Raw genomic sequence first — 56,310 nt, 5'->3', positions numbered from 1 at the left:
GTCCACCTTGCCGGTGACCAGGGTCGGCAGGACGTCGGTGAACCTCACGTGCTTGGGCACCTTGTAGCCGGCGAGTCTCGCTCGGACGTGGTCGCGGACCGCGTCCGCCGTGAGTGCGTCGGCCCCCACGTGCGGCACGACGACCGCGCAGACTGCCTCCCCCCAGCGATCGTCAGGCACGCCGATCACCGCGCAGGCGGCCACCTCGGGATGGGACTCGACGGCCCGCTCGACCTCGGGGCAGTAGATGTTCTCGCCGCCGGAGATCACGACATCCTTGATGCGGTCCACGATGTGCAGCATGCCCTCTTCGTCGAACCGACCGACGTCACCGGTCAGGAACCAGCCCTCCCGGACGCGTTCGTCCGTGGTGACCGGGTCTCGCCAGTAGCCGCGGAACATGGCCTCGGTGCGCACGGTGATCTCGCCCGCCTCACCTTGGGCCACGTCGGCGCCGTGGGGCCCCAGGAGACGGACCTCGGACTCTGAGAACGGGATCCCGACGCTGGAGAGTCGGCGGTGGGTCTGGGCGTCCTCCGACGTGGAGTGAAGCTCGCGGGGCAGGCCCGAGGTGATGGTCTCGGTCTGGCCGTAGAGGTTCAGGAATCCCGCCCGGGGCATGGCGGCCATGGCGGCACGCAGGGTGGGCAGGTCCATGGGGGCGGCCGAGTAGACGACCGTGCGGACCGTGGCGAGGTCTGCGGGTGTGGCGCCCGCGTCGAGAACAGCTCGCAGCATGGTCGGAGCCAGGTGCATGACCGTCACTGAACCCTCACGGCACCAGTCGGCATACCGCTCTGGGTCGAAGGCGTCCGTCAGGACGGCCGTGCCGCCGTGAACGTGCAGGCCCAGTGCGATGGCCATGGCGCCGATGTGGAAGAGCGGCATGACGAGCAGCCCGAGATCGTCGCAGCCGCTCCGCATCTGGTGCGCCATCTCCTTGGCCAGCAGCCGGAGCTCTCGGTGCCCCAGGATGCATCCCTTGGGCGTGCCGGTCGTGCCGCTGGTGAAGATGAGGAAGGCGACGTCGTCGGCGGTCGCGGCGAAGGGCAGCTCACGTCCGAGCCCTGGCCGGAGAAAGTCCTCGTATCGCGTGACGCCGACGCCGTCGGGCACCTGCCCGTCGAGGGCCACGACGAGCTCGAGACCGGGCAGCTCAGCGCGGATCCGGGGGAGGAGCGCGAGGTGCTCGGCACCGCAGAAGAGCGCGACAGGGTCTGCGGCACGCAGGGTCTCGACGATCTCCGCGGGGGACAGTCGGTAGTTGACCGTAGCCACCACGATGCCGCTGACGTGCGCCATCGACAGGACCTCGCCGAACTCGATGCTGTTCTTGGCCAGGAGCGCCACCCGATCCTGGTGCCGGACGCCGGCGTCGGCGAGCGCCACGGTCACGGCGGTCGATCGTTCGAGCAGCTCGCGATGGGTGCGGATGCGGGGGCCGTGGACGTATGCCGCGCGGTGCCCGTGGTGCAGAGCGTTGGCGGAGGTGGTGGCTCCGAGGGAGGGTCCGGGCCGACGATCGCACGACATGAGCACTCCGACGTTTGGGTGACGATCCTGTCAACTAACCGTAAGCTGCGCCCTCCCCGGTCGGCAACCGGATCAGGACACGGGTGGCGCCAGGTGCTTGGCAATAGCGTCAGATTCAGATTTACTGGGCACCCCGCCGTATCGATGAACGAGGTGCACCCATGAGCAACGACGCTCAGCAGATCCTGTCCGGCATCAAGGTGATCGAGCTAGCTGCCTGGACCTTCGTCCCCTCGGCCGGCGCCGTGCTCGCCGACTGGGGTGCGGACGTGATCAAGGTCGAACATCCTGAGACGGGTGATCCCCAGCGGGGGCTCATCAACTCCGGCATGGTCACTGGTGCCGGTGATGTCAACCACTTCATCGAGCAGCCCAACCGTGGCAAGCGCAGCGCCGCCATCGACGTCTCGAACCCGGACGGGCTCGAGGTGCTCATGAAGCTCGTCGAGCAGGCCGACGTCTTCGTGACGAACCTCCTCCCGGACAGCCGGAAGCGACTGGGTGTCGACATCGACGACATCCGCGCGCGCAACCCTCGGATCGTCTACGCGCGTGGACACGGATACGGCTCCAAGGGGGAGCAGGCCGACCGGGGCGGCTTCGACCTCGCCGCCTTCTTCTCCAGGGGCGGCATCGCCGACGCCTACACGTCCTCGGACGAGGGCGCGTACCCGCCTGTCCAGCGGCCTGCCTTCGGTGACGTGGTGGCCGGCTTCGCCATCGCGTCGGGCATCGTCGGCGCGTTGTTCAAGCGGGAGCGCACCGGCGAGACGTCCGTCGTCGACGTCTCGCTGCTCAACATGGCGATGTGGCAGCTGGCTCCGGACATCGTCGGCGCAGGGGTCACCGGCCAGAACGTCCCCCGGTTCCAGCTGGACGAGTCGCCGAACCCCGGTGTGGGATTCTTTCCGACGAGCGACGGTCGCCACCTGGTCTTCGTCCTGCTGCAGGCGGACCGCTTCTGGTCCGACTTCTGCACGCGGATGGGCCGCGAGGATCTCATCACCGACGAGCGTTTCACCGACCAGCGCGTGCGGTTCGTCCACCGCAAGGAGTGCATCGCCGAGATCCGCGAGGCCTTCTCTCAGCACCCGCTGGCGTACTGGCAGGAGAAGTACGCAGACTTCGACGGAGTCTGGGACGTCGTTCAGTCGGCGCTGGACATCCACAGCGACCCGCAGGCCCTAGCCAACGGCTACCTCCCACGCATGACGGACAACAACGGCAACGAGTTCGTGGTCGTCGACTCGCCGGTGCAGTTCGACGAACGGCCCAACGCCTCCCGCCCGGCGCCCGACCACGGCGAGCACACGGACCAGATCCTCCAGGAGCTGGGTCTGGACTGGGACCGCATCATCACCTTGAAGACGAGCGGCGCCGTTCTGTGACCGAGCCCTCCAACCGGGGTCCCAAGCCCGAGAGCAGGGACGTCTCCCTGCTCTCGGGCCGCACGGCCGTCATCAGTGGGGCCAGCCGCGGCATCGGGGCGGCCATCGCCGTCGCGCTGGGCGCCCTGGGCGTCAACGTCGTGCTCCTTGCCAGGTCTGGCGCAGGGTCGCCGGGTCGCCTCGAGGGGACCGTGGATGCCGTCGCGGCGGGGATTCGAGCAACGGGCGGCCGCGCGCTCCCGTTCGTCGGGGATCTTCGCGACGACCAGACGATCGATGCCGTGGTGGCCGCCGCCGTCGGCGAGTACGGCGGCCTCGACATCGTCGTGAACAACGCCGCGGCGTTCGACACCACGACCACGGCCGCCATCTCGATGAAGCGCTACGACCTGATCCACGACATCAATGCTCGTGGGGCCTTCGCCCTCACGCGGGCGGCCGTGCCACACCTGACGGCGTCGGAGCACGCGCACGTCCTCACCATCTCACCGCCGTTGACGCTGGAGCCGAGGTGGTTGGGCCCGCACACGGCATACACAGTCTCGAAGTATGCGATGAGTCTCATGACGCTCGGGCTGGCTCAGGAGTTCGCCGCGTCGCCCGTCGCCGCGAACTCCCTGTGGCCGAGCGCCTCCGTCGCGACCGAGGCGATCCGCACCATCCTCGGCGACGACGTCGCGTCGAACCGGTCTCGCAGCCCCAGGGTCATGGCGGATGCCGCGGTGGAGATCCTGCGGAGGGCACCGCGCGACTGCACCGGCCAGCTGTTCACCGACGACGAGGTATTGACCGCCGCCGGGATGGATCTGGCGCCCTACCGTCTCGGTGCGGCCGACGAAGAGCTGTCACCGAGCTGGTTCCTTCCGGAGGCATGATGTCTGAGCGACAGGCTCGACAGGCGGCGCCCCAGCATGCGCACGCTGCTATGCACTGCAACCTCAACACCGTTGATCTCGATGCCGCGGAGACGTTCTACGAGGTCGTCGCCGGCCGCGCACCGAGGTTCCGGTCGGTGGGCGTCGACCAGGACGCGACGATGATGGGGCTGGGAGCCCGCACCTCGAGCGTCACCGCCTTCGTCTGGGACGAGCGTGGGCCGCGCGCCGCGCCGGCGCTGGAGCTCGTGCGCTGGTCGGACCCGGCGACCCGAGCCGCCGGGTCGCACCACCGAGCGGGCTTCACCGCCCTCGGATACCGGGTGCCGGATCTCCAGCGCGCTGTCCTGAGCCTGGCGCCCCTCGGTCCTCTCGTGCTCGAGGATCTGACCGTCCGTGGTCGCACGCTGCACGGGGCTGTCCTCACCGACCCCGACGGTGTGCGGGTGGAGGTGGTCGAGGTCGGGGTCGGCTCCGTCGCGGACGCGGGGCCCGCCCTGGCCTACGAGCGGTTGCGGGTGACCGATCTGGACCGATCCCTGGACTGGTACGAAGGGATCGGTTTCGCCGTCGGCCATCGGCGTCAGGGAACCGCCTCGATCGTCCTTCCCGAGGACCCCACCTTCTCCCTCGAGCTCGAGGAGCACCCCGACCTCGCGGCCTCCCCCAGCCGCGCCAACCAACGCGGCCTGTACCGCATCGCACTGGCGGTGGAGGACGTCGAGGTGGCCGCCGGCGCGCTGAAGGCACTCGACCCCGGCACGCCGGCGCCGGTGTTCATCCCGATGGAAGACACACCCACCGGTGGTTACACCGTCCTCTTCCTCAACGACCCGGACGGCACGGTCGTCGAGCTCGTCGCGCGCCCGCGCTCAGAGGTCCGTCGACCCTTGACACCGGTATGACGATATCGCCAACAGTGGCGTTCCATGCGGTATCACGTTTTTGAAAAGACCTGTCGGACAGCGGATATGACGAGAATCTATGAACTTGACGTTTTCGTTGACAACGATCGTCGAGGCGCCTAAGGTGACACCGTGACCGATCTGTCCGAGAGTGACCTGGCCGACCTGCGGTCCTCCTTGCGGTCGGTGCTGGAGCGCCGCTCCTCCGAGGAAGCGGTCCGGCGCACCATGGCGAGCCCGTCAGGAGCAGATCTCGATCTCTGGCGCACGCTCGTCAGCGACTTCGCACTCCCCGCCCTGACCGTCCCGGAAGACGGTGGAGGAGCGGGTGCCGGGTGGGCGGCCGGCCGCGTCGTGCTCGAGGAGCTGGGCCGCTCCCTCGCATGCGTGCCGGCGTTGTCTGCCATGGGCCTGGCCGTTCCGGCACTGGTGGCCAGCGGTGACGCCGAGGCCGAGAGGGACATCCTCCCGGGGATCCTGTCCGGCGACACCATCGCGACGGCCGCCCTGCTGGGTGCTGATCCCCTGAGCGCCTGCCGCTTGCGGGCGACCGGGCAGGGGAGCGGGTGGCGCCTGACCGGCCGGGTGGCGCACGTCGTGGACGCGCAGGTCGCGGACCTGGCCCTGGTGCCCGCCCAGCACAGCGAGGGGACCGCGCTGTTCGCCGTGGACCTGCGCGCAGCCGGGGTGGACGTGCAGGCCAGGGCAACCTCGGACCTGACCCGGCGGGTGTGTGGGCTCTCGCTCGATGCCGCGTCGGCGCGCATGATCGGAGGACCGGACCAGGCAGCGTCCGTCCTGGGGAGCTCGAGGCCGGCCGCCCTGCTCGCTCTTGCCGCCGAGCAGACGGGTGGGGCGGGCGCCGCCCTCGACCAGGGAGTGGCGTACGCCGGGCAGCGCGTCCAGTTCGGTCGCGCCATCGGGTCGTTCCAGGCGGTCAAGCACAAGCTCGCCGACGTCCTGGTCGCCGTCGAGCAGTGTCGGTCGGCGACCTGGGCAACGGCGCGAGCCATCGATGGGCACACCCCGGACGCCGACCTCTATGCGGAGGCCGCCGCTGCGATCTGCGGGGCTGCCTATGTGAAGGCAGCCTCGGACAACGTGCAGGTCCATGGAGGCATCGGCTACACGTACGAGGGCTCGGCCCACCTGCACGTCAAGCGGTCTCGTGGATCGGCCGCCCTGCTCGGCACTCCTGCCCAGCATCGCGCCGGTGTCAGCGCCCGCCTGCCACTCCTGCTCGACACCCCCGGCACCACCGCAGCGGCCTTGGCCCGCACTGTCGAAGGAGCGTCTCGATGACCGAAGTCCCCTTGGCCGAAGGCCTGTTCACCTGGCCCTCGACGGAGCCCGCGCTCCTTGCGGGTCGTGCCACTGATGGCTCGTTGACCTTTCCGTATCGCCCTCATCGACTTGTCGGGGGCGCGAGAGAGGCCCTCGAGCAGGTCGAGCTCCCCCGTCGCGGGAGGCTGTGGACCTTCACGACCCAGCAGTTCCGGCCCACCTCACCGCCCTACGCCGGTGATGACACGGACGAGACCTTCGAGGCCTTCACGGTGGGTTACGTCGAGCTGCCGAACGCCCTGCGCGTCGAGGCCCGCCTCACGGAGCCCGACGCGACCAAGCTGCAGATCGGGCAGGAGATGGAGCTGGTCATCATCCCGCTCGGCAAGGACAAGGACGGCAACACCACGATGATCTACGCCTTCGCCCCCGTCGGACAGGAGCTCTCGTCATGAGCGACCCCGACATCGCCATCATCGGGGTCGGCCTGCACCCCTTCGGACGACACGGCGTCAAGTCTGCCCTCGAGATGGGGGAGGACGCCGTGATCGAGGCCTTGAACGACGCCGGGGTGGCATGGGGAGACGTCCAAGAGATCTGGGCCTCCAGCATGGAGGTCAAGAACCCCGAGGCGATCACCGGTCTGCTCGGCATGACGGGCATCCCCGCCCGGTCGACGTTCACGGGATGTGCCTCTGGCGCAACCGTTCTCGGGCAGGCAGCGAATGCCATCAGGCTTGGCAAGGACCTCACGGTGGCCGTCGGTCTGGACAAGCACCCCCGCGGTGCCTTCGCCGGAGACCCATCGGTGTCGGGCCTGCCTCTCTGGTACGGCCAGGCGGGGATGTTCCTGACCACCCACTTCTTCGGCATGAAGATCAATCGCTACATGCACGACCACGGGATCAGTGAGGCAGCCCTGGCCAAGGTGGCGGCCAAGAACTTCCGCAACGGGTCGCTCAACGACAAGGCCTGGCGTCGTTCGCCGATGTCGGAGGACGAGATCCTCGCGTCGCAGTACCTCAACTATCCCTTGCGGCAGTACATGTACTGCGGCCCCGACGAGGGAGCTGCCGCAGCGGTCCTGTGCCGGGCAGACGTCGCGCACAAGTACACCGACACGCCCATCTTCCTGCGGGCGAGCCAGCTCGTGTCTCGCCGCGACGGAGCGCTGGAGCTGATGAGCCCGTCGCTGTCGTTGGAGGACACGCCGAGCCCGACCATCTTCGCCTCTCGGCAGGCCTACGAGGAGGCAGGAGTCTCGCCGGAGGACGTCGACGTGATCCAGCTGCAGGACACCGACGCCGGGTCGGAGCTCATCCACATGGCCGAGAACGGGTTCTGTGCCGACGGGGAGCAGGAGAAGCTGCTCGCCGAGCATGCCACCGACATCGGGGGGCGCCTGCCGATCAACACCGACGGGGGGCTGATGGCCAACGGGGAGCCCGTGGGTGCCTCCGGCCTGCGTCAGGTCTATGAGATCGCCAATCAGCTCCGGGGCCGCTGCGCCGATCGCCAGGTCGCCGACGCCAAGGTCGGCTACGCCCAGCTCTACGGCATGCCGGGCACGGCAGCCGTGACGATCCTGTCGACGTGAGGTGACCCGTGACGACGCCTGAGAGCTTTCGGGCCGAGGTTCGTGCGTGGCTGGCAGGCGCACCCCGACCCGCCGGCCTGCACGACTACGGTCCGACACCGACCCCCGACGACATCGACGCCGGGCGAGCCTGGCAGGGCATGCTCGCCGAGGCTGGATACGCCTGCCTGCACTGGCCAGCCGAGCACGGTGGACGTGAGGCGTCGGTGGCCGAGCAGGCCGCCTTCGCCGAGGAGTGCGCCTTGGCCGACGTCCCGCGACAGTTCCATCTCGTGGGTCCGGACCTGGCCGGCCCGGTTCTCATGGCCTTCGGCTCCTCGGCCCAGAAGGAGAGCCTGCTCGAACCGATCCGCACCGGTGAGCACCTATGGTGCCAGCTCTTCTCGGAGCCGGGCGCCGGGTCCGACCTCGCCGCTGTGCGAACCAAGGCGGTCGCGGTCGCCGACGGCTGGGTGATCGACGGGCAGAAGGTGTGGACCAGTGGGGCGGCGGACGCCCAGTACGGTCTGCTCCTCGCGCGAAGCGGCGGGCCTGGCCACGGCGGGCTCTCGGCCTTCGTGGTCCCGATGGACGCCGACGGCATCACGGTCCGCCCGCTCCAGCAGATGAACGGTGAGAGCAAGTTCAACGAGGTGTTCTTCGACGGACTGCACCTGTCGACCGACGCGCTCCTCGGCGAGGAGGGTGCGGGCTGGGCCGTGGCCACCGCGACGCTCGGTCGGGAGCGGCTCTCTCTCGGGGCCAACGCCGTGGGCATGCTCAAGGCACTGGAGGAGATCGTGACCGAGGCCGGGCAGCGCGGCCGGCTCGACGACCATCTCAGGCTCGAGGTCGTGGACGCGTGGCTCGGCGTGTGGTTGCTGCGATCCACGTGGGAGCGGGCGATCGCCGAGGGCGCCCCCCCGGGGGGGCCCCCCTTCTCCGTGCTCAAGATGATCAGTACGCACACGTACCAGGCCATCGGGGATCTCGGGATGGAGGCGCTCGGGCTGGACGCCCTCGCCTCGGAGCACGACGAGCCGCTCGTGGACCGGATGCTCGTCGCGCACGCCCAGACCATCCTCGGGGGCACGACCGAGATCCAACGGAACATCCTCGGTGAGCGGATCCTCGGGCTACCGCGTGAGCCGCGGGCATGACTCACCGCACGAGTGCGTGGTCGGACATCCTGTGGCCAGGTGTCCGCGTCGCCGTCGGTGATGGGATCGGTATGCCGGGCGCGATCCTCCCGGACCTGGCCGCAGCTTCACGCGAGGTAGGCGACGTCCGGTTGCTGCTGGGATGGCTGCCTCAGCCGCACGACGGACTCGATCCCACGGCCTATGCAGACGTTCGGACGACCATGGGTGGGTGGGGACTTCGTCGCCCGATCGACGCTGGCGTCGTGCATGCTCCGGCCGTGCGTCTGTCCGCCGTCCCTGCACTCCTCGCGGGACCCTGGCGCCCAGACGTGGTCGTGGTCACGGCTGTGCCCGGCCCTTCGGGGAGCCTGACGCTCGGGACCGAGGTCTCCTGGTTGCCGGCCGCCATCGCCGGCGGGGCGACGATCGCGGCCGTGGTGAACACCAACCGACCGAGGTGCGCCGTCGGCCCGCCGCTGCCCGCGGATCAGGTGCTCGTCGTGAGCGAGTCCACGGACCCTCCCCTGAACCTCTCTTTCGCAACACCCAGCGACAGCCACCGGGCGATCGCAGAGCGGGTGGTGGATCTCCTCCCGCAAGGGGCGCGGCTGCAGGTGGGTCCCGGCGCGCTCGGCACCTCCGTCCTCGACGCCGTGCGTGCGCCGGTGGCGCTCGACTCCGGGCTGCTCCCTGAGGCGGTCGTCGACCTGGATGAGCGGGGGCTGCTCGTCGGCGAAGCCGTTGCCACCTATCTGGCCGGTGGGCCGCGACTCGTCGAATGGGCCGACGGGCGATCCCTGCTCCACCCGTTGGAGCACACCCACGATGCCACCAGGCTCTCGACCGGCACCCCGCTGGTGGCCGTGAACACCGCGTTGGAGGTCGACGAGCAGGGCCAGGTCAATGTCGAAGGATTCCCGGGCGCCAGCGTCGGCGGAGTGGGCGGCCATCCCGACTATGCCGTGGCAGCCACCCGATCTGTAGGGGGGCTGAGCGTCGTCGCGGTGACGTCGGAGCATCAGGGCAGGCCCACACTCGTCGACCGGCTCTCGGCCCCGGTCAGCACACCCAGCCACGACGTCGATGTCCTCGTCACCGAGCGAGGATGCGCCGACCTGCGCGGACTCGACCGGCACGAAAGGTCACGGGCGGTCCGCTCCTTGTGGGACCTGTGACGACCACCCCCATCTCGCCAGAACGACGGAGGAAGCCATGAGCATCAATCAAGTTGGCGTCGCGGACACCGAGGACCAGGCGGCCCTGGTCGAGGCTGTGAGCGGAATGCTCGCCCGTGACTGGAGCATGTCGGCGTTGCTCGACCCGGCTAGGCGGGAAGCACCGGACGACAGGTCCCTGTGGCCGTCCCTCGCTGCGCTCGGGCTGGCAGGTCTCCCCGTCCCCGAGGCGCAGGGAGGGTCCGGCGGCACCTGGTCCGACCTAGCGGTGGCAGGGGAGGTCTTGGGGGGGAGCGTGGCGCCGACCCCCATGATCGCTGTGGCCGGCGCGCTGGGCGCACTTGTCGGCCAGGGCGGTGTCGAGTCGGAGTCGCTCTTGGCGGCGATCTGCGAGGGGGCCGTCGTGCCGACGATCTCGTGGACGGCCGAAGGACTGTCCGGAGTGTCTGCGGTCCGTCACGGTGACAGCCTTGTCGTCGACGGCGAGCTCGGTGCGGTCGTGGGAACGAGCTGGGACGAGCTTCTCGTCCTTGCCTCCAGCGATGAAGGACCGATGCTGCTGACCGTGTCGGCCGGCGAGGGCGTGCAGTCGACCGCGCTGGAGTCGCTGGATCTGACGCGAGCGGTGTCGCGCGTCAGGCTGAGGTCGGCTCGCGGCACCGTGCTGGCTACGGGTGACGCTGCCGAGGCGGCCGTTCGTCGGGGTCGGGCGAGCGCCATCGTCGCGCTGGGCGCCGAGCTCACCGGGATCCAGGGCCACTGCCTCGAGTCCTCGGTGGCCTATGCCATGGAGCGCCATCAGTTCGGGCAACCGATCGGATCGTTCCAGGGGATCAAGCACCGGCTGGCCGACGTCCTGGCCGGCGTCGAGCTCTCTCGGGCCACCGTGCGACACCTCGGCGATCTGCTCGACAGCGATGTCATCGATGTCGAGGCCGTCGAGGAGGCGGCAGGTCTGGTGCTGGCCACCGTCGTGCCAGCTGCTGTGACGTCCGGGAACTCCTACATCCAGGTGCTGGGGGGCATCGGCTACACGTGGGAGCACGAGGCTCACCTGTACTACCGACGGGCCTGTGCGGCCCAGGGCCTCTTCGGTGGTCCGGCCGCCGGACGGGGTGCCCAGCCCTTCGGTAGCGGACGGCAGGATGCCGGGGGAGCGGTGTCCACTTCCCTGGCCGACTTCGCCGCGCTCGTCGACGAGGCGCTCCCCGCGCACCGGGCAGAGCACCCCACCGACGACTATCCCTCGCGCCTCGCGTGGCAGCAACGGCTCCACCAGGCCGGCTGGATCGCGCCTCACTGGCCTCGCGAGCACGGGGGCAAGGGCCTCGGCATCGTCGACCAGGTGGAGTACGACAGGGTTCTCGGGAGCCGGCGCGCACCGGTCACCTTTGCGGGTGTGCTAGGCCTCAACAACGTGGCCCCGACCCTGATGCGGTTCGGGACGCCCGAGCAGCAGGAGCACCTGGCGCGCATCCAGTCGACCGAGGAGATCTGGTGCCAGGGGTTCTCCGAGCCGAGCTCGGGAAGTGACCTCGCGTCGTTGCGGACCCGGGCCAGGATCGAGGGTGAGGGGGACGGTCGGGAGTTTGTGATCGACGGCCAGAAGGTCTGGACCTCCGAGGGCATGGAGGCGACTCACTGCCTGCTCCTTGTCCGCACGAACCCGGATGCTCCGGCCCACAAGGGCATCTCCGCTCTCCTCGTTCCTCTTGACACCCCGGGGATCACCCGCCGACCGATCACCCAGATCACGGGGGAGGGGGGCTTCGCGGAGATGTTCTTCGACGAGGTGCGTGTCCCCTGGTCGGCCCTGCTCGGTCCGCTGGACGAGGGATGGATGGTCACGATGACAACCCTGGCGTTCGAACGAGCCGGGGTCATCATGATGGCCAGTCGACTCGAGCAAGAGGTCGAGGACGTCTTCGCCGAGCTGGATGGTCGTGAGATCTCCGACAGCGCGCGCCTGGCGCTCCTGGACCGGCTCGTCGACGCTCGGACCCTCGGACTCCTCGGCCGACGCGCGCTCGGAACCATCGCTCGCCGAGGTGCGCCCGGCCCGGAACACTCGGTGATCAAGCTGGTCTGGTCACGGGTCGCCCAGCAGATCGCAGACACCCGGCTCTCGGTGGCCGGTCCGCTGGCGCTGGCGGGTGACGAGGGTCAGGGCGCACGGACGGGCGCCCTGGGTTCTCGCGCCACGACGATCGCCGGGGGGACGACGGAGGTCATGAAGAACATCCTGGCCCAGCAGGTCCTGCGGCTGCCGCGCTGACGCACGCCCCTACGTGAGATGGAGGTGTCATGAAGGTCGCTGTCTGCTACACGGGGAGCGTGGGCTCCCAGGTGATCCGCCTGCTCCTGTCGCACCCCGAGCACGAGCTGGTCGGCGTCCTGGTGCAGAACGAGGCCAAGCATGGGCTCGACGCCGGTGACATCGCGGGAGCTCCTGCGTGTGGTGTGGTCGCGACCACCCGCGTGGACGACGTGCTGGCCGCATCCCCCGACTGCGCGTTGTGGCACGGCGTGGTGTGGGACCGCGAGGTCGTCGCCCGCTTCCTCCGGTCGGGGGTGAACGTCTACATCGGGATGGCTGGCTTCCCCATTCCCCTGAGCGAGGACGACTACCTGCTGACGGCGTGCACCCAGGGCGCCTCCAGCCTGGCCAGCGGAGGCAACATCCCCGGTCTGATCAGTGACGTGCTGCCGCTCTTCCTGAGCGGCTACACCGGCAACATCCAGCGTCTCGAGGCGACTCAGCGCAACCATGTCGCTGACTACCCGTCAGCGCTGCAGCTGCGCGAGTACCTCAGCAAGGGGGCTCGGCGAGACGATCATCAGCGGCAAGGAGTACGCCGTGACGCCGGTCGGCGTCGTGCTCCCGGCAAGCGGGCTCGACGTCCCGGCCGGCACCGTCGCCGGGGTCCGTTGGACCTTCACGAGCACCACCGACGCCGGTGTGCCCTTCCTGCACGTGGTCAACGAGCAGACGGTGGTGCTCGGCCTGGGCGCGGTGTGGCGACAGTCTCACGAAGAACCCAGCTGGACGGTCGAGATCCATGGCGATCCGGCGATCCGTTGCCAGCTGGCGATCCACCCGGGCTCGAGCGGCGCTGATCCCGCTGCGGGCCTCAATGCCGCTCGAGCCGTGAACTTCATCCCTCGGCTGAGCGCTGCCGCGCCAGGATTCGCCTCGGTCCTCGACGTGCCGGCGCCACGCGGCTTCCTCGCCGGCTCGTGATGACGCCAGGGTGCTGGCGGCCTGCGGGACAGACCTCCGCGCTAGGGGTGGATCGGCGTCCAGACCGACTGCGACCTGACGGCGGCCTTGTCTACCTTGCCGGCGGGATTGCGTGGCAAGGGGTCCGAGCGCAGGCACAGGAGCTCGGGTACCTTGAACGCGGCGAGGGACTCGCGGGCGACGCGTACCAGCTCCGACGCATCGAAGCTCATGCCGGATCGGGGGACGACGCAGGCCCCGACCCGGCCCCCCAGCCGCTCGTCGGGCACCGCCACCACCGCTGACTCGCCCACGGCGGGGTAGGCGGCCAGCGCGGCCTCCACCTCCACGCTGTAGACGTTCTCCCCGCCCCGGTTGATCATGTCCGTGCGTCGGTCGAGCAGGTGGACGCGGCCCTGCGGGTCGATCCGGACGATGTCGCCGGTGTGCAACCAGCCGTCGACCATCACTCTCGCGGTGTCATCGGGGCGGCCCCAGTAGCCGGACATGACCTGGGGTCCCCGCAGGATCAGCTGACCGATGCCCGCCTCCGCCTGCGGCCCGAGCAGCCGCAGCTCGGTGCCGGCCACGGCAGTGCCGACCGACCCGGAGTGGGCGAGGGCGTCGTCATCCTGGAGTCCGGTCACGCACGGCGCCTCGGTGAGACCGTAGCCGGGGGCCAGCCGGGCGTTGGGGAAGGCCTCGCGGAGCGCCTGCGCCTGGGCAGGGGGCGTCGGCGCGGCTCCGTAGCTCACGATGCGCACCCCGCTGACATCGAGGCCGACGAAGTCCGGGTGCCGCAGCGCCTGCCAGAACATCGCCGGAACACCGTTGAGGACCTCGACCCGCTCCTCCCTGATGGCATCGACCCACGCACCCACCTCGAAGGCCGGCATGATGGCGACGCTGCCGCCGCTCACCAGCGCGGGGATCCACTGCATGCCGCACGCCAGGACGTGAAACAGCGGAGCGGCGACGAGTGAGCGAAGGCCGTCGGTGGGAGCGAGTCGATAGGCCAGCCGCACCTGCTCCGCAGATGACAGCAGCGCTCGGTGCGAGAGCATCGCTCCCTTGGGTGCCCCGGTCGTTCCGCTGGTGTAGAAGAGCGCGGCGAGGGACTCGGGGTCGGCGTCGTCGACCTCTGTCGCTCGCCCCCTCGGTAGTTCCCGGTCGATGACGATCCGGGCGCCGCTGTCGTCGATGATGTGGGCGCGCTCCGGGCCCGTGAGTCGCGGATTGAGAGGGACGGGGACGCCGCTCGCGAGCAGCGTCCCGAGAAAGGCCAGGGTCCAGGGGGCTCCGTTCGGCAGGGCCACAGCCACCCGGTCACCCGGTCGAACCCCTCGGTCCACGAGTCCTCCGGCAACTTCGCTCGACGCCTGCCACAGGTCGGCGTAGGTGAATCGGTGACCCCCGGCGAGGTCGACGACCGCCTCGGCGCCGGGCGCCCGCGAGACGGTGGCGCGGACCGCCGCGACCAGCGACGGTGCGACGTTGATCCCCGACATGGTCACACCCCCAGCCGCGAGAGCAGCCGTTCCGCGGTGACTCCGGGTCCCCCGAGCAGCAGCTGGGACGACTTGGCGCGCCGGAAGTAGAGGTGGGCCGGATGTTCCCAGGTGAACCCGATGCCACCGTGCACGTGGATGTTCTCGGTCGCGGTCATCATCGCGGCCTCGGAGCAGACCAGGTGGGCGACGGCCGCCGAGACATCGGCCGGGGCACGGTCGGGCTCGCTGTCGGCGGCGTGGGCCGCCTCGATGGCAGCTGCGCCCGCCAGCTGCACCCTGGAGTACATGTCGGCGCACCGGTGCTTGACGGCCTGGAACGAGCCGATCTGGCGGCCGAACTGGACCCGGTCCTTGGCGTAGGCCACGCTGGCGTCGAGGCAGGCACGTGCTGCGCCGACCTGCTCGGCGGCCAGGGCGACCATCGCTGCGTCGAGGACCGCGTCGAGCACCGGCTCCGCGCCACCCTGTGTCCCGATGAGCCGGGCGCGAGCCCGGTCGAGGCGGAGGGAGGCCACCCTCCGGGTGAGGTCCAAGGTGCGCAACGGCGTCCGCTCGACCCCATCGGTCTCCGTCAAGAGGAAGAGGGACGGGCCCTCGGGAGCCTGCGCCGCCACGACGAGGACGTCGGCGGCGGCCCCGTCGATGACGAGGGTCTTGACCCCGGTGAGCTCCCAGTGGTCGTCGTTCGGCACCGCTCGTGTCTCGAAGTCCGTGGTCCGCCAGCGACCGTCACCCTCGACCAGCGCCAGGGCGGCCAGCGTGGTCCCGTCCACGATGCCCGCCAGACATTCCCGGGCGACCGCGTCGGAGCTGTGGATCAGCGCTGACCCGGCCAGGACGACCGTGCCGAGGAATGGGGTGGGGGCCAGGGTGCGACCCAGCTCCTCGAGGACGACCGACTGCTCGACGGCGCCGTAGCCGGCGCCTCCCAGGCCCTCGGGAACGGTGAGCGAGAAGGCCCCGAGCTCTGCGAGCCGTGACCACAGCCTCGGATCGTGGCCCAGCTCGCTGTCCATCGCGACTCGCCGGCCGGGTTCGTCGGCGAGCCGGTCGAGGAGATCGCCGACGCTCCTGCGCAGGTCGGCTCGTTCGTCGGCTGTGGTCCCGGTCATGATCCGCTCCGTGACGTGCGCTGGTCCCGATAGGGAGTAGTCGAGTCGCTGCTCGGTTCCTTCGGGAGGCCGAGGACCCGCTCGCCGAGGATGTTCTTCATGATGTCCTCCGTGCCGCCGAGGATGCGCAGGGCAGGTGTGGACAGCAACAGCTCGTTCCACGAGAAGGCTCCCCACGCGCCCGTGTCCGCGATCAGCCGTGGACCGACCACCTCGGCTGCGAAGTGTGTCGCACGGGTGATGTTCTGGGAGTACATCAGCTTGGAGACCGAGGCCTCGGGTCCGGGCTCTCCACCGGAGATGAGATGGTCGAGCGCCTGCCGGTTGAGGTAGGACGTCGCCATCTGGTCGGCGGTGAGCTCGGCCAGTCGGCGTCGCGACGCGGAGTCCTCCGACAGGCCGTGCTCGCGCAGGAGCGCGCTCAGGAAGGGCAACGACACCGCCCGGGCCGCGGGCCCGGCCCCTTCCGACCCCACGCTGGCTCGCTCGTTCAGCAACGTGGTCAGTGCGACTCGCCAACCGCCGTCGACCTCTCCGAGCCGATGGGAGTCCGGGACCCTCACGTCGGTGAGGAACACCTCGTTGAACTCGGCGCCGCCACTCATCTGGCGCAGGGGTCGGACGTCCACCCCCGGCGATGCCATGTCCACGAGCAGCGCGGTGATGCCCTTGTGCTTGGGCTGGTCGGGGTTGGTGCGGCAGAGGGCCAGACCGACCTGGGCATGCTGTGCCACGGAGGTCCAGACCTTCTGACCGTTGATGACCCACTCGTCGCCGTCACGGACAGCTCGGGTCGACACGTTGGCGAGGTCCGAACCGGCCGACGGCTCGCTGAACAGCTGGCAGGCGATGATCTCTCCGGCGTACAGGCGCGGAAGGTACTCAGCCTTGGCCGCCTCGGTGCCGTGCGCCAGGATCGTCGGTCCGATCATCCCGAGACCGATGAGCGAGAGCACCCCGGTGTCCGGCACCTCGTACTCCGCCTCGATGGCGTCGTAGACCAGGTCGTGCACCGGCGTCAGGCCTCGGCCTCCGAACGCTGCAGGGCCGGTGATCCAGCCCAGTCCCGCGGCGTACCTCGTCTGCTGCCAGTCCCGCGCGGCGGTGACCTCTCGTGCGTTCTCCTCTCGACCGGCATCCCCGAAGTAGGTGATCAGGTCCTCGCCCTCGCCCCATGCGAGCTGCGTGGTCTCGGGTCGTCTGGGCGCTGCCACGTCCAGGAAGGCACGAACCTCCTGCGCGAATGCCTCCATGTCGTCGGGCGCTGTCGTTGGGGGCTGGTCGGTCACGTCCTGCTCCTCGTCAGATAGATGCGATGGGGTATGCCGCGGTCCCGGTGAGCAGCGAGTCGCCGAGGGACTCCTCCAGCCGGGCCTGTCCTCCGAGCAGCAGGTCGAGCGCGGCGGCTCGGGTCACGTGTCGGTGCATCGGGCTCTCCATGGTCAGTCCCATGGCGCCGAGAACCTGGACGCCGGTGCGCATGACCTCGGCCTGTGCACGCCCGGCGCGCGCCTTGGCGGCGGCAGCCGCCCACCCGGTGGGAGCCTCGGGCGAGGCCTCGCTCATGAGGACCGCCCAGGCTGCGTCCAGGAGGAAGGAGGCGGACTCGATGGCCACGTGGGCCTCCGCGAGGCGGTGGCGGACGGCTTGGAAGGACCCGATGGCTCGACCGTACTGATGCCTGGTGGTGACGTGCTGGACGGCGGTGCGTAGGGCCGCGTCGCACACACCGAGGATCTCCGACGACAGGGCAAGGCGGCCAAGGGCGAGCCCCGCTGTCCAGTCGACGGCCTGGGCGTCCCAGGATCGGTCCGCCGACTCCGGAACCGGGTCCTCGGTATCGAGCAGGAGCCACCTCGATCCAGGATCGAACCCGGCAGAGGGGCCGCACCGCTCGGTGATCCAGGTGGCAGGGACCGGGCGCAGCAGCACGCGCTCTCCATGACACCCGGGCACCAGGACCAGCGCGTCCGGTGACGGGGTGTCGAGCAGCAGTCCCCGGACACCGACTCTCTCCCGAGCGCCGGGGCGAGCGGCGTCGTCATCGGGGTGGGGGAGCAGCAGCGTGGTCTGTCGCTCGGCCGCAGGGAGTCCGCCGCCGAGGAAGCGGAGCATGCTGTCGGACAGGGCGTTCGTGCTGGCCAAGGCCGACCCCTGGGCCCGGAACAGCAGGCTCGTGGCCGTGGCAGCGTCCTCGGCCTCCACCTCGGACCAGCCGAGGGCGTCGAGGGCGGCGCCCACGCTCGGGCCGGAGGTGTTGTCGGCAAAGAGCTTGGTCAACGAGTCGGCGAGCGACGCACGGGTCTCGTGGTCGAGCCCGCCTGGCGCGGGTGTGCGCGACGTCATCGTGCCAGCTCCTTCGGTAGGCCCAGGACGTGATCCGCCAGGATCGTCCGTTGCACCTCGGCCGAGCCCCCGAGGATCGTGGCGGAGCGGCTGTACCACCACTCGGCGCGCCAGGCCCGTAGCCCGGGATCCTGGGAGAGGAGGAAGTCCGGTCCGAGCAGATCCCTCGCGAGGTCGTGGAGGCCCTGCTCGGCCGCGGCGAGCAGGACCTTGTCCACGCTGGCCTCGGGACCCACGGTCTCACCGGCGGCCAGCCGCCGCACCGTCTGCGAGCTGCGGGCCCGCAGGGTGACGATGTCGAGGTAGGTGGCCCCGAGTTGTCGCCGAGCACCGTCCGGGATCGGAGCGCTCCGGGCGACGAGGAGGTCGCGGAGATCGGTGAGGCGGCGGAGGGCCACCGCCGCGCTCTGCCAGGCGAACATGGCCCGTTCGTACTGCAGGAGGAACATTGCGACGGTCCAGCCCTGGCCCTCCTCGCCCACGAGCCGGTCGGCCGGGACGATGACGTCGTCGAAGAAGATCTCGGCGAGCTCGTTGTCGCCGCTGGCCAGGGCGATCGGCCGGGCGGTCACGCCCGGTGAGTCGACATCGATCATGATCATCGACAGGCCACGGTGCCGTGACTCGGTGCTGCCGGTGCGCACCAGGGCGACGAGTCGACGAGCCGTGGCGCCGTGGCTCGTCCACAGCTTCTGCCCCGACACGACATAGTGGTCGCCGTCGCGCCTGGCGCGGGTCCGCAGCGCCGCGAGGTCGCTGCCGGCATCGGGTTCGGAGAAGCACTGTCCCCACCACTCCTGGCCACGAAGGTAGGCCGGTGCGTAGCGTGCGGCCAGGTGGGGTGAGAAGGCGGTGATGGCAGGGCAGAGAGTCTCGAGAAGCAGATGCGGCTCGGGCACCGGCAGCCCGGACCGAGCGAGCTCGTCGTAGAGGATGCCCCGGTGACGCTCGTCGCCACCCAGGCCGCCGACCTTCTCGGGCCAGCCGTAGAGGTTCCACCCGCCATCCCCGGCGAGGGCACTCATCAGCGCAGCGTCCTCGGCGATGCGCGTCTCCGTGCTGACGTGCTGGCGGTCCCGGAACCGAGCGAGCTCGGGCGCCGCGGCGAGGTGCGCGCGGAGCGCTGCGCGGTACTCGTCGGGATCGACGGCAAGGGTGGCCGAGGGACCAGGTCTGTCGCTCACGCGTCGGCCTTGGCCGCTCGAGACGCGGACCGGTCCAGGAAGGCCTTGACCAGGTCCTGGTGCTCCCGGGTGTCGAACGCCGCGAACTCCTCCTGCAGCGCGTACTCCAGAACACCGGCGATGGCACGCTTCATGTGCATGTTGAGGGCACGCTTCGTGCTCTGGACCGCCTGCGGTGGCTGCGCTGCCAGTCTGTCGGCGAACGCCAGTGCGGCGTCCATGAGCTGAGCGTCAGGGACCATGCGGTTGGCCAACCCGAGATCCACGGCCTTGGCGGCGGGGATCCGTTCGCTGGTCAGGAGGTACTCCTTCGCCCGCAGCATCGACATCATCATCGGCCAGGTGGGGGCGCCGCCGTCGGCGGCGGTCAGCCCCACCCCCACGTGCGGGTCGGCGATGAATGCCGACTCCGCCATGATCACGATGTCGCTCGCCACAGCCAGGTTGCACCCCAGCCCGACGGCCGGGCCGTTGACCGCGGCCACGACCGGGAGGGGGAAGTCGATGATCTCGGTCAGCAGTCGGCGAGCTCCGTCGATCTCACGACGGCGCGCCTCACGGTCGTCCCACAGCTCGACGAAGTGGTGGAAGTCTCCCCCCGCGCTGAAGGCCTTGCCCGCACCGGTGAGGACCACAGCACGGGCGTCGAGGTCGGCAGCGAGGTGGCGCCAGACCTTGATGAGGGCGCCGTGCAGGGCTTCGTTGGTCGCGTTGAGGTGCTCGGGCCGATTGAGCGTGACGATCCGCACGGCACCGCGGGATTCGACGAGCAGTTCAGGAGCGAAGGGATTGTCCATGGGTCCTCGAGTCCTCCGGGAAGGCAGTAGATCTTCATCAGAACCCCAATTGACGAATATGTCAAGAACCGGCTAGCCTCGCTGGCGTACCCCCAATCTTGTGCCGGGGGTCTCCCGCCGATCAGCGAAGGAGTACGGCATGGCGTCTGAACGTCTGCTCGAGGGCAGGGTCGTCATCGTGACCGGTGGTGGGCGGGGCCTCGGTCGAAGTCATTGCCTGGAGCTGGCGTCTCGCGGTGCCACGGTGGTCGTGAATGATCTTGGCGTGGGGGTGGGCGGTGAGGGCTCTCGAGAGGATCCCGCCAGCGAGGTCGTCGACGCCATCACCGCAGCGGGCGGCGTGGCCGTGTCGGGCGAGGGGTCGGCCAGCGACTGGGGGGCCATGGAGGCGCTGGTGGCCTCGACCCTCGATCGGTTCGGCCGCCTCGACGGAATCGTCAACAATGCTGGGATCCTGAGGGACGCGACCATCACGAACCTGGGGGAGCAGGACTGGGACGCGGTCATCGACGTCCACCTCAAGGGCACGTTCACGCTCACGCGCCATGCCTGCAACCACTGGCGCAGCGAGCACAAGGCCGGGCGTCCTGTCTCGGGCCGCATCATCAACACCACGTCTGGCGCCGGCCTGGCCGGCAACGTCGGGCAGGCGGCCTACTCGGCGGCCAAGGCCGGCATCATCGCCCTCACGCAGGTCACCGCCATGGAAGGCGCCCGCTACGGCGTGGCGGCGAACGCGATCTCGCCGATCGCGGCCACGCGCATGATGGCCAACCTCGACCTCCCCACCAGCCACGACGACGGCTGGGACCCCCTCGACCCCGCGAACGCCTCTCCGGTCGTGGCATGGCTGTGCTCAGCGGCGTCCGGATGGATCACCGGGCAGGTGCTCCGCATCGACGGGAACACCCTCATCGCCATGGAGCCGTGGAGCGGCGGTAGGTCTGTGCGAGCGCGGAGCGGGGAGCGCTTCGACGCGAGCGAGATCGACCTCGGCCTCCGGCGGGCTCTCGGTGCCTTCCCCGGGGGGCTGGCAGCACTGGGGTCCCCCGCGGTGACGCGATGAGCACGCTGCAGGGGATCGGCACCTACCTGCCGGTGTGGGTCGATGGCCGACGCCGGGTCGCCGGTGCCGACGAGGACGCACTGACCCTCGCGGTGGCGGCGGGGAGGGCCGTCCTCCATGGTGAGGGTGTGCCGGACGACTACGTCACCAAGGTCGTCCTGGTCACGCGGGACCTGCCCCTCGTCGAGGGCGGCAACGGAGCCGCCCTGCTGGCCGGGCTCGGTCTGGCCAGGGGGGTCTCGGTGGTCGAGCAGGTCGGGGGAGCCCCCGACGTGCTCGACGTCATCTCCGGGGCGGAGCCCAGGACGCTCGTGCTCGCGGCCGACCTCGACCCCGCGGGTGCCGGCGCCTGCCTGGTCGGCCCCGATGGTGCCTCCGAGGCGACGCTCAGCCTGCTCGGCCGGGTCACGCGGAGCCTGCCCGTCACGAGTCGTGGCCGGGACGGGATCCGCTGGGACTACGACGATCCCCGGTTGATGCTCGAGCGCGGGGCCAAGGTCGCGCTCGCGGAGCTCGACCTGGGCAAGGTGCCCGATGTCGTCGCGGGACTGGGTGCCAAGCCCGCCGGTGCGCTTTCGGCCGGCACGGCGCCCCTCCTACCCACCACTGGAGCGAGCGCCGCGGTCTTTGCCCTGGCCGCCGCCCGGCCGGGTGATGTCGTCCTGGCCTCGGAGCAGGCCAGCGCCGTTGCCGCTGCGCTGACCGCCACCCCTCCGGTCCATCGCGACGAGGCGGCGCTGCGAGAGGTGAGCCGGACGCGCGCGACCCCCGGACCGGACATCGGCATCTCCCTCCCGGCATACGACCGGGCCTTCGACGCCAAGGTGAGATGGGAGGCAGGCCGCTGTGATGCCTGTGGCCACCTGGCCATGCCACCGCGGTTGCGCTGCACCCGATGCGGCTCGGAGGACGGCTGGTCGCTCGAGCCACTTCCGCGGACCGGCGTGGTCTACAGCAAGGTGGACATCCACGTACCCGTGCCTGGACGTGCCACGCCGTACTCCCTGGCCATCGTCGAGCTCGACGGCACCGACGTGCGCACCCTGGTGACCGTGACCGGAGCGCCTGCCGGATCCGTGGACATCGGGGACCGGGGCACGCTCGTGCTCCGGCTGGTCGACACCCGATCCGGCGTGCCCGACTACGGTCATGCGCTGCTGCCCGAGAGTGTCGTCGATCCAGAAGGAGAGAGCGCATGAGACGCGTCGCGATCGTCGGGGCCGGCATGACGGCCTTCAAGGAGCATTTCGACCTCGGTATCAAGGATCTCGTCCCGATGGCGGTCACCGAGATGGCCGCGAGCGTCGACAAGGGACTGGACCGAGCCGACATCCAGGCCGCCTGGTTCGGCGAGCTGACAACGACCGACGGCTTCCCCTCCGGGATCCTCGCCGACTCGTGCGACCTGCTCGACATCCCGGTGACCAGGGTCGAGAACGCGTGTGCCACGGGCAACGACGCCGTGCGCAACGCCACCTTCGCCGTAGCCTCCGGCGCCTTCGACGTCGCCCTCGTGGTCGGGGCTGACAAGGTGCGCGAGTCCTCGTCGCGCTCCACCTTCTGGGAGTGGGCCAAGCTCACCCGCGATGTCGCGTGGGACTACCCGGTGGGCCTGGTCGCCCCCGCGAACTTCGCTCTGCACGCGGCCAGATATCTGCACGAGTCTCCCGCCACGCGCGAGCACCTGGCCATGGTGGCGGTCAAGAACCACAAGCACGCCGTGCCCAATCCCAAGGCGCAGCTCCGTTACGAGATCACCATCGAGCAGGTCCTGAAGGCCCCGATGGTCGTGGCTCCGTTCGGGTTGCTCGACTGCACACCACAGAGCGACGGTGCCGCCGCCCTGCTGCTGGTCGCCGAGGACGTCGTCGACAGGTACACCGACGCCCCTGTCTGGGTCCGTGGCGTCGGCCTGGGTTTGGACCGGGTGATGCACCAGCACAAGGCTGACCTGACGACCTTCCCGGCCACCGTGAAGGCGGCCAAGGCCGCCTACGCCATGGCCGGCGTCGGTCCGGACGACATCGACCTGGCCGAGGTGCACGACTGCTTCACCGCTGTCGAGCTCATCTCCTACGAAGACCTCGGCTTCACCGAGCAGTTCGGCGCCGCGGCCTACGTCGCGAGTGGCGCCACGACCGTCGGGGGCGCGCGGCCGGTCAACGCCAGCGGAGGGCTCAAGGCCAAGGGCCACCCGCCGGGCGCCACGGGGGTGGCGCAGTGCGTCGAGCTCTTCGAGCAGCTGCGGGGCGATGCCTCCAACCAGGTCGACGGCGTTCGCACCGCCCTCGCCCACAACATCGGGGGACCCACCGCGGTCTCGGCCGTGACCGTCCTGTCCAGCCAGAAGGGTTGAGCCATGCATACCTACGTCAGGCCTGAGCATCGACTCGCGCCCCAGCCGACCGCAGAGTCCTCACCCCTGTGGACGGGTGGCGAGCGCGGCGAGCTGCTGATCAATCGGTGCCGCGGGTGCGGCCACTTCTTCCACCCCCCGGCCCCGGTGTGCTTCCGCTGCCGCAGCGTCGATGTCGCCCCCGAGCCGACGTCCGGGCGCGGCGTCGTCGCGGCATACACGATCAACCACCAGACGTGGCTCCCAGGCATGCCGCCTCCGTATGTCGTCGCGATGATCGAGCTCGTCGAGGACCGAGACGTACGGCTCACGAGCAACGTGGTGGGCGTGGACCGGGAGGACCTGCGCGTGGGCCTCGAGGTCGAGGTCTTCTTCGAGAGGTGGGGCGAGGCCGACGACTCGGTGTGGATCCCGCTGTTCCGCCCGTCGTCCGCGGTAGTAGTCCAGGGAGCGTCGGCATGAGCCGCGGAGGGCCCTTCGAGGGGCGGGCCGTGATCACGGGGGCAGGTAAGTCCCAGGTGGGGCGCCGACTCGGCCGGACCGGGCTCGACCTCACCGTCGAGGCCTGCCTGAGGGCCATCCAGGACGCCGGGCTGACCGTTGACGACATCGACGGCGTGGCCAGCTACCCCGGTGGCGAGGGGACCCCAGGATTCTCGGGGGCGACGACGATGGAGCTCCAGAACGCGCTGGGAATCTCGGCGACCTGGTACATGGGAGGTCTCGAGACCGCCGGGCAGATCGGCCCCGCCATCGAGGCATGCATGGCGGTGACGCTCGGCCTGGCCAGTCACGTCGTGGTCTTCAGGTCCGTGTGGGAGTCGACCGCCCAGGCCGGCGGCAACCGGGCCTCCACCTTGGCAGGGTCAGCGAAGGCGAGCGGGCACCTCGAGTACTTCGGGCCGTTCGGGGCCATGTCCCCGGCCAACTGGTTGGCGATGCCGGCCCAGCGCTACATGCATGACTTCGGGCTGACCCGCGAGCATCTCGGTGCCATCTCGCTCAACGCACGCTCTCACGCCGGGCGCAACCCTGACGCTGTCTACCGGGACCCCCTCACGATGGAGGACTACCTTGCGTCACGCATGATCTCGGAGCCGTTCTGCCTCTATGACTGCGACGTGCCCTGCGACGGCGCGACAGCCGTCATCGTCTCGCGGCGCGAGGCCGCCAAGGACCTGCCGCGCGCACCGCTGACCGTGGAGTCGGTGGGGACGGGGATGCTGGAGCGCGCGACCTGGGACCAGCGGCGTGATCTCACCACCATGGCGGCCCACGACGCTGCCGCGACCATGTGGGAACGCACCTCGTTCGGCCCCCAGGACCTCGACCTCGCCCAGCTCTACGACGGCTTCAGCTTCCTCACCGTGCAGTGGCTGGACGCCCTCGGCTTCTTCCCCCACGGAGGCGCCGGGGACTTCATCGGCGATGGCGAACGCTTCGGGCTCGGCGGGTCACTGCCGATGAACACCAGTGGCGGACAGCTCTCCGGCGGACGCCTGCACGGCATGGGATTCCTGCACGAGGCATGCGTCCAGCTCTGGGGCGAGGGCGGGGAGCGCCAGGCCCTCAACGACCCACAGCTCGCCGTCGTCGCCGTCGGTGGCGGCCCGGTCGCAGGATCCCTCCTGCTGAGCAAGGACTGACCCGATCCACGACCCCCTCGCGAGCAACGAGAGCAAAGGAGCCATCGTGCCCGACATCATCGACCCTGCCACTGCACCAGCCGGCATCACGGTCTATCACGGCGTGGAGGACCTCGTCGCAGCCGTAGGAACCGAGCTCGGACCCTCGGCGTGGCTCGCCATGGAGCAGGCCCGCATCGACCTGTTCGCCGACGCGACCGAGGATCACCAATGGATCCACGTCGACACCATGAGGGCAGCAGAGAGTCCCTATGGCGAGACGATCGCCCACGGGTTCTTGACGCTGGCCCTGATCCCGCACTTCATGAGCTCGTTGAGACGGTTCGACGGGGTTCGCATGGGGATCAACTACGGGCTGGACAAGGTGCGCTTCCCGACGGCAGTGCCCAGCGGTTCCCGCGTTCGAGGACGCATGCGTCTGGATCAGGTCGACCCGCTGCCTGACGACGGTGTCCAGCTCACGACCACGATCACCGTGGAGGTCGAGGGACAGGACAAACCGGCGTGCGTGGCCACCCTCCTCAGCCGTTACTACTTCAACCGATGACCGTTCACGACGAGGCGGAGCCGTGCCCATGAGCAATGACGTCACCCTGGGGTCCTGGCCCCCCCACGACCCACGAACGGTCACCGCGGCGGACTGGACCTGGTTGGTCCAGGGCCGCACGTGGTGCGGCCTGGTCGCCGAGCGGGCCGCGACCGCCGGGGATGACCTCTTCCTCCTCGACGAGCACGGGGCCCGGATGACGTTCGGCGAGTTCGCGGCCCGGGTGGACCGAGTCGCTGCGGCCTTGGCCGCCGAGGGCATCGGCCCCGGCTCCGTCGTCGCCTGGCAGCTTCCCACGCGGGTCTCGTCCGTCCTCGTCCTGGCTGCCCTGCGCCGCCTGGACGCGGTGCAGGCACCGATCATCGCTCTCTACCGCGAGCGCGAGGTCACCGTGTCCCTGGAGTCCGTGGGCGCCGAGTACTTCATCGTGCCGGGGGAGTGGGGAGGGTTCGACTTCACCGCTATGGCGCAGCACATCGCCGCGGCCGGCGGGCCCGCGCCCACGGTGATCACGGTGGGGCTCGAGGCACCTGAGGTCGACGACACGTCGACCCTGCCCCGGGTGCCCGACGCCGAGGAGGACCGAGACCAGGTCCGGTGGATCTTCTTCACCTCCGGCTCGTCCGGGGTTCCCAAGGGTGCTCGTCATACCGACGGGACGATCCTGACCGGCGGGACGGCCTTTGCGGGGATCGGTGGCATGGGTCGGCGAGCCGACGAGGTCTCGGCGATGGTATTCCCCGTCGCTCACATCGGCGGAGCCCTGTACCTCATCACGTCCCTGTCCGCAGGCTTCCCCGTCCTGGTGCTCGAGTCGTTCCACCCGGCGCAGGCCCTGGCCGAGTTCCGCAAGCACGCGGTGACGAGCACGGGGGGTGCACCCGCCATGTATGCCGCCCTGATGGCCATGCAGAAGGGGTCCGCGGAGCCGCTGCTGCCTGATCTGGAGCTCCTCAAAGGCGGCGGTGCTCCGTCTCCGCCGGAGTACGTGGCGGCAGGGCAGGAGATCCTCGGCGCGATCATCGCCCACGACTACGGCATGACCGAGGTGCCCATGATCGCGGTCGCGGACCCCGCCACCGATCCCGCCATCCTGGCGCTGACCGACGGGATGGTCATCCCAGGCAACGAGGTCAGACTCGTGGATCTCGACGGCAATCCCGCGGCCGAGGGGGAGGACGGACTCGTCGAGGTCCGGGGTGAGGCCGTGTGCAAGGGCTACACGGACATCACCAAGAACGCCGAGAACTTCACCGACGACGGGTGGTTCCAGACCGGAGACCTGGGACGAATCCACCCCACCGGCCACCTCGAGGTCGTCGGACGCATCAAGGAGATGATCATCCGCAAGGGGGAGAAGATCGCGCCGATGGAGATCGAGGAGCTGCTGAGCAGGTACCCGTCCGTCGCCGAGGTGGCGGTCGTCGGGCTCCCCGATGCCGAGAGGGGCGAACGCGTGTGTGCCGTGGTCACGCCCGCCCCCGGATGCAGGCCCCCCACGCTCGTCGAGCTCACGACCTACCTGAGCGAGCAGGGCCTGATGAAGCAGAAGCTGCCCGAGCAGCTCGAGATCGTGTCCGAGCTGCCCCGTACCGGCCTGTCCAAGGTGGCGAAGAGCCAGCTCCGGTCGCAGTTCGGCCAGCAATCAGTTCCCCACAACGAAGGAGAGCAGTCGTGAAGATCGATTTCAGTGAAGACGTCGCAATCGTCACCGGCGGTGCAGGTGGCCTGGGTGAGGCGACCGTTCGTGCCCTTGTCGAGTCCGGGTGCGGTGTCGTCATCGCGGACATGAACGACGACAAGGGCGGGGCGCTGGCCCGAGAGCTCGGAGCCACGGTGCGCTACGTGAGGACGGATGTCCTCGACGACGATGCTGTCGGTGGCGCCGTCGAGGCGGCGAAGGAGCTGGGCATCCTCAGGTACGCCGTGACCGCGCACGGCGGTTTCGGAGTGGCCGACCGCGTCGTCAACCGCGAGGGCCGGCCGGCACCGATGGAAGGCTTTCGCAAGACCGTCGACCTCTACCTCAACGGCACCTACAACGTCATGCGTCTCGTGTCCGCAGAGGTGGCGCAGGCCGAGCCCAACGAGGACGGCGAACGTGGTGCGATCGTCACCACAGCCAGCATTGCGGCCTATGAGGGCCAGATCGGACAGACCTCCTATGCCGCCGCGAAGGCGGGTGTCGTCGGGCTCACCCTCGCGGCCGCTCGCGACCTGAGCGCCGCCGGGATCAGGGTGGTCTGCATCGCTCCCGGGACGATGAAGACTCCCATCATGGAATCGGTGGGGGCCGAGATGCTGGCCAAGTTCGAGGCCGCCGTGCCCTTTCCCAAGCGACTCGGGGAGCCGTCCGAATACGGCGCGCTCGTGGTACATGCGCTCGCCAACCCCTATCTCAACGGCGAGGTCATCCGTCTCGACGGAGCGCAGCGTTTCGGTCCGCGCTGACCTGAGGTTGCCGCACACCGGGTCTGACGTTAGTGTCAATTCATGACTGAAGAGCTCGCTGGAAAACGTGCCCTCGTCACGGGCAGCAGCTCCGGGATCGGCGCCGGGATCGCCCGTGCGCTGGCCGCGGAAGGGGCGTCCGTCATCGTGCACGGCCGCGACCAGGGTCGCGCCCGGGAGGTCGCGGACGGCATACGCACGAAGGGCGGGACCGCGGAGGTGGTGACCGCGGACCTGGCCTCCGAGGCGGGAGCTGCCGAGCTTGCGGCCGCCGCCTCGGAGGCGTTCGGCGGGATCGACATCCTGGTGAACAACGCCGGGGGAGCCTCCGATGGGCCGGTCAAGTCGTGGTTCTCCGTGCCTTTGGACGAGTGGTCGGTCAGCTATCAGCGCAATGTCCTGGCTGCCGCCAAGCTGATTCATTGCCTGGCTCCGGGGATGAAAGAGCGTGGCTGGGGGCGGGTGGTCCAGATGGCCACCGCTGCAGCGACGATCCCGACCGCAGCCCAGCCGGAGTACGGGACGGCGAAGGCCGCGATGCTGAACATGAGTCTCGGGCTCTCGAAGGCGTTGGCCGGGTCCGGCGTCACCGTCAACGCCGTCTCTCCGGGGATGATCCGCACCCCTGGGCTCGATGACTTCCTGCGTGACTTCGCCGAACGCCGGGGGTGGGGTGACGACACGAGCAAGGCGGCCGACTACATCCTCAAGGGCACGGGGCAGACGGTGCACCGCATCGGCACCGTCGAGGACGTGGCTTACGCGGTCATCTGCCTGGTCAGTCCTCGAGCCGACTTCCTCAACGGTCTGAACCTGCACGTCGACGGAGGCGGTACCGCGAACCTCTACTGAGCCGGCGATGAGAGGGTCGCCGACCCGCGGTACGGCTGTTCCGATGGCCCGAAACCTGGTGACGAAGTCGTCAAAAACAGGTAGCGTATGGATACGAGAGCTTCACCAGACAAAGGAGTCTGAGCCTGATGCCACTACAAGACCACCACCAGATCGTGTCCGTCGACGACCACCTCATCGAGCACCCGAGGGTGTGGCAGGAGCGGCTTCCGGAGGCGCTCAAGGAACGCGGGCCGCGGATCATCGAGAAGGACGGCAAGCATCAGTGGGCCTACGACGGCAACATCTACCCCACGATCGGTCTCAACGCCGTCGCCGGGAAGCCGCCGGCTGAGTGGGGCCTGGATCCCTTCCGTTACGAGCAGATGGTTCCGGGGTGCTACGACCCCGTAGAGCGGGTCAAGGACATGGACACCGACGGGGTGCAGGCCGCCCTCTGCTTCCCGTCCTTCCCAGGATTCGGTGGCAACATCTTCCACCGCGCCTCTGACAAGGACCTCGCGCTGCTGTGCGTCCAGGCGTGGAACGACTTCAACGTGGACGAGTGGTGCGCGGCCGCCCCGGACCGGCTCATCCCGATGTGCATCATCCCCATGTGGGACATCGGCCTGGCCGTCGAGGAGGTACGACGTGCGGCGGCCAAGGGTGCGCGCACGGTCACCTTCCCCGACAGTCCCGTTCCGCTGGGCCTCCCGAGCTTTCACAACGACGCCTGGGAGCCGTTCTGGACAGCCTGCGAGGAGACGGACATGGTGGTCTCCTTGCACTTCGGGTCGAGCGGGCACGTCCCCGGCTACTCGTTCTCGACGATGCAGGCGGTACCCGGTCAGATGACGATGCCTGACGCACCCTTCGCCGTCGCGATCGCGCTGTTCGCCACGAATCTCATGTGGAGCACCGTCGACCTGCTCTTCTCCGGCGTCCTGCAACGACACCCCAACCTGAGGTTCTCCCTCGCCGAGGGTGGGATCGGGTGGATCCCGTACATCCTCGAGCGATGCGACTTCGTGTGGGACCGTCACCGCCACTACATGCACAACATCGACTTCGACGCCCGCCCGTCGGACCTGTTCCGCAAGCACATGTGGGGGTGCTTCATCGACGACGAGTTCGGCGTTCGCAACCTGGACGTCATCGGCGCCGACAAGGTGATGCTCGAGATCGACTTCCCGCACTCGGACTCGAACTGGCCGAACAGCCGCAGGCGGGCGGCGGAGGTGCTCGCCACGGTCCCCGACGACGTCGTCACCGCCATCACCGAGACCAATGCCCGCGAGCTGTTCAGATTTCCCCGCGTCGGCTGACCTGCGTCAGGTCCTCTCCGCCGGCCCACGTGGCCGCGAGAGGACGCGGGCCTGAACCGTGGCAGTCAACACCTGCGAGAGGCATCGTATGAGCACCCACGTCGACGTGAGCGACGTCGAGCGCGTCCTGGCCGCGTACACCTCCCTCGGGGACTCTGGCCGGGTCGAGGACCTGGCGGCGCTGTTCGGTCATGACGGCACCCTGGAGGTCGCGGGGTTGGCTCTCGAGGGGCCTGCAGCCATCGCTGGATTCCTCAGGACGATGGGGCGGGAGATGGCCGGTGCGGGCGGTCTCCTGCCCGGCTATCATCTCGTCGGTCGGCGGCGCGTGGAGGTTCACGGCCCCGCCGCGGCGATCTCGAGCAGCACCTTCGTCTTCATGGCTCCGGGCGGGCCGGACCACTGGGGCACCTACCGTGACGACCTGACCCGGGACGAGGACGGGTGGCGCTTCGTCAAGCGGTCGGTGGGCTTCGACGGGTTCACGGACTCGTCGACGGCCCGCTCGATCGTCGACGGGGTGCGGGCTCGAGCGCGCGACGATCGCGGAAGGCGTGATGGCCCGTCGTCTGCCGACCCGGTGCGCCGTCGATGACGACCCGCTCGACCTGAACCGTCGTTCGCCGAAGAAGGAGCTGGGACATGGAGCTCGGGATAGCTGGACGCACCGCCCTCGTCGTCGGCGGCAGCAAGGGGATCGGGCTGGAGGTTGCGCGCCTGCTCGCCGCCGAGGGGAGCAGGGTGGCGGTCGTGGCTCGCACCCCGAAGCACATCGATCGTGCCGTGGACCAGATCAGGTCGAGCGGCGGAGTGGCCCTGGGTGTGGCGGCCGACATGACGACCCAGCAGGGCATCGAGTCCGCCGTCTCGACGGTGGCGTCCACCTTCTGCGCACCCGACATCGTCGTGACCCAGGCCGACTTCCACGTGCGCGGCTTCTTCGCCGAGATCGAGAACCGGGAGGCGTTCGTGGAGTCCTACCGCGCCTACACGCTGAGCCAGGTTCACATGCTTCATGCCGTGCTCCCGTCCATGGCCCAAGGTGGATGGGGTCGCTTCGTGCACATCGGCTCGGCGACCGCGAAGGAGCCGCAGATGAACCCTCCGCACACCGTCGCCAATGCCACTCGACCAGCCACCGTGGGCCTGCTGAAGAGCGTGGCCGACGAGTATGCGCGGCACGGGATCACGATCAACACCGTTGCGCCCGGATGGATCGGCACCCGGACCACCGAGTGGTACCTGACGGAGCACGAGGGACTCGCGGACGTGGACGCGAGGAAGCGCTGGCTGATCGAGACCGCCGGCGTCCCAGCAGGGCGTCTGGGCGACCCCCGGGAGATCGCGTCGACCATCGCCTATCTGTGCTCGGACCTGGCTGGATACCTCACGGGGCACTACATAGCGGTGGACGGCGGCCACCACCGTTCCGCCTTCTGATCGCCAGCGCGGGTGGGGGGCGCAACCCGCCCCGCCGTGCGCGGCCTCGAGCCTCGGGTCGGACGGATGCCCGAGCGTTCGGGCGGGCACGTCACGCCTGGCCCACGCCGCGGTGGATGATCGAGGCGAGGGCTTGGATGACGTCGTCACGGGCCACACCGAGGTCCTGGACGGTGACCTGGAACCAGGCGCGGTCCAGCGCGGCGAGGGCCGTGAGGCCGAGGGCCTCGGGTGCACTCGTGGGGTCCTGCTGGCGGGCCCTCAGGTGCATCCCCAGCAGAAAGGACACGCGCAGCTGCATCCTCGTGCTCAGGGTGCGGACGTCGGTGTCGGAGGGGCCGGACGAGGCCGACGAGAAGATGAAGGATCCATGGCGGTCCATGAACGCGAAGTAGGCCTCGACCCACTCCACGATGTCCGCCAGCGCAGGCGTCTTGGGCAGGGTGTCCCAGCGGGCGATGACCTCGAGGATCTCGTCGTAGGCGGTCTGCCCGAGCAGGTTGAACACCTCTCGCTTGTCCTTGAAGTAGGTGTAGAACCCCGCGCGTGAGATGCCGCAGGCGTCCGTGATGTTGTTGATCCTGGTCCCGGCGTACCCACGCTCGAGGAAGAGCTTGCGGGACGCCTCGAGGATCGACTCGCGCGTCCGTTGTGCCCGCCAGCCCAAGGTGTCCTCGCTGGAGACGCCGTCCGCGAAGGACTCGCTGGGGTGGGCCCCGGTGGTCTGGGCTGCGGTCACTGAAACGTTCTCCTGACGTCGACGGGGGCTTCGGGCCTGCTCGACCATGCTACTTGACGCTTATGGCGGCATCCGTCAGGCGCACCGGTCGGGTGGTGCCGGTGACCGGGGCTTTTTCCCAGCCTCTGTCTGCGAGGTGCTCGACACTCGACCTTACTAGCGGTACTGTGGATTTATTGACGAAAGCGTCAGATACTACGAGCGGAACGAAGAAGGAAGTGGCGGGATGTCAATCGAGACCCAGGCCGCGCCGACGAGTCAGGCCGCACCGGATGTGGGCTACCCGATCTACGACGCGGACCAGCACTACTACGAGCCGGTCGACTGCCTGAGTCGACACCTGGACCCGAAGTACCGCGGCATCGTTCGCTGGGCTGACATAGGTGGCCGCAAGACGGTGCTCATCAACGGGCGACAGCTCACCGTCGTCCCCAACCCGACCTACGACCCGGTGGCCGAACCAGGGTCGCTGGAGACGTACTTCAGGTCCCAGAACGTCGAGGGCAAGGAGCTGCGGGACATGGTGCGGATGCACAGCATCCAGCCCGAGTACCGCAACCGGGACGAGCGGATCAAGCGGCTCGACGAGCAGGGTGTCGAGCAGACCTGGCTCCTCCCCAGCTTCGGTCTGGGGATCGAGGAGATGCTGCAGGAAGATCCCGAGTCGACCGCCGCCATCTTCACGGCCTACAACCGGTGGTTGGACGAGGACTGGGGCTTCGCGCGGGACAACCGCATCATCGCGCCACCCATGATCACGTTGATCGATGCGCAGAAGGCCGAGGAGGAGGTCGACCGGGTGCTGGCGCTCGGCGCCCGCATGGTCATCCTCAAGGCCGGACCGGTCGGCAACCAGTATGGGCGTCCGCCGTCGCCCGCCGACCCGCAGTTCGATCGCGTCTGGGCCAAGCTGGCCGAGTCGGGCACCGTCGTGGTCATCCATGCCGGGGACGCTGGATACACCAAGTTCCTGTCCGACTGGGGCGAGGGGACCAAGTACACCGGCCTGAAGTCGTCGCCGCTGACGGAGGTCCTGTCGCTCGGGGTCGAGCGCCCGATCTTCGACATGATGGCCGCCATGATCTGTCACGGGCTCTTCGACCGTCACCCGGCGCTCAAGGTTGCCACCGTCGAGCTGGGCTCGGCCTGGCTGCCGGACCTGCACCGCCGCCTCCGGGCCGCCTATGGCAAGACCCCTCAGCTCTTCGGGCGGGATCCGATCGAGTCGCTGCGGGAGCACGTCTGGATCGCGCCCTTCTACGAGGACAAGGTCGACGTCCTCCGCGAGGTCCAGGGCGCAGACCGGATCCTGCTGGGTTCGGACTGGCCGCACCCCGAGGGACTGCCGACTCCGCGCAGCGCGGTGGCGGACTTCGAGGTCCTCGGTGCTGAGGACATGCGCAAGGCGCTGCACGACAACCAGCGGCTGCTGACCGGGCCTCGCTGATCGACCTGCGCTGGACGGTGGTGAGCGAGCTCCGACGGGAGCCGAGCCACCGTCCGGCGTTGTGGTCGCGTCAGTGGAAGAGGTCGACCACCGAGCGGTCCCGCCGTTGCTCGGCGAAGATCTCCCGTCCCGCCCCCTCCAGGTGCCGGCGCCAGTGCAGCTCTGCAGCCTCAGCGTCACGAGCCTCGAGGAGGGTGACCATCTTGGTGTAGGAACGAATGGTGCGGCGGAAGCCGGCTGATGCCTTCTGGTCCGTGTGCAGGTCCTGGGCGATGGCTTGGCGCAGGTGAGTGGCCACGATGTCGGCCAGCACCTCGCACTGCACCGCCAGGGTCTGGTTGCCGCACCTCTCGAAGATGAGCTCGTGGAAGCTGTACGTGAGGTCGGACCACAGCGTGGGATCGGGCACGGCTTCGACGCCCGCCTCCACGAGCGCGCTCAGGTCGGCGACGCACTGGCGCAGGTCAGTCAGGTCGCGAGGGGTGCGGCGCTGCGCGAGGAGGCGTGCGCAGTAGGGCTCCACCACAGAACGTGCTTCGTACACGTCGATCAGCGTGGTGGCCCGTAGCTGGAGGAGGAGACCGACATACCTGGCCGCCACGGAGCTGTCCGGGCTCATCACCTGTGCCCCACCTCTTGACCCACGGCGGACGTTGATGAGCGTCTCCGTCTCCAGGATGCGGAATGCCTCGCGCAGCGTGGGGCGCGAGACGCCGTACTGGCCCATGAGCTGGACCTCGGGGGGCAGCGTCGCTCCCGGCTTGAGATCTCCCTTGACGATCTGGCGGCGCAGGTCGGTGGCGATCAGCTCAGCGGTCTTGGGTGCTCGTACGACATGGCCGACCCGGGCGGGGGGGGAGGTGCTCATGGGCGGACCCTACCCGGGTAACAGTGAACTCATTGTGGTCAGTCAGGCCCTTTGCGTGTCGGCCGGACCGATGTCGCGGAAGAGTGCCTGCTGAGCCAGGCTGACGCCCAGGGTGCCGTCCTCGGTGAACATGGATCCCGTGTACAGACCCCGCCCGTGCGCCGTGCGAGCCGGCTCCATGATGTTGAGCAGCCACTGGTCGGCGCGGACCGGCTGGTGGAACCACACGGCGTGGTCAAGGCTGGCGCCGGTCGTACCCGAGCCGTCGTGCAGGCGACCGAGGCCGCTGGAGCCGTCGGACATGTAGGTGACGGCGGCCGCATGGATGAGGGGATCTGTCCCCAGGTCGCTGGTGCACCGTGACCAGAAGCGCTCGGGGAACGGCAGGTCTGGTGTCGGCTGCTCGAGCAGTCCCCACTCGTGGGCGAACAGCCTCGGGACCGGAACCTGCTCGCAGAGGGCGGGGGCAGGCACGGCGGGCGCCTCGGTGACCTGGTTGTCCGGCCCGGCGCCCTCGGTCGCGAAGGACATCACTGCGGTGAAGATGGCGAGCCCGTCCTGGCGCGCGACGACGCGACGAGCCGAGTAGTTGCGTCCGTCACGGTCACGGTGCACCTCGAAGACCGTGGGCATGTCGCACCGTCCGCTGCGCAGGAAGTAGCCGTGCAGGGAGTGGGGGAGGCGATCGTCGCTCACGGTCCGGCCCCCGGCGACGAGGGCCTGGGCGGCGACCTGGCCGCCGTAGAGCCGGTACTCGTCGTCGTACACGAAGTTCGCCCGGTAGAGGTCCGGCTCGACCGGCTCCAGCGCGATGACGTCGTTGAGGTCCACGCCGATCACGAAGTCGGCCTGGCGCGCGACGGATTCGACGTCATGGGTCTTCATGGTGCTCATGGTCGCATTATAGTACAATCAGTTATCTACTAGGCTCCAGATGTCGGGGGCCGTCATCTGCTCGGAGGTCGTTCGTGGACGTTGATCTGACCCAGCTCATCCTGCGGCTCGCCCTCGGGCTCACCCTTGTCGCCCACGGCTGGAACAAGGTGTTCGGGGCCGGGGGGTTGAGTGGCACGCAGGGATGGTTCGAGTCGCTGGGGCTGCGGCCCGCCTGGGTCCACGCCCGCGTGGCGGCCGGCACGGAGATCGGTGCCGGACTGCTCGCCATCGTGGGGCTCGCGACCGGCCTGTCCGCGATGGCCTTCGTCGGGCTGATGGTGGTGGCCATGCGAACCGACCACCGAGGCAAGGGCTACTTCGTGTTCAAGGGGGGCTGGGAGTATGTCCTCTTCGTCGCGGCAGCAGCGGTGGCCCTGGCTGCCGGCGGCCCCGGTCGCTGGTCCGTGGATCACCTGATCGGCCTCGACCTGGCCGGACCGTGGTGGGCGCTGGCAGCGGCTGTCGGTGGCGTGGCCGCCGCGCTCGGACTGCTGGCAGCGTGCTACCGACCGGCCCGTACCTCCTGAGAGCCGGTCGGCCGGGGCGCGAGGCGCGGCATGGCGGCCACGTCAGCGCGGCGTCGATGTCGGTCTGATCACACCCTCTTGAGACGTCGTCGCAGCGAGCCGGCCGCGCTCGTCGAAGATGTCACCACGAGACAGCGATCTGCCGTGCCCGTTCCAGAGCGCCTGCATGTCGTGCAGGAACCACTGGTCGGCCCGGACGGACTGGTGGAACCAGATCGCATGGTCGATGCTCGCGAACTGCAGATCGCCCCCGGCGAAGGTCATGCCGTGCGGTGCCAGCCCGGTGGAGAGCAGGAGAAGGTCGGAGCAGTAGGCGAGCGCCGCCGCGTGCAGGAGGGGCGCATCTCCCAGGGCGTCCTGCACGCGGATCCACACGCTCTGGCGGTCGCCCGACGATGACTCCCTGGCTGTCGCGCGGGCCGGGGGCTCGGGGAAGCGCAGGTCGACCCCCAGCCAGCTGCTCAGGTGCCGGCACCACTCGCGCAGCTCGGGATCGTGCGCGAAGGCCGATGCGGGGGAGGGGGTCTGCGCGGGTGAAGGGACGCGCAGGTGCGGGCCCTGGTGGTTCAGCTCGGTGGCGTCCCCGCGGTGGAAGGACGCTGTGAGGGTGAAGATGACGCCTCGGCCCTGCGCGGCCTCGACGCGTCTGGTGCTGTAGGCCCCGCCATCTCGCAGTCGATGGACCTCGTACGTCATCGGTGCGCTGGAGTCGCCCGGCCTCAGGAAGTGGGCGTGGGCCGAGTGGATGGGGCGATCCCCGGGGACGGTCCGCCCGGCAGCCATCACGGCCTGGCCCATGAACGTCCCGCCATAGGTGCGAGAAGGCCGCTCGGTGGTGTCGAGACTCCGGAAGAGGCTGTCATCGACCTGGTCGAGACTCAGGATCGACCTGAGCGAGCGTTCCGGCACCGTTCCTCCTCGGGCTACGGTTGTCTTCACTGGGTTAAATCATTATACTATAAGGGCCGCTCGTGACCGTCACGGGCCGAGACGGAGGTTCCCGTGTCCCCTCGCGATGTGGTTGTCGTCGACGCTGTCCGTACGCCGGTCGGGCGTCGCAACGGCACCCTGGCGGACCAGCACGCCGTCGACCTGTCCGCCCATGTCCTGCAGGCCCTGCGCGACCGGACGGACTTCGACCCGGCCGTCGTCGACGACGTCATCTGGGGTGTCGTCAACCAGGTGGGCATGCAGGCTCTCAACACCGGTCGCAACGCAGTCCTGGCGGCCGGTTGGCCTGAGTCCGTCCCGGGCACGACCTTGGACCGCCAGTGCGGGTCGTCGCAGCAGGCTGTCCACTTCGCCGCAGCGGGGATCGCGTCCGGTCAGTACGACCTAGCGATCGCCGGTGGCGTCGAGATCATGAGCCGTGTCCCCATCGGTTCCTCGACCCGTGTCCAGGAGCTGGGGTTCGGCCACTCGCAGGCGATGCTCGACCGGTACGGCGTCTCCGAGTTCAACCAGGGCACGGGTGCCGAGATGATGGCCGAGCACTGGGGTCTGACGCGTGAAGCGGTCGACGAGTTCGCTGCGTCGTCCCACGCCAAGCTGGCCGACGCCATCGACGCCGGCCGGCTCGAGGGCCAGATCGCAACGGTTCCACTGGCGGACGGGTCCGTGTTCGCGGTCGACGAGGGCCTCCGGCGCGGGACCTCCGTGGAGTCGCTCTCGGGGCTCAAGACGGTGTTCAAGGAGGACGGGGTCATCCATGCGGGCAACTCCTCGCAGATCAGCGACGGCGCGGCAGCCCTCCTGCTCATGTCGGCCCAGCGCGCGGACGAGCTCGGCCTCGAGCCGATGGCTCGGTTCCACACCGGAGTCGTGGCAGGCAGCGACCCGGTGATGATGCTCTCCGGCCCGATCCCTGCCACGCAGAAGGCTCTGGAGCGCTCGGGACTGTCCATCGAGGACATCGGGGTGTTCGAGGTCAACGAGGCCTTCGCCCCGGTGCCGATGGCATGGCTCAAGGAGACCGGCGCGGATCCCCAGAGGCTCAATCCCAACGGTGGTGCCATCGCGATCGGTCATCCCCTGGGCGGGTCGGGGGCGAGGTTGATGACCCAGATGCTTCATCACATGAAGGACAACAGCGTTCGTTACGGACTGCAGACCATGTGCGAGGGCGGGGGCATGGCGAACGCCACCATCCTCGAGCTGCTCTGACCCCCAGACCCACAACCCAAGGAGAGCCCATGTCCGAGCAGGTCCTGGTCGAGGCGCGAGATGGCGTGCAGATCATCACCATCAATCGCCCCGACACCAAGAACGCCCTCAACCTGGAGGTGGCCGTGGCCGTGGCCGCGGCCGTGGACGAGCTCGACGCGCAGGATGACCTGCGCGTCGGAGTCCTCACGGGCGCTGGTGGGGTCTTCTCCGCAGGGATGGATCTCAAGGCGTTCCTGGCCGGCGAGTCCCCCGCGATCGAGGGTCGTGGCCTGTGCGGCATCACGCAGACGCCGCCGCGCAAGCCCCTCATCGGGGCGGTCGAGGGGTGGGCCCTCGCCGGTGGTTTCGAGCTGCTCCTGGCCTGCGACCTCGTCGTCGCGTCGGGGACGGCTCGCTTCGGTGTGCCGGAGGTCAAGCGCTCACTGGTTGCCGGTGGGGGCGCGGCGCTGCACCTGGCCAGACGCATCCCCCTCGCCCTCGCCCTGGAGCTGCTCCTGACGGGGGACCCGATCGACGCGGATCGGGCCGCCCGCATCGGGCTGGTCAACCGGCTGGTGCCGGAGGGAGAAGCGCTCGCGTCAGCCCTGGAGCTTGCCTCGACCATCGCGGCGAACGGGCCGCTTGCCGTCGCGGCGACCAAGGCGATCGCCAAGCAGTCCGCTGACTGGACCTGGGCGGACGGCTGGGTCGCCCAGGACGCGCTGATGATGCCGGTGTTCGAGTCCTCCGACGCGCGAGAGGGTGCCCAGGCCTTCGCGGAGAAGCGACCCCCGGTCTGGACGGGCCGCTAGGAGCAGGGACGTCCCGGTCCTGTTCCAGGCGCTGAACGGTCGCGCTCACAATAGGTATACTGATATAGTCTTATGGAGAATCCGCGCCCCGGGGGCGCCTGGCCTGCAAGGAGGCAGCCATGAAACTCACGGTCGGTATGACTCTGGCGAGTGCGGTCGACGGAGCGACGGTCATCGTCGTCCGCGCGACCGAGGGAGACGTCGAGCTCACCTCGGGCGGTCTACCCATGGTCGACCCGAAGGCGGGAGAGGCCCCCGGCGGGGAGCCGAACCCCGACCTGCTGGGTGGCACGCTCATCGGCAAGCGGTATGTCGATGCGGGCGACTCCATCGAGCTCTTGGCCACCAAGTCCGGCCAGGGGTCCCTCGCCATCGATGGCGAGCCCCTGAAGCTTCGGGACGCCAAGCCACTTCCGGCATCGGACTGAGGTCATCGACATGCACCTCGGGATGTTGCTGGACATGGCCTGCGACGCCTATGGCGATCGCCCTCTCATCGGTCGGACGGCAGACGGCTTCTCGGCCCCGGACCTGAGGCGACGCGCTCGCGCGGGGGCTGCGTTCCTCCGCGAGCGGGGCGCGCAGGCACTCGTCTACGTCGACGTCAACGGGCCGGCCTATCCCGTTGCGATGTTCTCGGCGGCCTACGCGGGTGTGCCCCTGGTGCCGGTGAACTATCGCCTGGGCGCCGAGCAGCTCGTCCACATCCTCAGCCAGCATCCCAGGTCGGTGGCGGTCACCGCCCCCGTGTCCCGAGCTCACGTCGAGTCCGTGGGTATCGAGAGCTTGACCCCGGAGGAATGGCTCTCGGCCACGGATCGCGACGACGACGGTTCAGACCCCGAGGAGTCCGACCAGCCGGCCATCATCATCTACACCAGCGGCACCACCTCGCAGCCCAAGGGGGTGCTTCTCCGGCACGACAACCTCGTGTCCTACGTCCTCGGATCGGTCGAGTTCGCCGGCGCGGGCGAGGAGGATGCCGCCCTCGTCAGCGTGCCGCCATACCACATCGCTGCGGTCGCCAACGTGCTGAGCAACCTGTATGCCGGGCGGCGGGCCATGGTCCTCGAGCAGTTCACGCCGGACGAATGGCTCTCCACCGTCCGCGACGAGCATGTGACGAATGCGCTGGTGGTTCCGACCATGCTCGCGCGGATCGTTGCCTCTGACGGCGATCTCTCGGTGCCGAGCCTGCGCAACCTCGCGTACGGCGGTGCCCCCATGCCCACCAGGATCATCGAGCAGGCACTGGCCCTCTGGCCGGATGTCGGTTTCGTCAACGCCTACGGACTGACGGAGACCTCGTCGACCGTCGCGGTGCTCGGGCCGGAGGAGCACCGGATCGCCTGGTCGAGCGACGACCCGGCGGTCAGGGCACGTCTGGGCTCCACGGGCCGCGTCCTGCCGACCGTCGATCTCGAGATCCGTGACCCGCTGGGGGAGGTGCTGCCGCCGGGCGAGGTCGGTGCCATCTGCGTGCGTGGCGACCAGGTGTCGGCGGAGTACGCCGGGGTCGGGAGGGCCCTTGACGACCGCGGGTACTTCGACACCCGCGACAAGGGTTACCTGGACGAGGAGGGCTACCTGTTCATCGGGGGTCGGGTCGACGACACGATCATCCGTGGTGGCGAGAACATCGCGCCCTCGGAGATCGAGAACGTCCTCCTGGGCCACCACGACGTCGAGGACTGCGCGGTCGTGGGGATCGCCGACGACGAGTGGGGCCAGCGGATCGAGGCAGCGGTCGTCCCTCGACCGGGGCGGTCCATCGATGCCGAGGGGCTGCGCGAGTACGTCCGCGATCACCTGCGCGGCAGCAAGACTCCCGATCGCATCCATGTGATGTCCGAGCTGCCCCGGACCGAGACCGGGAAGCTGGTGCGCCGCCACGTCGTCACTGCCATCAGGGAGGCGTCGACCTCTTCGGTCGACGCCTGAGCACGTGTCTACCGGCCGCCCACCCAGGTGCGGCTGACGTTTCCGGCGGCACACTCCACGAGGGCCTCCCGGAGCGGGCAGTGCAGCAGGCAGAGGTCTGCCGGCGCTCCCACCGTGATCCGGCGTGGCGGTCCGCCCGGGTCGTCGAGCGCGCTCAGGTAGCCGCGCAGCACGTCGGCGGGGGGGACCCCCTCGTCGTCGCCCACGGGTAGGCCGTGGCGTGAGAGCCGATCGCGGGCTGCCCTCATGGCCGCCCACGGGTCGGGATCGGCGTACGGCGCGTCGCTCGAGGACGTGACGCGCACACCGCGAGCGAGGAGCGCGGCATAGGGGTAGAGATAGGGCTGGTCCTGCGGCTCGGTCTCGACGAGATAGTCGTCCCCGCGCTCGAGCAGGAGGCGTGGTTGGGTGACCACACGCAGGTGAAGCCGTGCGATCCACTCGACGAGCTCTGGCGGGATGACGGCCCCGTGCTCGATCCGGTCGCCCTCCAGCACGCCTGCGTCGTCCAGCGCGGCCAGGGCGACGACGAGGGACGTCCGGGTCACGGAGTGGACGGCCACAGGCCGCCCCCGTCGGTGGACGTCACGGATGCGGGCGGAGATCTCGGCGGGGGTGGGGAGCGCGTGGTCGTGGAGGACGAGCTTGCGGGCCCCGACGACGGCCCAGGAGCCTCCTGCTGACGGGGGCACGGCGGTGAGGAGCGCGAGCCGTAGCCGGTGCGGCCCGGACGACAGGTGGCTGACGACGTGGTCGAGGGCGTCGGCCTCGAGGTCCGGGGAGGCGTCCGTCACGCCGGTGATGCCCAGGTCGCGCAGGTGCCGCTGGACCGCGCCGAGGTCGGGCAGGACACGCGGGGCGTACCCGGCAGCGGCGAGCCTGATCAGCTCGTCCCGTCGCCAGAACCTGCCGGTAGGCCTGCCGGCGGCGTCGCGCTCGACGCCCGCATCGTCGACGCCCGGCGTGTCCGGCACGCTCGCGAGGGCGCGGGTGTTGAGCACCCACAGGGCGCCGCTGCGGTGCTGCACGCGCACGGGAACGTCGGCACGTATCGCGTCGAGGGTCGTGCGGTCGAGGACCCGGTCATCCCGCTCGTGGTATCCCACGACCCTGACCCAGCCATCGGGTCCGACGGCCGCGGCCCTGATCGCATCCGGCCACCGCGTGCCTGCTCTCCCCAGATCGACCGAACCGTGCGCCGCAGCCATCGCCAGCAGGTGGAGATGGTGGTCGTGAAGGCCCGGCAGGAGCGCACCGCCGTGACCGTGAACGATCTCCGGCGAGCTCGACAGCGGGGCGAGCGATGGTCCGATATCGGACACCTGTCCCGCGAGGATGCGGACGTCCGTCCGCAGACCTTCCACCTCGACGTCGCGAAGGAGCAGCTCCCGGCTCATGGCGAGGCTCGCTGCCTGTCGACGTCGGGCCCGGCCGGGACGGTGCACAGGCGGGCCACGTCGTGCATCGACAGGTCGAGCAGCCACGCCCGGTCGCTGGTCAGTGCAGCGGTCGCCGCCAGCGCGGCATGCACGCCCGCCAGCGGGTCGGCGAGCGCGTCACCTGCGGGGAGGGGCTGCTCGGAGCGAGCCAGCAGCCCGGCACCCGCCGCGACGTCATCACCGAACCCCACCCAGTCCGACGAGCGTCCCCGTGCGGTGATGGAGAGCCACGTGGTGCCGGACGCCACGACGTCCGTGGCGCTGATGCCGAGGTGGGCCAGCGCCCGTGGTCGCGAGGCCTCGATCACCAGGTCCGCCTCGCGGATGACCTCGTCGAGGGAGGACCTGCCACGAGCCGTGGTGAGGTCCAGGCTGAGCTCCTCCGACCCCGCGTTCATCCGCTCGAAGAAGGCGCGAGAGCCCCGGCGGGCCCCGTCTGGGCGTTGGTCGCTCTCGACCTTGATCACGCGCAGCCCGGTGGCGCGAAGCAGTCGCGCGCACAGGGGACCCGCCCACAAGGAGGTCAGGTCGACGACGGTGTGGACCGTGCCCGCTCGCGACCGTCTGACGCCGCCGCCCGACGCCAGCAACCACGGCCGGTCGGCGCCGTAGTCAAGGACCCCCACGGGGGAGGCAGGGATGCCGAGCAGCTGGAGGCGGGCGGCCGCGTCGGCGGCGGGTCGCCCCCCCAGCCAGGCACCCACGGCTTCCCACGGGTCGGCTCCGACCGGCCCCTCAATGGCCGCGGGCAGGAGCTCGACGTCGGTGGGACGGGCCAGGGACAGGGCCACGTGCCCGACAGAGCACGGCAGGATGCCCATGGCCCCCCCGCAGGAGAACGGGGCGTTGCGGGTCAGGCCCAGCAGGGTGGCGCGTTCGCCGATCAGCTCGATGCCGGGCAGGAGAGCGCCCGTGAGCGAGGTGATCAGGGCCAGTGCCGCGCGCGCGGCCGAGGCGGGGTGGCCGCGCACGTCGAGGGGAGGGCCCGAGGCGAACCCGGTCAGGCTCTTGCCGCCCGACGCCGCCCAGTCCGTGGCCACGGGCGGAGACTCGCGCAGGTCACAGGTGGCCCCGGCGCCGAGCACGGGGTCGAGAGCAGGCACGAGTCGCCGGGCGTGGACGGCTGCCGCTCCGTCGCCCAGGATGCGCAGCTGTGCGGACACCCGGTCATCGTCGTCCATGCGGAGAGCGCCACAAAATCAGGTCCGCGCCGCACCATCGTGTCTCTGACCCCGGCCGCCTGCGCGGCACGAGCAGAGCGGCGTGCGGAAGGCTCGACCTGAGGCTGCTCAGCCGGTGCGGTCGACCGGGCCGTCCAGCCCGTCCACCAGGCCCCAGGCCTGGGCCGTCTCGATCCCGATGGGTGCTCCCGAGAGGGCTAGGTATGCCGTGCGCCAGCGCCCGATCCGCCGAGGGATGCTCACGGTGCCCCCCGCTCCGGGGATGAGTCCCATGCGGAGCTCGGGAAGCCGAAAGGTGGTGCCAGGGGAGGCCAGGACGGATCCGGCGAACGCGGGGACCTCGATCCCGGCGCCGATGCACGGCCCGTGCAGGTGTGCCGTGACACGTGCTGCGACCCGAGCCACCGCAGCTCCGGCCCCTTGCCGGAGGCGGATCAGGTGAGCCACGGACACGTCGTCCATGGTCCCGAACTCGTCAAGGTCCCCGCCGCTGCAGAAGGTCGGCCCCGACCCCGCCAGATGGACCTCCGTGATGGTCTCGTCCCACGCGGCGAGGTCGAGTGCCTCGACGAGGCCGTCCCGTATGGCGGCGGAGTAGGCGTTTCGGCGATCCGGTCGGTCGAGGACGACGCGCAGCACGTCACCGTGGCGAGCCACGCGCACGGGATCGACGGTGGCAGCGACAGGCCGTCGCGGCGTGGCGGATCTCCACCGCAGGAAGTCGCCGGAGGCCAGCAGGGAGGAGTACGCCAGAGACTCGGCGGCCAGACCGTCGGCGACCGACAGGGAGGACGTGAGCCGGAGGGTCTGGCACAGGATCGTCGCCGTGACCGGATGGGTCCGGACGGCATCCACGAGGCTGCCCAGTGCCGCCTCGGGATCCTCCACCGCCACCACCCAAGGGGGTGGCGCCGACGCCGACGCCGACGTCGACGCTGACGGGCACAGGGTCAGGTCCACCGCCCTGGCCACGGGTTCCAGCGACCGGGGGAGGGGGCCCGTGCTCCAGCCGACGACGGGGACGTGCGCGCGGGCGAGGCGGCTGACGGCGTGCTGCACTGCTTCGGGCTCGGCGCCCGTGCGATCCCCCAGGTCGACGACCACGACGGGTGCGAGGGGTCGGCCGCCGGGCGCGAGCTCCAGGTCAGCGGCTCCGTGGCCGAGGTCGTTCACCGAGACGTGCGTGGGAGCCGTCGCGTCACTCACCGAGCAGCTCCGTGCGTGCTGTCGAGGGGCGGTCGAACCATGCAGCCATCCTAGGTCCGGCTCGCCGACGTGGAGCGACTCACGGTTGCGGCTCGGGTCCGGCTCGCGTTGGTACGGTGACGGGACCTGGCACCACGACCTGAGCGACGGAGACACCCTGGACCCCACGGAGCGCCCCGAGCAGCCGCGGCGGGCCGGTGCGGACCGGCTGCCTCGGTGGTTGCGCGCGTCCCCGGAGGACCCGGAGCGACAGGCCCGGGTGTATGCCGGTCGCGCGCTGCTGGGAGTGCTGGTCGGCTGCGTGTGCGCGGTGCTCCTGCTGACCGCCATGTATCCCTCGCTGCGTTTCACCAACCAGCGTCCCGAGCGCACGACCGCCGCGCCGCCACCGCCCCCGTCCACGCGGGCCGCGCTGGCCCGGGCCGAGGCGGCTTCGGCGGCCGGCGTCCTGCGCACGCTCCTCGAGCCGGTCCCGGCGGGGATGCCGGCGGGTCTGGTCGACTCGTCGCCGGTGACGGGCACGGTGTCGCCAGCCGTGTCGCCGACCTGCGACACCCCCGTGTCGCCGGTGCTGTCCCGCTCGCGCACCTGGGCTCGTCCGCCCGGACCGGGTGGGTTCGGGTCCGGCGTGACGGTGACGGCCACGGCATACGGCCCTGGAGCCGGTGCACCGGCGCTCGACGCCATGCTCGTCGCCCGCCGCCAGTGCGTGGGAGAGGCGCGAGTCACGGCGGCCTCAGGGCTCGGCGTGCAGACGCTGCGGGCTTCGCAGACCAAGGGGGCGGTGGACACGCAGTCCGTGATGTTCCGCCGCGGGGACGTCGTGGTGTCCGTGTCGGGCACCGGCCTGCCGCTGCCGAAGGACGCGGCCGCCGACCTGGACCGGCGGCTGACCCAGCTGCTCGGGCCGGTGTGCGTCGACCAGGACTCCACCACGGCCGACTTCGCGCGCTCGCCGCTGATCGCGCGGACCGCGTTCAGGGGGCTGCAGGTGGCGCGCGGGGTGGACCTGCCGGGGCAGGGTTCGCCCCTGCCCGACCTGGTCTCGCCCCACGCCGGCACACCTCTGCCCGCCGCGGTCACCCCGACCCCGCCTCAGGCGCCCTACTGGCCCGAGCAGGCGCCCGACCCGGTGGTCAGCCCCACGGAGCCGCAGCCGCCGACGCCCTACCCGGTCCAGACGTCCTACCTCGCACCGGCCCCCGACGAGCGCGGGCCGGGCTGCGGCTGGGCCTTCACGGGCACGACGGCCCCGACCTACGACGAGCGGGCAGCCTCGGCCACGCAGGAGCAGCGCCGGCAGGCGGCCGTGACCGCCATGCAGGCGGCCGTCGCGGCCTACCCCGCCGCGGTGCAGGCCTACGAGCAGGCCTGGCAGCGCTACCAGGGCGAGGCGCAGGCCTACACCGACTACGCCGTCGCGGCGCAGCAGGTCGAGAGTGCGTGGGCCGCGATCCGGGCCCAGCAGGAGGCCTACCGGTTCGCGCTCGAGGGCTACCAGCAGGCCCTCGCCGCCTACGACGCGGAGACCCAGCGCCGCCAGGACCTGGCGACGGCGTACGCGTCGGCGGTCACCGCCTGCGCGACCGTCACGCCCCCTCCGTGGACCGATCCGGCGCAACCGTCGCCGACGGCACCCGGCTGCCCTCCGACCCGTGACCCGGTCCTCGACCTCCCGCCGCCCGCGTCGCCCACGTCACCGTCCCCGCCGCCCGACCCACGTCCCACCCCGAGGCGCTGACGATGACCATCCCGTATGACGACCGGCCTGGCGGCCGGCAGCCCGCCCCGCGGCGACGGACCCTCACGGCCTGGCTGGTGGGTCTCGCGACGGCCTCCGGCCTCGCCACCGCTGCCACCGTCGCGCCCGCCGTGATGATGACGGGGGCGGCGGCCAACAGCGTCGCGGACTACTGGGACGCCCTGCCGAGCACCCTGCCGATCGAGCCGGTCCCGCAGCGGTCCACGATCCTCGCGGCGGACGGCAGCACCATCGCCACGTTCTACTCCGAGAACCGCGTCGAGCTGCCGCTGGCGCAGATCGCGCCCATCGCGCGCCGGGCCGTCGTCGCGGTGGAGGACGACCGCTTCTACGAGCACGGTGGGGTCGACCTGCGCGGCACCCTGCGAGCTCTGGTCAACAACGCCGGCGACGGGGGGAGGCAGGGCGGGTCGACCCTGACGCAGCAGTACGTCAAGAACGTCCTGCTCAACAACGCCGAGACGGCGCAGGACCGCGCCCGGGCCACCGAGACGACGATCACGCGCAAGGCGCAGGAGGCCAAGCTCGCGGCCGCGCTCAACCGGTCTATGAGCAAGGACGACATCCTGCAGGGCTACCTCAACATCGCCTACTACGGCGACGGGGCCTACGGCATCGGCACCGCCGCGCAGCACTTCTTCTCCGTCCCGGCGTCCCGACTGACCCTCACCCAGGCCGCGCTGCTCGCGGGTCTGGTCCAGAACCCCTACGGCTACAACCCGATGGTGCACCCCGAGCAGGCGCTGAAGCGCCGCAACGTCGTGCTGGCGCGCATGCGCGACACGGGGGTCATCACGGCGCAGGAGGCGGCCCAGGCGCAGCGAGCACCGTTGGGGCTCAAACCGTCCGAGGCCGCCAACGGCTGCACGGCCAGCCGCTACCCGTTCTACTGCCAGTGGGTGAGGGACTCGCTCGAGCGGGACACGACGTTCGGCGCCACCCCCGCGCAGCGCCGCCGGTTCATGAACTCCGGGCTGACGATCCGGACCGCCCTGCAGCCGAGGCTCGCGGACCAGGCGCAGCGATCCGCCGACGAGGCGCTCGGGCGTGACAACCAGTTCGCCGCCGGCGTCGCGGTCGTCCAGCCGGGCACCGGGCACGTCGTGGCGTTCGCCCAGAACCGCTCGTTCGGTCTGGGGCAGGGCCGGACCAACCAGATCTATCCGGCGCTGACGGCCTTTCAGCCGGGCTCGACCTTCAAACCCATCACGTATGCCGCGGCGCTCGAGGGCGGCTTCCCCGTCAACGGCGTCCAGGACGCGCCCGCGCGCTACCGCCCGGACAAGCTGAGCTATCCGCCTGGGGGATACCGCAACTCGATGGCGGCCGACGCGGGCCGGCTCACGGCCGGTCAGGCGCTCGCCCGCTCGTCCAACACGTGGTTCGTCATGCTGGAGGAGCAGGTCGGCGTGCCCAAGGTGGTCCAGATGGCCAACCGGCTCGGGATGACCTTGCCCGCCGACAAGATCGGGGCGGACGAGGGGTCCACGACCCTGGGGACGCACGACGCGTCACCGATCCAGGTGGCCTCCGTCTACGCGTCCTTCGCGGCCCACGGCAGGGTGTGCAAGCCGGTCGGGATCGTGTCGATCACCGGCGCGGACGGCAAGCCGCGCAAGGCCCCCGACCCGCAGTGCCACCAGGAGATCCGGCCCGGCATCGCCGACGCCGTCACCGCCGGCCTCGTCGAGACGGTCGACGGGCCCGATCCCTACCGCACCGGCAAGCGCCTCTCGATCGGGCGCCCGGTCGCCGGCAAGACCGGGACCATGGACGGCAACGCGTCCGTCTGGTTCGCCGGCTACACGCCCCAGTTCGCGACCGCGGTGTGGGTCGGGGATCCCCGTGGAGGCCAGAAGTACCCCATCAACAGCGTGCGGCTCTACGGCCGCCGGATCGGCTCCGTCTTCGGCTCCACGGCGGCCGGACCGATCTGGCAGGACGCCATGCGGTCCATGCACGAGGGGCTCCCCGTCCAGGGCTTCGCGCCCGTCGGGCCGGCCGAGCTGGCCGGCACCCACGCCGTGATGCCCGACGTCCGGGGGCTCGGCCGCGACCAGGCCGTGCGCGTGCTGCAGGACTCGGGCTTCGACGTCACGCTGGCCCCGACGGCTGCGGGTCCAGATCCGTTGCGCCCCAAGGATGTCGTGGCCGCGCAGACCCCAGCGCCCGGCACGGCGGTGGGTCTGTCCGGCAAGGCCACGATCACCCTCAGCGCCGGCTCCGACCTGACCGTTCGACTGCCCGACGTCCCGTAACCTCGATTTGGGCTGCACGTCACCCATCGGCTATCGTTTCTACGCGCACCACGGCGTGGTGCAGGCGGACATAGCTCAGTTGGTAGAGCGCAACCTTGCCAAGGTTGAGGTCGCCGGTTCGAGCCCGGTTGTCCGCTCCGACGAGGGGCGCGAGAGATCGCGCCCCTCGCCCTAGGGCGATTGGCGCAGCGGTAGCGCGCTTCCTTGACACGGAAGAGGTCACTGGTTCAAACCCAGTATCGCCCACCACATCAGACCCCCTCTGGCCAGCAGCGATGCGGCCGAGGGGTTCGTGCGTCTGGGGCCAGAGGTCCTGATCGTGGCCGCCGGGGCTCAACCCTGGCGGGACGTCCTGGCGTCACGAAGGCCCGGTGCCCTCACCACGTGAGAGCACCGGGCCTTCGACATACGGGAGAGGGGCTGCGGCTCAGGCGACCGGGCGCACCGGCATCCGCTGGATGTCCAGGATGTGGCGCAGGCGCCGCAGGATCTGGGACAGCAGCCGCGAGACCTGCACCTGGCTGACACCGATCTCGTCGGCGATCTCCTGCTGCGTCATCTCGGAGAAGTAGCGCAGCTCGATGATCTTGCGCTGACGCGGGGTCAGGCAGTCCAGGAGGGTGTGGACGGTCATCTCGTCCATCAGGTTGTTGAGGTCGTCGTCGTCGTCCGGGATCAGGTGACCCAGGGTCGTGGACGAGCCCTCGCCGGTCGGGTGCTCGAGCGACAGCGGCTGGTAGCCGGTGGCGGCGCGCTCGACGTCGGCGAGCTCCTGCGCGGTCAGGCCCAGGGCGTCGGCCACCTCGGTCGAGGTGGGGGCGCGGCCGAGCTTCTGCTCGAGCTCCTGTTGGGTCTCGCGGACGCGCGGACGCAGCTCCTGCAGGCGGCGCGGAGGACGCACCGACCAGCACTTGTCACGGAAGTGCTTGCGCAGCTCACCGATGATGGTGGGCGTCGCGAAGTCGATCAGGCTGACCCCGTGCGAAGGGTCGTAGCGCAGGACGGCCATGACCAGGCCGAGGTTGGCGACCTGCTCGAGGTCGTCGCTGGGCTCCCCGCGGTTGCGGTAGCGGCTCGCGAGCCGCTTGGCCAGCGACAGGTTGTCGGAGATGACCTTGTTGTAGACGGCCTGCCGCTCCTCGGGCGGGAGGTCGGGAACCGTGGCTAGGAGTCGCTCGGACTCCCCGTCGCCGACGGGCCGCACGTGGGGGAGGCCGAAGACGATGTGGTGAGAAGACGTGCTCAAAGAGAGACCTCGATCGTTGTCGGGGTAAGACAGGCCGTCTTCTAGACCTGCGGACCGGCCGGCACGCGCAGGGACACCCTCGGTACCAACCTTGTCAGCGATACTACCCACGGATGGCGGCACAACCCCAGCTTTGCGAAAAACACAGGTTGTGACCGGACCAATCGGGTCAATGACGTGCATCGACGTGCAAAAGGGGCGCAGGTATGACGGAGCGTGACTGGGCGTGGAGGCGTCGACTGAGGGCGGATCCGCGCAGCCACGCCATCTATCGGCTCGTTGTCGGAGCCGTCGGTCTGGTCATCGTGGTGGTCGGTCTGATCCTGGTGCCGTTCCCGGGCCCGGGGTGGCTGATCGTCTTCCTCGGCGTCCTGGTGTGGGCCACGGAGTTCGAATGGGCCCAGCGCCTGCACGAGTGGGGGATGGGGCACCTGCGGCGGTGGAACGACTGGCTCATGCGCCAGGCCGTGTGGGTGCGCGCGGCCGTCGGTCTCGCCACCGCCGCGTTCGTCGGGCTGGTCGTCCTGACGACCATGGCGATCACCGGCGTACCCTCCTGGCTGCCCGACCCGGTCGAGCGCCCGCTGGCCGATCTGCTGCCCTGAGACCCGATTTCGTGCTGGGCCCCGACACCGGATAAGATGCCGGAGTTGCCCGCCACGGCGGGCGCCTGGACGTGTAGCTCAGTTGGTTAGAGCGTTCGCTTCACACGCGAGAGGTCAGGGGTTCGAGTCCCTTCACGTCCACCCCACGCACAAGGCTCGAACCCTTGCCAACGGAAACGTTGGTTGAGGTTCGGGCGTTGTCGGCGTCTGCGGCCCAGGTCAGGGCGTTGGCGTTGACCTGCGGATCGAGGAGCATCTCGAAGGGCCGGTTGTGCTCGACGCGCAGCTCGTTGTCCTCGTCGATGAAGACCTTGGTGAAGAACGCCTGGTTGCACAGCCGCCGGTTGGTGTCGTCGCAGCGGGTGTAGATATCGGCGCAGTTGGCGAGCAGGCCGAGGGCGTCGCCGAGGTGGGCGCGGGCGTCGGCGTAGTCGCCGTGGTGGGCGTCGATGCGGCGGGTCACTTGGTCGAGTTCGGCGACGATCCGATCCTGTTCGCGCTTGAGCACTGAGAGCGGGATCGCGTCGGCGTAGTGCGCCTGCATGAGACGGTCCTGCTCGCCTTCGAGCCGGTCGCGGTTGGTGGTGAGTCGTTCCAGTTCTTCGGTTTCGGCGGCCATGAGTCGGTCGAACTCGTGGTGGAGCATCCCTGCGAGGGCGTCTTGCTGGGCGGGCGTGATCTGGACGCGGGTGTAGTAGTCCTCGACGAGCTTCTCGACGTCTTCGATGAGCATCGCCTGGCGCGTGCAGTCGGTGCGCTTGGAGTGCCGACCCGAGCACACGAAGTAGCGGTAGACGTTGCCGTGCCGGTTCTTCGCGTTCGAGACGATGAGCCGGGACCCGCACTGGCCGCAGTGGACGGTGCCTTTGAGGTAGTGGCCGTGGACTTGGGTCGCCTCGACGGCGCACTGGTGCGCGGTGAGCACGGACTGGACCTGGTACCAGACCTCGGCAGGCACGAGCGCCGGGTGGTTGCCCTTGTAGCGGGTGCCTCGGTAGATGACATCGCCCTTGTAGTACGGGTTGGTCAGGAGCCGATGGATGGTAGACACCGCCAACGGCTTCGCCGGCCGCTTCGGCGTCGGCAGGCTGCGCAGCCCCCGCGAGGTGAGTTCGTCGTGGAGCTGGCTCACGCTCCAGTTACCTGAGGCGTACGCCTTGAACGCCCACTCGATCATCGGCGCCCGCTCAGGATCGAGCTCGATGGTGCGGACTTCACGCCCGAGCTCGTCGCGCTTGCGGACGTTCAGATAGCCGATGGGCGCGCGCCCGTTCGTGCCGCCACCGATGGCCTTCTGGGTCATGCCCTTGGCGACCTCGGTGGCGAGGTTCCGAGAGTAGAACTCGGCGATGGTGGACATGATGCCGTGCAGCAGCATCCCGGAAGGGGTCTCGTCGATGTTCTCCGACGCGGACACAAGCATGACCCCGCACTGTTGGAGTGCGAGGTGGATGCTCACGTCGTCGGCGCGGTTCCTGGCGAGCCGGTCGACCTTGTGAACGATGCAGTACGCGACCTTGTTGGCCTTGACGTACTGGATCATCCGCATCAGCTCGGGCCGGTCGGACGACTTGGCTGAGGCTCCCGCGTCGACGAACTCCTCAACGATGCCGGCACCGAGCTGTTGGGCCTTGCGCCGGGTCGCTTCGCGCTGGGCCGGGATCGAGAAGCCCTCGTCGGTCCCGCCCTTCTCGGCCTGCTCGCGGGTCGAGACCCGCAGGTACGACACGGCGGCAGCCATTGTCTTGGGCGGGTCGATGAGGCTGACAGCCGGATCATCGGCAATGGTGGTCATCGGGGGCTCACTCTCACGCGGTTCGACCCTCGCGCTCCCAACTGTTCGTGGGAGGGGTGTTGATCGTGAGAGCAGCCGATGAAGGCTGTAGGGCGAGACCCGATGGTCTCGGTGCGTGTTGCCCGCCGAGCGGCGAGGTTTAGGCCACAACACCCCGCATCGCGAGGCTTGCACGGTTGATTCTACCGGGCGGCTTCTGGGGCGGCCAGGACATTCGTCGGCGCCCGGTAGGTGTCGGGGACCCGATCGGCCGCGCGGGCCGCGCGGCTCTCGCCGGTCTCCTGCAACGTCAGCCGGATGAGAACCTCGGCGAGCTTGTGCAGGTCGGCGCGTTCGCGGTGGATGGCACGTACGGAGAACGACCGCTCCTCATACGGGCGTCGATCGGTCTTCTTGGCGTAGCGGCTCATCGGTCTACGGCGCTTCGTCGTCGTCCAGGCTGGCGTAGAACTCGTCTTCGGCCTCCTGGCGCTTGCGGACTTGCGCGATGACGAACTCGGCGAATTCGGTGTCGCGGTCGGTGAAGGTGAAGTCCTGGATCGTCGGCGCCGGGTCCTCACCAGGCCAAGCAGCTTGCCGGGTCGGGCGGTCTCGGTCTCCACGAGTACCGCAGGCGGTGACCCAGTAGCGAAGGCGCTCTCGTGCGTCGGCGAAGTCGCGGTGCCAGCCGAGCGGCGCGGAGGCGTTCTGCTCGGGGTCGTAGGCACCGAGCCAATGCAGGTGCAGCGCCGACAGCTCCCAAACCATCTCCGGGTGGTGATGCCAGAACGGCGGCACCACCGCGACGGTGAGGCCGTAGCTGCGACGCAGCCAATCAACCCACCGGTTCAGCGCGAGCCATTCCTGCTCCAGCTCGTGCGCCGTCAGCAGGTTCCAGTTCACGGGGTGAGGCGGCTCGGGCATGTCCGCGTTGGTGACACGGGGCGGCCCGTCGAAGACGTCCGGCTCATCCATCTCATGCTGATCGTTCATGGTGCTGTCGCTCCCGAACTCACATGGAGACCGGGGCGTGCGCCGCGGTCGCTGCTCGCTGCGTCGGCTCGTACGCCGCTGCGTCCCGGCCGACTCCATTGCGCGGCGTGCGGTCCACCTCGTAGCGGGTTCGCGCGGCGTCATGGCCGATCTTCTTGGCAACGAACTCCTCGCCCTCGATCGCCTGACCGTTGCGCTCGTAGCTGACCGGCCGCGTGTAGCCCTCGGCGACGAAGTTGTCGCCCTGCGCGAAGTTCGCGTGTGCATGCTCGGCCGACCGTCCGGACATCACCAGGTGGTGGTAGGTCGTCTCGGTCTGGGTGAACGAGCCGTCTTCCTCGCGGCGGAAGTGCTCCTTGCCAATGCGGGCGAAGAACCTCGCGTCGCCCTTGGCCGTCTCGGTGAGCAACGGCTCCGAGGCGATGAAGCCTGACAGTGACTCCTGGGTATGAATGGCCATGATGGCGTCCTCCTGAACTCGGGCGACCAGCTGCACGTGGTCGCTGTGTCAGGCAGGTACGCCCCGGCACCCAGAGTCGTCAGGATGCGGGGCTGCGCAGGAGAGCTTCGAGCTCCGCGCGATCGCTGCGGAGCTGCGCGGCATCCTGCCGGGAGTGCCAGGCGCGTAGGTCGGTGACGATGGGTGATGCGGAGCGGAGCATGGTGATGCCGGTGCCGAACGGCAGCGTGCGGATGCGGTCTGGCGGCAGGATCGGCACGCGGCGGATGGAGCGTTGGTTGGAGCGGGTACCGCCGTCCCCGAGAGTCACCGAGTCGGTGTACTCGTCGCGTTCGCCGATGAGGGTGGAGAGGTCTTGGAGATCGCGGCTGTTGGAGGCGCCGCCGAGGATGATCTTGACGATGCTGGCGTCCCAGATCGCGCCCGCCTGGTGCTCGCTCCACCGGTCGCGGGCTTGGGCGAGCGACTGCAACACCGGCATGGTCGTGATCCCCGTGCCACCACCTTCAGCCATGAGCGTCGGGAGCGACGACAGGGGCGCAAGGTTCCCGATCTCGTCGAGCGCGAGCAGCAGCGGCGGATCGAGTCGGGTTCCGGGTGAGCGGGCGGCGAGCCTGCGGGCGGTTTCGATGAGGTCTTCGACGAACGCCGCAACCAGCGATGCCGATGCACCGGCACCGGCTCCGGTGGCGAGCAGGTAGAGGGTGCCCTGCTCGGCGAGGAACGTTTCGGGGTCGAACTGCTCGTCCGGCCCGGGTGACACCGCGTCGAGCACTCGCGGGTCAGCAAGGGCGGCGAGGGCGAGGGAGACGCCTTGCCAGATGCTGTCCCGGGTCTTGGGGTCGGCGTCGATCATCGCGGCCAGCGAGTCGTCCCACCCCATCGCGGCGTTCGGGTGGGAGTTGAGGATCGAGACCGCTTCCGACGCGGCCGAGGGGTCGAGTGTCCATCTGAACAGTTCGGCTGGTGGCCTGGCGTCGAGGGCTGCGGCGTGCAGCAGGCTTTGTAGTGCAGTGCGGGTCTTGCCTTCCCAGAAGCCGCCGGACTCCACCCCACCAGCGCTCAGGCCGGTGGCGGCGGCGAGGCCGTTGGCGCGGATCATCGCGGTCAGTGGGTCGTGGCAGCCGCGCACGGGTGACCAGCGCAGCCCGGCAGGGATGCCCTCGGCCAAGTGTTGGGGGTCGAACACCGCGACCGGTCCGCCGCGACGGCGGCGGGCGCGGAGGGTGGCGGTGAGGTTGTCGGGCCGGGTGCTGGTGGTGACGACCGCGCCGGGTGCGTCGAGGATCGCGTTGATGACCACATGGAGGCCCTTGCCGGAGCGGGGCGGGCCGATCAGCAGGATCGAGTCCTCCACCGATGCCCAGACCTTCGTGCCGCGACTGGCTCCGAGCAGGTAGCCGACATCCTCCGGCGTTGGAGATTCCAGCGACGGCCGCAGCGTCCCAGCGCGATGTAGCAGTGCCTTCGCTGACGCGGCTGTCTTCACTTCCTGGCGGGTGGCGATCCCGGCGAGGCGGTGAGGGTCGGTCTCGATCTTCCTGGTGTGGTGGCGCAGCACGATCCAGACCCACACGGTCCCGGCGGCGAGCCCACCGAGCATGACGGCACTGACGATCCAGTAGACGACCGGGTTGAGCCCCTCGGCACCCAGCGCGGTCGCAGGATCGGCGGGGTTGAACAGCACCCCGAGGCCCGCAGCTGGGCCGGCGTCTGGTTGCGGGAGGCCGGTGAGGAACGCGGTGACGCTGCCGGCTGCGCGCAGGACGAGCGCGATGCCGAACATTCCGATCAGCCCGATGAGGGCGGCGTTGGTGAGTTCGTCGCCCATGCTCCCGGCTTGTCGCGGGTTCATGTCAGCCGCCGCACCGCGAACGTGCCCGAGATGCGCCCGAGCAGAATCACTTCTTGCCCAGCGTCGTAGGGCAGGGTGTCGAGGTCGATGAGCGCGCGGGCGGCGCCGGTTCCGGCGGCGTCGGTGTGGGAGACGATCACAGCGACGACGACATCCTCACCGGGAACGAACCCGTCGGCGGCGACCTCCATCAAGCGAGGCACCCGGCGTGCGTGACGGCTCCGCCGTGTCTCCGGCATCGGCCTCTTGGGCAGGGGCGCGGCCCGTCGGGGTGTGCGGGGGTGGATGATGTCGGTGAAGACGCTCCCGTCGCACTCACGCACCTCCACCCGCACAGCAACGGTTCGGTCCTTGGTGATGGCATCCATGAGCGGCCCGAAAGTCGTCGGGACTGCTGCAGGGGTAG

The 56,310-nt window shown here is 69.8% G+C and carries 51 protein-coding genes, 3 tRNA genes and 4 pseudogenes (1 of these 58 only partly in view); 36 read left to right on the top strand and 22 right to left on the bottom strand.

Annotation, left to right across the window (positions count from 1 at the left end; all coding sequences use genetic code 11):
- Positions 1-1,533: the 5' portion of a class I adenylate-forming enzyme family protein gene (locus B2P18_RS10425; RefSeq protein WP_286958808.1), read on the bottom strand. It extends 30 nt beyond the left edge of the window; only the first 1,533 of its 1,563 coding nucleotides appear in the window; its start codon is at positions 1,531-1,533; the stop codon falls past the left edge of the window.
- 161 nt (positions 1,534-1,694) lie between these two features.
- Here B2P18_RS10425 and B2P18_RS10420 point away from each other — a divergent pair, with 161 nt between their 5' ends.
- From B2P18_RS10420 to B2P18_RS10375, 11 genes and pseudogenes are all read left to right on the top strand, one after another.
- Positions 1,695-2,921, top strand: coding sequence for a CaiB/BaiF CoA transferase family protein (locus B2P18_RS10420; protein WP_286958394.1), 1,227 nt, complete (start codon positions 1,695-1,697; stop codon positions 2,919-2,921).
- Positions 2,918-3,796 carry an SDR family oxidoreductase gene (locus B2P18_RS10415; protein WP_286958395.1) on the top strand — a complete coding sequence of 293 codons (879 nt, stop codon included), beginning with the start codon at positions 2,918-2,920 and terminating at the stop codon, positions 3,794-3,796. The genes B2P18_RS10420 and B2P18_RS10415 overlap by 4 nt, the downstream gene beginning before the upstream one ends.
- A gap of 50 nt (positions 3,797-3,846) precedes the next feature.
- Complete coding sequence (locus B2P18_RS10410; protein ID WP_286958396.1) at positions 3,847-4,701, top strand: VOC family protein; 855 nt, start codon at positions 3,847-3,849, stop codon at positions 4,699-4,701.
- A gap of 132 nt (positions 4,702-4,833) precedes the next feature.
- Positions 4,834-6,003, top strand: coding sequence for an acyl-CoA dehydrogenase family protein (locus tag B2P18_RS10405; protein WP_286958397.1), 1,170 nt, complete (start codon positions 4,834-4,836; stop codon positions 6,001-6,003).
- Complete coding sequence (locus tag B2P18_RS10400; protein WP_286958398.1) at positions 6,000-6,440, top strand: Zn-ribbon domain-containing OB-fold protein; 441 nt, start codon at positions 6,000-6,002, stop codon at positions 6,438-6,440. The genes B2P18_RS10405 and B2P18_RS10400 overlap by 4 nt, the downstream gene beginning before the upstream one ends.
- A complete protein-coding gene (locus B2P18_RS10395) occupies positions 6,437-7,582 on the top strand; it encodes a thiolase family protein (protein WP_286958790.1) in 1,146 nt (381 codons plus the stop codon). The genes B2P18_RS10400 and B2P18_RS10395 overlap by 4 nt, the downstream gene beginning before the upstream one ends.
- 8 nt (positions 7,583-7,590) lie before the next feature.
- Positions 7,591-8,721 carry an acyl-CoA dehydrogenase family protein gene (locus B2P18_RS10390; RefSeq protein ID WP_286958784.1) on the top strand — a complete coding sequence of 377 codons (1,131 nt, stop codon included), beginning with the start codon at positions 7,591-7,593 and terminating at the stop codon, positions 8,719-8,721.
- 377 nt (positions 8,722-9,098) lie between these two features.
- The gene (locus tag B2P18_RS10385; protein WP_286958781.1) at positions 9,099-9,878 is read left to right on the top strand and encodes an acetyl-CoA hydrolase/transferase C-terminal domain-containing protein; all 780 of its coding nucleotides are present in this window, start codon (positions 9,099-9,101) and stop codon (positions 9,876-9,878) included.
- Between the two features lie 37 nt (positions 9,879-9,915).
- Positions 9,916-12,153 (top strand): acyl-CoA dehydrogenase, encoded by a 2,238-nt coding sequence (locus B2P18_RS10380; protein ID WP_286958777.1) that lies wholly within the window; start codon positions 9,916-9,918, stop codon positions 12,151-12,153.
- A 29-nt stretch (positions 12,154-12,182) separates the two neighbouring features.
- Positions 12,183-12,377 (top strand): annotated as a pseudogene (locus B2P18_RS18915) (hypothetical protein); the annotation flags it as partial.
- A gap of 268 nt (positions 12,378-12,645) precedes the next feature.
- A complete protein-coding gene (locus tag B2P18_RS10375) occupies positions 12,646-13,119 on the top strand; it encodes a hypothetical protein (protein ID WP_286958775.1) in 474 nt (157 codons plus the stop codon).
- 41 nt (positions 13,120-13,160) lie between these two features.
- Here the strand turns inward: B2P18_RS10375 and B2P18_RS10370 are convergent, their stop codons facing one another.
- The 7 genes and pseudogenes from B2P18_RS10370 to B2P18_RS10345 all read right to left on the bottom strand — a co-directional run bounded on the left by B2P18_RS10370 (position 13,161) and on the right by B2P18_RS10345 (position 20,048).
- Positions 13,161-14,606, bottom strand: coding sequence for a class I adenylate-forming enzyme family protein (locus tag B2P18_RS10370; protein WP_286958772.1), 1,446 nt, complete (start codon positions 14,604-14,606; stop codon positions 13,161-13,163).
- A 2-nt stretch (positions 14,607-14,608) separates the two neighbouring features.
- Positions 14,609-15,721: an acyl-CoA dehydrogenase family protein gene (locus tag B2P18_RS10365; RefSeq protein WP_286958406.1), complete on the bottom strand. Its 1,113-nt coding sequence runs from the start codon at positions 15,719-15,721 to the stop codon at positions 14,609-14,611.
- Positions 15,718-16,185: pseudogene (locus B2P18_RS18910) on the bottom strand (acyl-CoA dehydrogenase family protein); the annotation flags it as partial. The pseudogene B2P18_RS18910 and the gene B2P18_RS10365, both read right to left, overlap by 4 nt.
- 156 nt (positions 16,186-16,341) lie before the next feature.
- Positions 16,342-16,974, bottom strand: a pseudogene (locus tag B2P18_RS18905) (acyl-CoA dehydrogenase family protein); the annotation flags it as partial.
- A gap of 49 nt (positions 16,975-17,023) precedes the next feature.
- Entirely contained in the window at positions 17,024-18,067 is a 1,044-nt protein-coding gene (locus B2P18_RS10355) for an acyl-CoA dehydrogenase family protein (RefSeq protein ID WP_286958408.1), read from the bottom strand.
- Complete coding sequence (locus B2P18_RS10350; protein ID WP_286958409.1) at positions 18,064-19,251, bottom strand: acyl-CoA dehydrogenase family protein; 1,188 nt, start codon at positions 19,249-19,251, stop codon at positions 18,064-18,066. The genes B2P18_RS10355 and B2P18_RS10350 overlap by 4 nt, the downstream gene beginning before the upstream one ends.
- Positions 19,248-20,048 (bottom strand): enoyl-CoA hydratase/isomerase family protein, encoded by an 801-nt coding sequence (locus B2P18_RS10345; protein WP_286958411.1) that lies wholly within the window; start codon positions 20,046-20,048, stop codon positions 19,248-19,250. Before B2P18_RS10345 ends, B2P18_RS10350 begins: the two co-directional genes overlap by 4 nt.
- A 139-nt stretch (positions 20,049-20,187) precedes the next feature.
- On the opposite strand from B2P18_RS10345, the gene B2P18_RS10340 reads away from it, so the two are divergent.
- From B2P18_RS10340 to B2P18_RS10285, 12 genes are all read left to right on the top strand, one after another.
- Positions 20,188-21,114 (top strand): SDR family NAD(P)-dependent oxidoreductase, encoded by a 927-nt coding sequence (locus tag B2P18_RS10340; RefSeq protein ID WP_286958761.1) that lies wholly within the window; start codon positions 20,188-20,190, stop codon positions 21,112-21,114.
- A complete protein-coding gene (locus B2P18_RS10335; RefSeq protein WP_286958757.1) occupies positions 21,111-22,313 on the top strand; it encodes a Zn-ribbon domain-containing OB-fold protein in 1,203 nt (400 codons plus the stop codon). The genes B2P18_RS10340 and B2P18_RS10335 overlap by 4 nt, the downstream gene beginning before the upstream one ends.
- Entirely contained in the window at positions 22,310-23,470 is a 1,161-nt protein-coding gene (locus B2P18_RS10330) for a thiolase C-terminal domain-containing protein (RefSeq protein ID WP_286958416.1), read from the top strand. Before B2P18_RS10335 ends, B2P18_RS10330 begins: the two co-directional genes overlap by 4 nt.
- Positions 23,471-23,473: 3 nt before the next feature.
- Entirely contained in the window at positions 23,474-23,932 is a 459-nt protein-coding gene (locus B2P18_RS10325) for a Zn-ribbon domain-containing OB-fold protein (RefSeq protein ID WP_286958417.1), read from the top strand.
- Complete coding sequence (locus B2P18_RS10320) at positions 23,929-25,116, top strand: thiolase family protein (protein WP_286958418.1); 1,188 nt, start codon at positions 23,929-23,931, stop codon at positions 25,114-25,116. Before B2P18_RS10325 ends, B2P18_RS10320 begins: the two co-directional genes overlap by 4 nt.
- A 46-nt stretch (positions 25,117-25,162) precedes the next feature.
- On the top strand, positions 25,163-25,663 hold the full coding sequence (locus B2P18_RS10315) for a MaoC family dehydratase (RefSeq protein ID WP_286958419.1): 501 nt from the start codon (positions 25,163-25,165) through the stop codon (positions 25,661-25,663).
- 28 nt (positions 25,664-25,691) lie between these two features.
- Positions 25,692-27,341: an AMP-binding protein gene (locus B2P18_RS10310; RefSeq protein ID WP_286958420.1), complete on the top strand. Its 1,650-nt coding sequence runs from the start codon at positions 25,692-25,694 to the stop codon at positions 27,339-27,341.
- Entirely contained in the window at positions 27,338-28,114 is a 777-nt protein-coding gene (locus tag B2P18_RS10305; RefSeq protein WP_286958421.1) for an SDR family NAD(P)-dependent oxidoreductase, read from the top strand. Before B2P18_RS10310 ends, B2P18_RS10305 begins: the two co-directional genes overlap by 4 nt.
- 42 nt (positions 28,115-28,156) lie before the next feature.
- On the top strand, positions 28,157-28,966 hold the full coding sequence (locus tag B2P18_RS10300) for an SDR family NAD(P)-dependent oxidoreductase (protein ID WP_286958423.1): 810 nt from the start codon (positions 28,157-28,159) through the stop codon (positions 28,964-28,966).
- Between the two features lie 128 nt (positions 28,967-29,094).
- Entirely contained in the window at positions 29,095-30,270 is a 1,176-nt protein-coding gene (locus B2P18_RS10295; protein WP_286958424.1) for an amidohydrolase family protein, read from the top strand.
- Between the two features lie 88 nt (positions 30,271-30,358).
- Positions 30,359-30,865 (top strand): nuclear transport factor 2 family protein, encoded by a 507-nt coding sequence (locus B2P18_RS10290; protein WP_286958425.1) that lies wholly within the window; start codon positions 30,359-30,361, stop codon positions 30,863-30,865.
- Between the two features lie 47 nt (positions 30,866-30,912).
- Positions 30,913-31,710 (top strand): SDR family oxidoreductase, encoded by a 798-nt coding sequence (locus B2P18_RS10285; protein WP_286958732.1) that lies wholly within the window; start codon positions 30,913-30,915, stop codon positions 31,708-31,710.
- A 91-nt stretch (positions 31,711-31,801) separates the two neighbouring features.
- Here the strand turns inward: B2P18_RS10285 and B2P18_RS10280 are convergent, their stop codons facing one another.
- A complete protein-coding gene (locus tag B2P18_RS10280; protein ID WP_286958428.1) occupies positions 31,802-32,449 on the bottom strand; it encodes a TetR/AcrR family transcriptional regulator in 648 nt (215 codons plus the stop codon).
- A 226-nt stretch (positions 32,450-32,675) separates the two neighbouring features.
- On the opposite strand from B2P18_RS10280, the gene B2P18_RS10275 reads away from it, so the two are divergent.
- Entirely contained in the window at positions 32,676-33,896 is a 1,221-nt protein-coding gene (locus tag B2P18_RS10275) for an amidohydrolase family protein (RefSeq protein ID WP_286958429.1), read from the top strand.
- Positions 33,897-33,966: 70 nt separating this feature from the next.
- On the opposite strand, the gene B2P18_RS10270 is transcribed toward B2P18_RS10275, so the two are convergent.
- Together B2P18_RS10270 and B2P18_RS10265 are read right to left on the bottom strand one after the other, a co-directional pair.
- Positions 33,967-34,764 (bottom strand): FadR/GntR family transcriptional regulator, encoded by a 798-nt coding sequence (locus B2P18_RS10270; protein WP_286958430.1) that lies wholly within the window; start codon positions 34,762-34,764, stop codon positions 33,967-33,969.
- Positions 34,765-34,806: 42 nt separating this feature from the next.
- A complete protein-coding gene (locus tag B2P18_RS10265) occupies positions 34,807-35,658 on the bottom strand; it encodes an acyl-CoA thioesterase (RefSeq protein ID WP_286958431.1) in 852 nt (283 codons plus the stop codon).
- Positions 35,659-35,732: 74 nt separating this feature from the next.
- On the opposite strand from B2P18_RS10265, the gene B2P18_RS10260 reads away from it, so the two are divergent.
- The gene (locus tag B2P18_RS10260; RefSeq protein ID WP_286958433.1) at positions 35,733-36,227 is read left to right on the top strand and encodes a DoxX family protein; all 495 of its coding nucleotides are present in this window, start codon (positions 35,733-35,735) and stop codon (positions 36,225-36,227) included.
- Positions 36,228-36,269: 42 nt separating this feature from the next.
- Here B2P18_RS10260 and B2P18_RS10255 read toward each other — a convergent pair whose 3' ends face one another.
- The gene (locus B2P18_RS10255; RefSeq protein WP_286958434.1) at positions 36,270-37,136 is read right to left on the bottom strand and encodes an acyl-CoA thioesterase; all 867 of its coding nucleotides are present in this window, start codon (positions 37,134-37,136) and stop codon (positions 36,270-36,272) included.
- Positions 37,137-37,229: 93 nt separating this feature from the next.
- Here B2P18_RS10255 and B2P18_RS10250 point away from each other — a divergent pair, with 93 nt between their 5' ends.
- The 4 genes from B2P18_RS10250 (at position 37,230) to B2P18_RS10235 (ending at position 41,125) form a co-directional block, all read left to right on the top strand.
- Positions 37,230-38,390 (top strand): thiolase family protein, encoded by a 1,161-nt coding sequence (locus B2P18_RS10250; protein WP_286958435.1) that lies wholly within the window; start codon positions 37,230-37,232, stop codon positions 38,388-38,390.
- Between the two features lie 29 nt (positions 38,391-38,419).
- A complete protein-coding gene (locus B2P18_RS10245) occupies positions 38,420-39,184 on the top strand; it encodes a crotonase/enoyl-CoA hydratase family protein (protein ID WP_286958436.1) in 765 nt (254 codons plus the stop codon).
- Positions 39,185-39,303: 119 nt separating this feature from the next.
- Positions 39,304-39,612, top strand: coding sequence for a hypothetical protein (locus B2P18_RS10240; RefSeq protein ID WP_286958438.1), 309 nt, complete (start codon positions 39,304-39,306; stop codon positions 39,610-39,612).
- Positions 39,613-39,622: 10 nt separating this feature from the next.
- A complete protein-coding gene (locus B2P18_RS10235; RefSeq protein ID WP_286958439.1) occupies positions 39,623-41,125 on the top strand; it encodes a class I adenylate-forming enzyme family protein in 1,503 nt (500 codons plus the stop codon).
- An 8-nt stretch (positions 41,126-41,133) separates the two neighbouring features.
- Here B2P18_RS10235 and B2P18_RS10230 read toward each other — a convergent pair whose 3' ends face one another.
- The 3 genes from B2P18_RS10230 to B2P18_RS10220 form a co-directional block, all read right to left on the bottom strand.
- Positions 41,134-42,522, bottom strand: coding sequence for an amidohydrolase family protein (locus tag B2P18_RS10230; RefSeq protein WP_286958440.1), 1,389 nt, complete (start codon positions 42,520-42,522; stop codon positions 41,134-41,136).
- Positions 42,519-43,727, bottom strand: coding sequence for a CoA transferase (locus B2P18_RS10225; protein ID WP_286958442.1), 1,209 nt, complete (start codon positions 43,725-43,727; stop codon positions 42,519-42,521). Before B2P18_RS10225 ends, B2P18_RS10230 begins: the two co-directional genes overlap by 4 nt.
- 126 nt (positions 43,728-43,853) lie before the next feature.
- Positions 43,854-44,951 carry an enoyl-CoA hydratase/isomerase family protein gene (locus tag B2P18_RS10220; protein WP_286958443.1) on the bottom strand — a complete coding sequence of 366 codons (1,098 nt, stop codon included), beginning with the start codon at positions 44,949-44,951 and terminating at the stop codon, positions 43,854-43,856.
- A gap of 85 nt (positions 44,952-45,036) precedes the next feature.
- Between B2P18_RS10220 and B2P18_RS10215 the strand changes: the two genes are divergently transcribed.
- The 4 genes from B2P18_RS10215 to B2P18_RS10200 all read left to right on the top strand — a co-directional run bounded on the left by B2P18_RS10215 (position 45,037) and on the right by B2P18_RS10200 (position 49,220).
- A complete protein-coding gene (locus B2P18_RS10215; protein ID WP_286958717.1) occupies positions 45,037-46,692 on the top strand; it encodes a hypothetical protein in 1,656 nt (551 codons plus the stop codon).
- 2 nt (positions 46,693-46,694) lie between these two features.
- A complete protein-coding gene (locus B2P18_RS10210) occupies positions 46,695-48,971 on the top strand; it encodes a transglycosylase domain-containing protein (RefSeq protein ID WP_286958713.1) in 2,277 nt (758 codons plus the stop codon).
- Positions 48,972-49,035: 64 nt separating this feature from the next.
- A tRNA-Gly gene (locus B2P18_RS10205) sits at positions 49,036-49,108 on the top strand.
- A gap of 37 nt (positions 49,109-49,145) precedes the next feature.
- A tRNA-Val gene (locus tag B2P18_RS10200) sits at positions 49,146-49,220 on the top strand.
- Positions 49,221-49,398: 178 nt separating this feature from the next.
- Here the strand turns inward: B2P18_RS10200 and B2P18_RS10195 are convergent.
- Positions 49,399-50,217, bottom strand: a complete 819-nt coding sequence (locus B2P18_RS10195; RefSeq protein WP_286958447.1) for a SigB/SigF/SigG family RNA polymerase sigma factor — start codon at positions 50,215-50,217, stop codon at positions 49,399-49,401.
- 206 nt (positions 50,218-50,423) lie between these two features.
- On the opposite strand from B2P18_RS10195, the gene B2P18_RS10190 reads away from it, so the two are divergent.
- The 3 genes from B2P18_RS10190 (at position 50,424) to B2P18_RS10180 (ending at position 51,333) form a co-directional block, all read left to right on the top strand.
- Positions 50,424-50,822, top strand: coding sequence for a TIGR02611 family protein (locus B2P18_RS10190; RefSeq protein WP_019286011.1), 399 nt, complete (start codon positions 50,424-50,426; stop codon positions 50,820-50,822).
- A gap of 67 nt (positions 50,823-50,889) precedes the next feature.
- Positions 50,890-50,963 (top strand) — tRNA-Val (locus tag B2P18_RS10185).
- Between the two features lie 130 nt (positions 50,964-51,093).
- A complete protein-coding gene (locus B2P18_RS10180; RefSeq protein WP_232004094.1) occupies positions 51,094-51,333 on the top strand; it encodes a hypothetical protein in 240 nt (79 codons plus the stop codon).
- A 243-nt stretch (positions 51,334-51,576) separates the two neighbouring features.
- Here B2P18_RS10180 and B2P18_RS10175 read toward each other — a convergent pair.
- The 6 genes and pseudogenes from B2P18_RS10175 to B2P18_RS10150 all read right to left on the bottom strand — a co-directional run.
- Positions 51,577-52,563 (bottom strand): annotated as a pseudogene (locus B2P18_RS10175) (recombinase family protein); the annotation flags it as partial.
- A gap of 236 nt (positions 52,564-52,799) precedes the next feature.
- The gene (locus tag B2P18_RS10170; protein ID WP_044636312.1) at positions 52,800-53,027 is read right to left on the bottom strand and encodes a hypothetical protein; all 228 of its coding nucleotides are present in this window, start codon (positions 53,025-53,027) and stop codon (positions 52,800-52,802) included.
- 4 nt (positions 53,028-53,031) lie between these two features.
- Entirely contained in the window at positions 53,032-53,571 is a 540-nt protein-coding gene (locus tag B2P18_RS10165; protein WP_286959020.1) for a hypothetical protein, read from the bottom strand.
- A 37-nt stretch (positions 53,572-53,608) separates the two neighbouring features.
- Entirely contained in the window at positions 53,609-54,049 is a 441-nt protein-coding gene (locus B2P18_RS10160; protein ID WP_286959017.1) for a single-stranded DNA-binding protein, read from the bottom strand.
- 79 nt (positions 54,050-54,128) lie between these two features.
- Positions 54,129-55,904, bottom strand: coding sequence for a type IV secretory system conjugative DNA transfer family protein (locus tag B2P18_RS10155; protein ID WP_286958705.1), 1,776 nt, complete (start codon positions 55,902-55,904; stop codon positions 54,129-54,131).
- Positions 55,901-56,310 (bottom strand): hypothetical protein (locus B2P18_RS10150; protein ID WP_286958694.1); only part of this gene is annotated, 410 nt, incomplete at its 5' end. The genes B2P18_RS10155 and B2P18_RS10150, both read right to left, overlap by 4 nt.

It is taken from the genome of Arsenicicoccus sp. UBA2120 (assembly GCF_002330965.1).
Taxonomy (GTDB): domain Bacteria; phylum Actinomycetota; class Actinomycetes; order Actinomycetales; family Dermatophilaceae; genus Arsenicicoccus; species Arsenicicoccus bolidensis.
Note: the sequence above shows the minus strand (reverse complement) of the source record. Positions and strands in the feature narration are given on the sequence as shown.

Coding starts and splice junctions, on each gene's coding strand:
- B2P18_RS10420 (WP_286958394.1), top strand. CDS start 1,695: ATGAGCAACGACGCTCAGCAGATCCTGTCCGGCATCAAGGTGATCGAG.
- B2P18_RS10410 (WP_286958396.1), top strand. CDS start 3,847: ATGCACTGCAACCTCAACACCGTTGATCTCGATGCCGCGGAGACGTTC.
- B2P18_RS10400 (WP_286958398.1), top strand. CDS start 6,000: ATGACCGAAGTCCCCTTGGCCGAAGGCCTGTTCACCTGGCCCTCGACG.
- B2P18_RS10395 (WP_286958790.1), top strand. CDS start 6,437: ATGAGCGACCCCGACATCGCCATCATCGGGGTCGGCCTGCACCCCTTC.
- B2P18_RS10380 (WP_286958777.1), top strand. CDS start 9,916: ATGAGCATCAATCAAGTTGGCGTCGCGGACACCGAGGACCAGGCGGCC.
- B2P18_RS10375 (WP_286958775.1), top strand. CDS start 12,646: ATGTCGCTGACTACCCGTCAGCGCTGCAGCTGCGCGAGTACCTCAGCA.
- B2P18_RS10370 (WP_286958772.1), bottom strand. CDS start 14,606: ATGTCGGGGATCAACGTCGCACCGTCGCTGGTCGCGGCGGTCCGCGCC.
- B2P18_RS10365 (WP_286958406.1), bottom strand. CDS start 15,721: ATGACCGGGACCACAGCCGACGAACGAGCCGACCTGCGCAGGAGCGTC.
- B2P18_RS10355 (WP_286958408.1), bottom strand. CDS start 18,067: ATGACGTCGCGCACACCCGCGCCAGGCGGGCTCGACCACGAGACCCGT.
- B2P18_RS10345 (WP_286958411.1), bottom strand. CDS start 20,048: ATGGACAATCCCTTCGCTCCTGAACTGCTCGTCGAATCCCGCGGTGCC.
- B2P18_RS10340 (WP_286958761.1), top strand. CDS start 20,188: ATGGCGTCTGAACGTCTGCTCGAGGGCAGGGTCGTCATCGTGACCGGT.
- B2P18_RS10335 (WP_286958757.1), top strand. CDS start 21,111: ATGAGCACGCTGCAGGGGATCGGCACCTACCTGCCGGTGTGGGTCGAT.
- B2P18_RS10330 (WP_286958416.1), top strand. CDS start 22,310: ATGAGACGCGTCGCGATCGTCGGGGCCGGCATGACGGCCTTCAAGGAG.
- B2P18_RS10325 (WP_286958417.1), top strand. CDS start 23,474: ATGCATACCTACGTCAGGCCTGAGCATCGACTCGCGCCCCAGCCGACC.
- B2P18_RS10320 (WP_286958418.1), top strand. CDS start 23,929: ATGAGCCGCGGAGGGCCCTTCGAGGGGCGGGCCGTGATCACGGGGGCA.
- B2P18_RS10310 (WP_286958420.1), top strand. CDS start 25,692: ATGAGCAATGACGTCACCCTGGGGTCCTGGCCCCCCCACGACCCACGA.
- B2P18_RS10300 (WP_286958423.1), top strand. CDS start 28,157: ATGACTGAAGAGCTCGCTGGAAAACGTGCCCTCGTCACGGGCAGCAGC.
- B2P18_RS10295 (WP_286958424.1), top strand. CDS start 29,095: ATGCCACTACAAGACCACCACCAGATCGTGTCCGTCGACGACCACCTC.
- B2P18_RS10290 (WP_286958425.1), top strand. CDS start 30,359: ATGAGCACCCACGTCGACGTGAGCGACGTCGAGCGCGTCCTGGCCGCG.
- B2P18_RS10285 (WP_286958732.1), top strand. CDS start 30,913: ATGGAGCTCGGGATAGCTGGACGCACCGCCCTCGTCGTCGGCGGCAGC.
- B2P18_RS10275 (WP_286958429.1), top strand. CDS start 32,676: ATGTCAATCGAGACCCAGGCCGCGCCGACGAGTCAGGCCGCACCGGAT.
- B2P18_RS10270 (WP_286958430.1), bottom strand. CDS start 34,764: ATGAGCACCTCCCCCCCCGCCCGGGTCGGCCATGTCGTACGAGCACCC.
- B2P18_RS10265 (WP_286958431.1), bottom strand. CDS start 35,658: ATGAGCACCATGAAGACCCATGACGTCGAATCCGTCGCGCGCCAGGCC.
- B2P18_RS10245 (WP_286958436.1), top strand. CDS start 38,420: ATGTCCGAGCAGGTCCTGGTCGAGGCGCGAGATGGCGTGCAGATCATC.
- B2P18_RS10240 (WP_286958438.1), top strand. CDS start 39,304: ATGAAACTCACGGTCGGTATGACTCTGGCGAGTGCGGTCGACGGAGCG.
- B2P18_RS10235 (WP_286958439.1), top strand. CDS start 39,623: ATGCACCTCGGGATGTTGCTGGACATGGCCTGCGACGCCTATGGCGAT.
- B2P18_RS10230 (WP_286958440.1), bottom strand. CDS start 42,522: ATGAGCCGGGAGCTGCTCCTTCGCGACGTCGAGGTGGAAGGTCTGCGG.
- B2P18_RS10210 (WP_286958713.1), top strand. CDS start 46,695: ATGACCATCCCGTATGACGACCGGCCTGGCGGCCGGCAGCCCGCCCCG.
- B2P18_RS10190 (WP_019286011.1), top strand. CDS start 50,424: ATGACGGAGCGTGACTGGGCGTGGAGGCGTCGACTGAGGGCGGATCCG.
- B2P18_RS10170 (WP_044636312.1), bottom strand. CDS start 53,027: ATGAGCCGCTACGCCAAGAAGACCGATCGACGCCCGTATGAGGAGCGG.
- B2P18_RS10165 (WP_286959020.1), bottom strand. CDS start 53,571: ATGGATGAGCCGGACGTCTTCGACGGGCCGCCCCGTGTCACCAACGCG.
- B2P18_RS10160 (WP_286959017.1), bottom strand. CDS start 54,049: ATGGCCATTCATACCCAGGAGTCACTGTCAGGCTTCATCGCCTCGGAG.
- B2P18_RS10155 (WP_286958705.1), bottom strand. CDS start 55,904: ATGAACCCGCGACAAGCCGGGAGCATGGGCGACGAACTCACCAACGCC.